Here is a 56,064-nt window from a genome sequence, read left to right as displayed (position 1 = left end):
TGGACGGCATAGAAGGTCTCGGCCTGTTCCTTGGTCATGCGGATGCGTTTCTGCGCGACGATTCGCAGGCCCGCCTTCTCGATCACGGCGTTAACCGCACCGGTCAGGTTACGCGCGGTCGCGTCGGGCTTGATGATCGAGAAAGTGCGTTCGATGGCCATGATCTTGTCCTTGAGAAGAAAAGCGGTGGTTCGGAGTTGCGGGGCTTATATCGGCGCCTTCGCCAGACGGCAAGCGACCGCCAAAACCCGCCTCCCGGGCGCTTCGCCGCAGGCGGCCCCGGCGGATCCAGCGATGGATTACCGAGATTTCATCGAGATGAACCCAATCTGAAGCCTCCATTCAGGCTTTGGTTCAGCTTCGCCGGCGTAAGGTTGGGTCTACGAAACCAAAGCCTGATCATCAGGCAGACCGTTTCGGCGGCCTTTCCATCGACGCGATACCCCGCGCCGGCAGTTTTGAGGAGATCACCATGTTGAGGAAACTTTCGCTTGCCGCTGTCGCTGCGGTCGCGCTGGGTGCCGCGCTGGCACCGACCTCGGCCTCTGCTCACTGGCATGGCGGCGGCTGGGGCTGGCACGGCGGCGGCTGGCATCACGGCTATGGCTGGGGTGGCCCGCGCTTCTATGCCCCCGTCTCCTACGGTTATGGCGGCTGCTATGTGCGCCGGCTGGTCCCGACCCCCTGGGGACCCCGCTGGCGGCTGATCAACCGCTGCTACTGAGCCCGACAGCACCTTAACTCAGGGTGCCGGCCCCCCACGGCACCTTCCAAGAGAGGCCCCGGCGATCCCCCCGCCGGGGCCTCGCATTTGAGCAGGCACGACGAATTCATACAATTTTCACGAGAATGTCCGGCATTCCCCACGACCGGCGAAACCATTTGGAGGCCAACGACTTGGTACCGTGTCGTTACTCTGCAACATGGAACCTCGTGATGACGGGCCCTTTCGCCAATGACAGCGAACAAATCGACCGGCGCACCAGCCGCTCGATTTGCGATGCCGTGGGGGAACGGCTTCAGCAGAGACTCCGCCCCGACCCCCGGCTGCCCACGCATCTCGAACAGCTCCTCGACGAGCTGAAGAAGCGCGACCGCGAGGGCGGCGCTCACTGACAGGCCGTAGACGTAGAACGGGCTGCGCAAAAACGGGTTGCGTTTGATCCCGGCTGCGGTGACAAGGCCGCATGCTGTCCATCACCGACCTCTCCATCCGCCTCGCCGGACGCCTTTTGATTGACCAGAGTTCCGTGCAGATCACGCCCGGATCGCGCGTCGGCATGGTCGGACGCAACGGCACCGGCAAATCGACGCTGTTCAAGGTGATCCGCGGCGAGCTCGCGGCCGAGCACGGCGCGGTGACCCTGCCGCCGCGCTGGCGGGTGGGCAGCCTCGCGCAGGAAGCCCCGAACGGCCCCGAGAGCCTGATCTCGGTCGTGCTCAAGGCCGATCTCGAACGCGACGCGCTGCTTCACGAAGCCGAGAGCGCCACCGATCCGCACCGGATCGCCGAGATCCAGACCCGGCTGGTCGACATCGACGCGCATTCTGCGCCGAGCCGTGCCGCCGCGATCCTGTCCGGCCTCGGCTTCTCCGCCGCCGATCAGCTCCGTCCCTGCGCCGAATTCTCCGGCGGCTGGCGCATGCGCGTCGCGCTCGCCGCGACGCTGTTCGCGGCCCCCGACCTGTTGCTGCTCGACGAGCCCACCAACTATCTCGATCTCGAAGGCACGCTGTGGCTGGAAGACCACCTGGCGCATTATCCGCGCACGGTGATCGTGATCAGCCACGACCGCGACCTCCTCGAAAGCTCGGTCGACCAGATCCTGCATCTGGAGCGCGGCAAGCTCACGCTCTACAAGGGCACCTACTCCTCCTTCGAGGAGCAGCGCGCCGCGCGCGAGCTGCTCGATGCGAAGGCGGTCAAGCGCCAGGAGGCCGAACGCGCCCGCCTGCAGGCCTTCGTCGACCGCTTCAAGGCCAAGGCCTCCAAGGCCCGCCAGGCCCAATCACGCGTCAAGATGCTGGAGCGGCTGAAGCCGATCACCGCGCTGGTCACCGAAGATGTGCGCGAGATCAGCTTCCCCGCGCCGGAAAAAATCCTGTCGCCGCCGATCATCGCCGTCGACAACGCCTCGGTCGGCTACGATCCGGCGACGCCGGTGCTCGGCCGCGTCACCTTGCGCATCGACAATGACGACCGCATCGCCCTTCTCGGCGCCAACGGCAACGGCAAGTCGACGCTGGTGAAGCTGCTCGCCGGCCGCCTCGCGCCGTTCTCGGGCAAGGTCACGCGCGCCGACAAGCTGTCGATCGCCTATTTCGCGCAGCATCAGCTCGACGAGCTGAACGAGGACGCCTCCGCCTACGATCACGTCCGCAAGCTGATGGGGGATGCGCCGGAAGCGAAAGTGCGGGCGCGCGCCGGCGCGATCGGCTTCTCCGGCAAGGCGGCCGACACCAAGGTGGCAAGACTGTCGGGCGGCGAGAAGGCGCGGCTGTTGCTCGGACTTGCGACCTTCTTCGGCCCCAACATGATCATCCTGGACGAGCCGACCAACCATCTCGACATCGACAGCCGCGCTGCGCTTGCGGAAGCCATCAACGAATTCCCCGGCGCGGTGATCATGGTCTCGCATGATCGCTATCTGATCGAGGCCTGCGCCGACCGGCTCTGGATCGTCGCCGACCGCACCGTCACCAATTACGACGGCGACCTTGACGAATACCGCCGCCTGGTCCTGTCGGCGCGCAACAGCGAACCCGCCCCGCGCGATCGCAGCACGGCAGCCGAGAAGCCGCAGCGCCCGAGGTCGGACAATCGCGGCTCGCTCAGGAAGCGCATTACCGAAGCCGAAGCCGAGATCGCCCGCGTCACCAAGATCATCGCCAAGATCGACACGGCGCTCGCCCTGCCCGACATCTTCACCCGCGATCCCAAGCAGGCCGCGCAGCTGTCGAAGGCGCGCGCAAACGCAGCGGATGCGCTGGCGCGCGCGGAAGAGCAGTGGCTCGAGGCGAGCACGCAATTCGACGAGGCGGCGGGCTAGTCTTGCGACCGCGGAACGTCGGTCCGGGCTCGGCCGGCCAAGGCTCCATCAAAATCTGAAGAACAACCCCATGCACAGTACAGGTATTAAAGTACCTGTACGTTTCTGTCTGTAGCTGTTGGACAATCTGCTCCGCCGCGCCGGGCCCGGTTATCCCCCGAACTGATTGAAAACGGGGCTGGCGCGTTGGCGCGCGATACGGACGCCGCGCCTGGTCAGGTCGCGCAACTGCAGGAACATCATCGCAGTCATCAATGCGTCGTTGAAAGCATCGTGCTGCCCAAGAGGCGGAATGCAGAGGTCGTGGAGGATCGCGGCGAACGACAGATCGACCTCGGTATTCGGCGGCGCGTTGCCGTATTTGCGTTCGTAGTAGAGCCGCGACACTTCGATGCGTTCGTTGGGCAGTTCGATTCCCACCAGCGGCAGGATGTACTTGTCCAGCATGGCGATGTCGAAGTCGACATAATAGCCGATCAGCGGGCGCGGCCCGATGAAATGCAGAAAGCCTGGCAGCACCTTCCAGACGATCGGCGACGCTTCGACGTCGGACCGGCGCAAGCGGTGAATCTTGATCGCCTCCGCCTCCAGTTCGCTGTCGGGATGGACGATGGCTTCGAAGCGCGCGCTGGTCAAAATCCGGTTGCCGCGGATCTTGATTGCGGCAATGGCGACGACGTTGTCCGTTCGCACATTCAGACCGGTGGTCTCGCAATCGATGACGACAAACTCGTCGTCCGGAGCGCGATCGAACATGAAGCGATAAGATTGATCGCTCAGGGTCGCCTGGTGCAACAGTCGTTTGATCGCACGGGGCAGCATTCTAGAACATGCCGAGCTTGAAATGATGACCGACAATTTCCCGAAACTTCTTCACCACCTGGAGCGCGTCACGCAACAGATGACGTTCCATGCTGGACAAGTGCGCCGGTCTTACCAGAGTTCCCGATGCGCCCGCGGATGCGGCCAGCTGCCCATCGAGCCGAAGCATCAGCAGGAATCGGAAGGCTTGTTTCAAGTCGCGTCCAAAGTCCCGTTGCAGCACGCCGAGATCACAGAGCCGGGAAATCCGCTTGTCGGTGGAGGTCTCGCGCAGGCCCTGCTCGAGCGCCAGGCTGCGAACGCCGTGCACGATGGGAAAGATGCCGCCCTTCTTGAGATCCAGCGCATCGCCGGTGCCCTCCGACGTGATCAGGTTGTTGAAGAGGCCGATCGGCGTTTCGAACGCGTCAACGGCGCGCGCGAAGTGGGCCATGAACGCCTGCTCGCCCCGGGTCATGTCGATCAGCGCCGTCTTGGCGTCGTTCAGGAGCTGCTCATTGCCCGCGATTGCCTGCGCATCGTAGACGATGGCCACATTCATGTGCCCCGCCTGATCGGGAAGCACGATCCAGCGGCGCAAATCCGCGCGATACTCCGAAAGCGGCCGGGACCATAGCGGATTGCGCACCATGATATCGCCCGGACAGGGCGGAAAGCCGAAGCTCTGCAGAGCGACGAAGAATTCCTGACGGAACGCCTCCAGGATTTCGCCCTGCATCGGACCTGCGAGGATAAGGCCGTTGTCCTGGTCGGTACGGATGGTCTGCTCGCCCCGCCCTTCGCTTCCCATCACGATCAGGCAGCTGCTGGTGCGCAGCTCGGCCGGCGCGACCATTTCGAACAATCGAGACAGCAGGCGTCGATTGAGGTCGGAGACGATCTCCGCAATGACCTCTACCTTGACCCCTTGCCGTCGCAGCACGCGCGTTTGCGTCTCGATCTCCCGCGCCGCGGTGGCGAGGTCCTGCTGACTCGAGGCTCGATCGATGCGGCCGGCAATGACTTGCGCGCTTCCCGCCAAGAACCCCAGCAGATCGATCTCCTCCAGAATTCCGACGAGCTCTTCGCCGTCGCGCACGGCAAGCCGCCGCTTGTTGTGCTTGGTCATGAGCAGGAGGGCCGAGGAGACGAAATCGTCACGGCGCAGCGACACGATGTCGAAATTCGCGAGCTCGCCGACCGGCGTCTGGATGGACTGGCGCCGCAGCACCACCGCTTTGGACAGGTTCATGCCGGTCACGATGCCGATCCGCTCACCGTCCCGGACAAACAGCGCATTGCTGTTGATCTCGCGCATCAGATGCCCGGCGGCCTCGATCGTATCACTGGCAGCCAGAAACACCGGCGGATGGAGGAACAGTTCGCCGACCTTGGCGTGCATCAACGAGCCGTAACGTCCCGTCTCCTCGTCGTTGGCGAGTTCGTCCAGCTTCTGGGATATCTCCCGGTAGAAAAAAGCCGCAAAGCGCGGGTTCGCCTTGATCAGACCGAGCGCGACCTTCCGGGGGATCACGTAGCAAAGCGTCTCGTCGCGGGCGATAAACTGGTGGCCGCTATGGTCGTGAACGAGCGCACGACTGTCGAACGTGTCCTTGGGACCGAGCAATGCCAGCAGGTCGGCTTCGTTCCGCTCCTCGACGATGCCCTTGATCACGACATAGAGCGCCTCCGCCGGGGCGTCCCGCCCGATGATCGCTTCGCCCGGACTGAAGTACCCGATGTCCAGCGCGGCCCGCAACGTCTCGGCCTCGCCCGGCGTCAGACGATCGAACGGCGGGTTGGTGATATCGAACGCCTTGGGCATTTCGGCCTTTCGAAGATACGGACCATCCGAGGATCCGACGACTGATCATCGAAAGCGCGGCACCGGCCGGCCCATATGAGCCGGTCGGTACCGAAGCGACGTCCCGCAGATCCTCGCCTAGTGAGCCGTGGCCGAAGCAGCACCGATACCGGTCTGCGATCGGACATATTGCGCGTCAAAGCCATCGCGATCGGCCGCGGCACGCTTGCTGCGGTCCAGGATCGAGACCAGCCAGATCCCCGCAAAGGCGAGCGCCATCGAGAACAGCGCCGGATTGTCCAGCTTGATGGGAGCCGACCCCTTGGCAAAGCCAAGGGTCGCCTCCCAGACTGCCGGCGAGAGGACCACGCCCACAACCGCGCTGAACAGGCCAAGGAAGCCGCCGAACACGGCTCCCCGCGTCGTCAGGCCTTTCCAGAAGATCGACATCACCAGCACGGGGAAATTGCAGGATGCCGCGATGGCGAAAGCAAGGCCCACCATGAAGGCGACGTTCTGGTTCTCGAACACGATGCCCAGGAAGATCGCAAGCACGCCGAGCACCAGTGTCGCAATCTTCGAGACCCGGATCTCGTCCTGCTCGTTTGCGTTGCCGCCCTTGATCACCATGCCGTAGAGATCGTGGCTGATGGATGATGCCCCGGCCAGAGCCAAGCCTGACACGACGGCCAGGATCGTGGCAAAGGCAACGGCCGAAATGAAGCCAAGGAACAGATTGCCGCCGACGGCGTTCGCGAGATGAATCGCCGCCATGTTGGAGCCGCCCTTGATCGCCGCGATTCCGCTCTTGGTCTTCTCGAGAATGCTCCCATCGAGAAACATCGCGTCGGTCGAAACCAGCGTGATCGCGCCAAAGCCGATGATGAAGGTCAGGATGTAGAAATAGCCGATGAAACCCGTGGCGTAGAACACGGACTTGCGGGCCGCCTGAGCGTCCTTCACGGTGAAGAAGCGCATCAGGATGTGAGGCAGGCCCGCCGTTCCGAACATCAGCGCCAGGCCGAGCGAGATGGCCGAGAGCGGATTGGAAATCAGGCTGCCGGGCTCCATGATCGCGAGTTTCTTGGGATGCACCTCTGTTGCCTTGGTGAACAGCGCTTCCGGGCTGAACCCGTACTTGTAGAGGACGGCTCCGGCCATGAACGTTGCGCCCGAGAGCAACAGCACCGCCTTGATGATCTGCACCCAGGTCGTCGCCTTCATCCCGCCGAACGTCACGTAGATCATCATCAGGCCACCAACCAAGACGACCGCGATCCAGTAGTCGAGGCCGAACAACAGCTGGATCAGCTTACCGGCACCGACCATCTGCGCGATGAGATAGAACGCAACCGTCACCAGCGAGCCGCACGCCGCCAGGATACGGATCTCGGTCTGCCCGAGCCGAAACGAGGTCACGTCGGCAAAGGTGAACTTTCCGAGGTTGCGCAATTGTTCGGCGATCAGAAAGGTGACGATCGGCCATCCCACCAGCCAGCCGACGGAGTAGATCAAGCCGTCGTAGCCCGAAGTATAGACGAGGCCCGATATGCCGAGGAAGGACGCCGCCGACATGTAGTCGCCTGCGATCGCAAGTCCGTTCTGGAAGCCCGTAATTCCGCCGCCGGCCGAGTAGAAATCCGCGGCCGATGCGGTCCTCTTGGCGGCCCAATAGGTGATGACGAGCGTCAGGCCAACGAACCCGACGAACATACCGATCGCCGACCAGTTGGTCGCCTGCTTAACGCCGCCGTCGATGCTGCCTGCGGCGAGCGCGATGGTGGGCAGGCCTGCGAGCAGGATCGCCAGGAGCCATGAGAATTTCTTCACGAGCGGTTCTCCTCGACAATCTTGCGGATGAGCACGTCGTAACTGGAATTCGCCTGGCGGACATAGATACCCGTCAGCAGGAAGGCGAGCACGATGACGGACAGTCCGATTGGAATGCCGATCGTCGTCACGCCGCTGCCCAGCGGTATCCCGAGGAACTTGGGAGCGTAGGCGACCAGCAGGATGAAGCCGAAATAGACAACAAGCATAACCGCCGACAGCATCCAGCCCAGCGACGAACGTCGGCGCACGAGCTCCTGGTAGTTCGGATCGCGTTCAATCTTGGCGAGGTTGCTCACATCAATGGTCCCTGGATGATCCTCTGGAGTTCTTGTCGTCAAAGCGGTCCCTTATCTGGCGGGACCATCCGAGCCTGCACTGCCGGACGGCCAAGCTCCATGATCCAGATCAAGTCCGGTTGATCCCTATGACGTGCGTGACAAACGGCCAGCGGCCGCGCAGCCGTCGAAGGCGCGCGGAAGAGCAATGGCTCGGAGCCGGCACGCAGTTTGATGAAGCGGCGGGGTAGAGGTTGCTCCGGACTACGCGATGGTTCCGAACTCGGCCACCGGAGCAATCCAATATACGAGATTGCAGCCCGCGAACGAATGCCGGAGCTGATCGACCAGGCGCCTGGCGTCCGCTCCTGGCAGAACGATCTGGACATGCACCTGATCGGCGTGGCCCTTCACGCGTTCGGCGGCCGTCGGCAACTGCACGCCTGAGCCGTGTCCCGCGGCATCGGAGACCGTGAAGCCGGACGTCTGGCCCGGCTGCTCGCTGAGAAAGTCGAGCAGCTCCTCGCGCAGCTTTCGCGCCAGGATCAACGACAGGCACACATATTTGCTGGTCATTTTGACTCCTTCACAGTGCCGCCGAACCGGCGATAGAGGATGGGGAGCAGGATGAGCGTAAGCAGCGTGGACGACAGCAATCCTCCGATCACCACGATCGCCAGCGGCCGCTGGATCTCCGATCCCGGACCGGAAGCGAACAAGAGCGGGATCAGGCCCAATGCGGTGATGCTGGCGGTCATCAGCACCGGGCGGAGCCGCCGCCTGGCACCGTCGACCACGATCTGGTCCTCGCCGACGCCATGCGCCCTCAACTGATTAAAATACGAAACCAGCACGACGCCGTTCAGGACCGCGATTCCGAGCAGGGCGATGAATCCGACAGAGGCCGGAACCGACAGATATTCGCCGGTCGAGACGAGGGCAAACACGCCTCCGATCAGCGCGAACGGGATGTTCACGAGCACGAGCAAGGCCTGCCGAACGGAAGCGAAGGTCGTGAACAGCAACACGAAGATCAGACCGATGGCGACGGGCACGACAATCGAAAGGCGCGCGGCAGCGCGTTGCTGGTTTTCGAACTGTCCGCCCCAGGTGAGCCGATAGCCCTTCGGCAGCGAAAGATCGGCGGCGACCTTCCGTTGGGCCGCCTCGACGAAGCCGACCATGTCGCGGCCGCGCACATTGGCGCGAACGACGCTCATCCGGTTGCCGTCCTCGCGGTCGATCTTCACCGGGCCGTCGACGCGCTGGATGCGCGCGACCTGGGACAGCGCGACGTGCTGCCCGGAGGCGAGCGTGAGTGGCAGGCTCGCGAGCAATGTGGGCGCCTCCCGCGTCGTCTCGCTTCCCCGGACCAGAATGGGCGTGCGACGGCCCTCCTCGAGCGCGGTGCCAATCGTCCGCCCCTCGATCTGAGTCCGCAGCGCATTGGCAATGGTGTCCACCGTCAGACCGAGACGGCCGGCCTCCATCCGGTTCACGACGACCGTGTAGTATTGCGCACCTTCGTTGAGCGTCGTGTAGACGTCTTCCGCACCCTCGATGCTGGTGAGGATCTCGGACAGTTTCGTCGCAATCTCGTTGAGCCTGCCGACGTCGCTGCCGAAGACCTTCACAGCGACGTCGCCACGCACGCCGCTGATCATCTCCTGCACCCGCATGTCGATGGGTTGGGTGAAGCTGAGCGAGATGCCCGGAAAGTCGCCGAGCACGTTGCGCAGCGCCTTCAAGAGCTCCGCCCTGTCCGGGGCGGCTCTCTCTTCAACAGGCTTGAGCACGAGAAACGTGTCAGTCTGGTTCGGTCCCATGGGATCGAGCCCGAGCTCGTCGGAACCGGTTCGCGCGATGATCCCGGTGACGTCCGGAACCTTCAAGAGCGCCGACTGGATCCTCGCGTTGATCGCGAGGGATTCGTCCAGATTGACCGACGGCAACGTCTCGACGCTGACGATGACGTCGCCCTCGTCCATGGTCGGCATGAAGGTCTTGCCGAGTTGCGAATAGGCGTACCCTGCCGCGACCAGCGCCAGGAGAGCTGCAGCAATGACCTTTCGCTCGTTTCGCAGCGACCAGTCCAGCGCGGGTGCGTAGACGCGTTGCGCGAGGCGGATCAGCAGCGGCTCGCCGTGCCCTGCCGATTTGAGCAGGAACGAGGTCGCGACCGGGATCACGGTGAGCGCCAGCAACAGCGAGCCGGCGAGCGCAAAGATGATTGCGAGCGCAACGGGGATGAAGAGCTTGCCCTCGAGCCCCTGCAAGGTGAGCAGCGGCACGAACACGATCATGATGATCAGCACGCCGGAAGCGACAGGTTGCAGCACCTCGCAGACCGACCGGAAGATGACGTGGATCAGCGGAAGGCCCCTGCCCGGCTCGTGGCTGCCGAGATTTCCGACGATGTTCTCGACCACCACCACCAGCGCATCGATCAGCATGCCGATCGCGATCGCAAGCCCGCCGAGGCTCATCAGATTGGCGGACATTCCAACCGCACGCATGGCCAGGAGCGCAATGACGATCGCGAGCGGCAGGCTGAGGGCGATCACCAACGATGCGCGCCAATTGCCCAGGAACAGCAACAACAGGACGACCACCAGCACGGTCGCCTCGCCGAGCGCCCGCACCACCGTGCCGACGGCGCGACCGACGAGTCGGCTTCGGTCATAGAACACGTTGAGGGATACGCTCTGGGGCAGCGCGGGCTTCAGCTCCTCGAGCTTTGCGCGGACGTCGCGCACGAGTTGACCGGCATTGGCTCCGCGCAAGCCTAGCACCAGCCCTTCAACCGTTTCGCCCTGGCCGTTCTCCGTCACCGCCCCATAGCGTGTCAGGGCCCCGACCTTGACGCGCGCAACGTCGTTCACGCGTATCGGGACCCCGTCGCGGGTGTCCACGACAATGGCCTTGATGTCGTCGATCGTGCGGATGCTGCCTTCAATCCGCACCAGGGCACTGTCCTCGCCCTGGTTGACGCGCCCCGCGCCGTCGTTGCGGCTGTTGGTTTCGACGGCGCGGCGAAACAGCTCCGACGAAATGCCGCGCGCGGCGAGCGCATCGTTGAGCGGGACGATCTCGAACGCCCGCACGTAGCCGCCGAGGGCATTCACGTCGGCAACCCCGGGAACCGTGCGCAGCGCCGGTCGGATCACCCAGTCGAGCAGGGTTCGCCGTTCCGCCAGCGACAGCTCGGAGCTGTCGATGGTGAACATGAACATCTCGCCGAGCGGACTGGTGATCGGCGCAAGCCCGACTCACCCCCTCGGGAAGGTCACGAGCGATGTTCGACAACCGCTCGGAGACCTGGTTGCGCGCCCAGTAGATATCCGTGCCGTCCTCGAAATCGATCGTGACGTCGGCGAGCGCGTATTTGGTGGTCGAGCGAAGGATCTTCTTGTTCGGCAGGCCCAGCAGTTCGAGCTCGATCGGGACGGTGATGCGCTGCTCGACCTCCTCCGGCGTCAGGCCCGGTGCCTTCATGATGATTTTCACCTGGACTGGTGAAACGTCGGGGAACGCGTCGATCGGCAGGCTGGGGAGGAACGTTGCGCCAGCGCCGATCAGCAGCAAGACGGCGAGCAGGACGAACAGCCGCTGCGAGAGCGCAAAGGCGACCAGACGCTGGAGCATTATTGGCCGGCTCCGAGCCGCGAGAGAATGCCCCGAAGCGCCGAGATGCCCGCGATCGCAACCTCGTCCTTGTCGCTGATCGGGCCGGATATCACGACGTGATCCTGGTCCTCTGCGAGCAGCGTGACCGATACCAGCCGGAAGCCGCCCTCGATGGCTTTGAATATCCAGCTCTGCTCGCCACGACGGACGAGACCGCTATAGGGAATCTCCCAGGCGCTCTCGCCCTCGGAGAGGAAGCTGAGACGGACGGACGCCGTCTGGCCCGGGTGCAATTGGCCGCTGTTCGGCACTTCGGCCCGCACCAGGATGGTTTGCGTCGCCGCATCGGTCGTCTCGGAAATCAGAACGACGCGACCGGGCGTTGCGTAACCTTCGACCTCGACCCGCGCACCGGTGCGGATTGCGCGGATGTTGGCCGCTGGAATGGCGATTTCGGCCCACAACGGCGAAAGCCGGGCAAGCTTGACCAGCGGCGCGGACTGCTCCAGCCGCTGCCCCGGCGAGACCGCGATCTCGACCACGGATCCCGTCTGCGGCGCATTGACGGTCAGCGTCCCGCTGATTGCCGCGTCGCTCGCCAACCGGGAGATCGCATCATCGGAGAGCCCCGCCAACCGGAGCATCTGCCGGCGCTCCGCGACCGCGATGGTGGCCTGGCGCGCCTCGGTCTGGCTCGCCTCGAGAACGCGTTGTGGGACGGCCTTGCCCTCGAAGAGATCGGCGTTCCGCCTGAGCTGCTGGTTCGCAAGAGCCTCCTGCGCGACGGCGTGAAGATAGTCCCGCTGGAGTGACACGAAACCCTGGCTCTCCAACGTAAGAAGCGGCTGGCCGGCGCTCACGCGATCCCCGCGCGCGACGGCCAGATTGGTGACCATGCCGGCAACGGGTGTGCTCACCACCCACAATTGAGGCGTCGGAACGACGATCTGCGCCGGATAAGGCAGTGTCTGGTCGGTTCTGCTCGAAACCGGATGCACGACACGAATGCCGAGGCTTTCGATCTGCGTGGGCGTCAGTTTCATGTCGTCGTCGGCCGCAGCGATGCCGGGGCACCCGACGAGCGAGAGCGCAACAACGACGCGGCACGCCCTGCGTAGAAGACGTTCCATCTGATGGAAAGATCGCATCAATACCAGCTTCGAAGACCGTTGCCGGGTCTTTCTAGGCCGGATGCGATTGAAGGTGTTGACCTACGTCAACGGCAGCCCATTGCGGCAAATCGGGTATTCGAGCCGGCTGTCGCGGATGATGTTGTTGTTTTGGTCGCGCGCGGTGCGCGCTCTTCAATTGCGCGATCCGCGCGAACCAGCGGCAAGGACCGTATGTCGAGGTCGATCGCCCTGGCCGCGTTCGGATCGACGACCAGCTCGTAGCGTTGCGCCGGGACGCGGGCTTGCGCTTACGCCGACTTCTTCTTCGCCTTGGGCTTGGTCGCCTTCGGCATCACAGGCGCCTCCGGCGTGCCCTCGATCGAGGACAGGCGTCCGGCCGTGAACGTGTAGATGCCCGCGCGCGGACCGGTCGTCCATGTGACGACGGCAACGCGCCTGCCGACGGCATCATTGGAGAGGTTCACGTTCGAGGGCGCGCCGATGCCGCGCACCACGTCGCATTCGGTATGGCCGAGCGCGACTGTGCCGCCGGCGGCCGCCGGCGCGGTCGTCGATGCATTGGCATCGGCAGGTCCGGGAGGCGCCGCCATGCCGGGACAGGCGCCGTCGGCGCTGACCAGATCCTCAGCCCCGACCGGCTTTTCGGGAGTCAGCGGCGGCGATTCGATCGAGATGTTCCTGATGAACAGGCGGCTGGGCGTGTTGAACCACTGGGCATCCTTGGACAGCAGATCGGTCCCGCCCGAGCAGCCCGCGACCAGCGGTGCTACGGCAGCCAACGCAACTATGAGCGAGCCGGGAAGCTTTTGATGTCGCACGATAAACTAAATTCCCCGCGTGAAGGACCAGCCCTAAACGATTGTCCCAACATCACTTTGCGGCACGAAGGTGGCCGAAGCCAGCATCACCCGTAAAGTGCAAATTATCATTAATTGCGATCGACCGCTAATTCCGCCGCTGCCACCGCCCCCGTTCGTCGGCCTGCCAATAGGTGACATCAAATCCCCGCGCCTTGCAATCCGTCCAGGCACTGCGGGCGAGCGCCAGCGCGTCCGGATCGTCGCCGTTGAACAGCAGCACCATGCGCTCATAGCCCTGCGCATCCTGCGGCAGCGCTGCGTTGTCGACCAGAAAGCGGACATGGGCGCCGTTGGGATTGTCCTCCTCGATCGCCAGCACGATCGGCTGATCGGCGGCATCGTTCACGCGCCATGTCGCGTGCGGCAGGAAGGAATCGTCGCGATAGGTCCACAGATGCGCATCGAGCGCATCGGCGCGTTCCTCCGAGGTCGACTGCACCACGACGCGCCAGCCGCGCTCGAGCGATTTCTCGAGAAGCGGCGGCAACACGTTCTCCACCGTCATGTTTTGCAGATGGTAGAACAGCACTTCAGTCATTTTGGATCATTTGCGCTCGTAGTGGTCCGCCACCAGGCGATCCAGGAGGCGGACGCCATAGCCGCTTCCCCAGCTCTGGTTGATGTCGGTCTTCGGCGCGCCCATGGCGGTGCCGGCGATGTCGAGATGCGCCCAGGGCGTGCCGTCGACGAAGCGCTGCAGGAACTGCGCCGCGGTGATCGAGCCGCCGTGGCGGCCGCCGGTGTTCTTCATGTCGGCGAACTGCGAATCGATCAGCTTGTCGTATTCGGGGCCGAGCGGCAGGCGCCAGACCTTCTCGCCGCTCTCGATGCCGGCCGTCAGCAGCCGGTCGGCGAGCTCGTCATTGTTGGAGAACATGCCGGCATGCTCGGTGCCGAGCGCGACCACGATCGCGCCGGTCAGCGTCGCCAGGTCCACCATGAATTTCGGCTTCGTCTTCTTGGCCACGTACCAGAGCACGTCGGCCAGCACGAGGCGGCCTTCGGCGTCGGTGTTGATGATCTCGATGGTCTGGCCCGACATCGAGGTGACGATGTCGCCCGGTCGCTGCGCATTGCCGTCGGGCATGTTCTCGACGAGGCCGATGGCGCCGACCACGTTGGCCTTGGCCTTGCGCGCCGCAAGCGCGTGCATCAGCCCGACGACGCAGGCAGCCCCGCCCATGTCGCCCTTCATGTCCTCCATGCTGCCGGCCGGCTTGATGGAGATGCCGCCGGTGTCGAAGCAGACGCCCTTGCCGACGAAGGCGACCGGGGCCTCGCCCTTCTTGCCGCCGTCCCAGCGCATGATCACGGTGCGGCTCGGCCGCGTCGAGCCCTGGCCGACGCCGAGCAGCGCGCCCATGCCGAGCTTGTCCATCGCCTTGACGTCGAGCACCTCGACCTTGACGCCGAGCTTGCGGAGCAGGCTTGCGCGGCGCGCGAATTCCTCGGGGAAAAGCACATTCGGCGGCTCGTTGACGAGGTCGCGCGCGATGATCACGCCGTCGACGACATGGCCGGCCGAGGCAAACGCCTTCTTGGCCGCGGCGACATCGCCCACCGCAAGCGAGATATCGGCGCGTGAGCCGCCCTCCTCGCCGTCCTTCTTCTTGGTCTTGTAGCGGTCGAACTTGTAGGCGCGCAGCCGGAGCCCCGCGGCGATCGCAACCGCCTGCTCGCTCGTCATGGCGCCGTCAGGCAGTTCCGCCATGATGGTCATGGCGGCGGCAGTGGCGGAGAGCTTGCCCGCCGCCACGCCGCCGAATTTGAGAAAGTCGTTCGCTTTCAGGCCCGTCGCCTTGCCGGCCCCGATCACGATCAGGCGGGTGGCCTTCACCCCCTCCGGCGCCAGGATGTCCAGCGCGGCGCCGCTTTTACCTTTGAAAGCGGCGGCCGAGGCCGCCCGCTTCACAAGTTCGGTAGCGCCGCCGAGCGCCTTGGCGGTCGCCGGGCCCAGCTTCAAACCGTCGTCGCAGAACACGACCAGGATGCCACGGGCGGCAGCAGACAACGGGACGAAGCCGACCTTGATGGCATCGGACATGGGTAACTCCTCCAAAACATGGGGCTTTTGCCGCTCGACGGGTCCGGCCACGGGCCGGCGCTGAACGGCGATTCACTGGACTTTCCCCACTATGGGCCACCGGCCGGGCAGATGCCAAGCACCGCCCGTGGCCGCCAGGCCACAAGAGGGAAATATTAACCATATGTTGAGGGTGCCACGGGGCAGCCATTTTGTTGACGGATCAAAGGGATGGTAGTGAGAGAGTAAGCCGGCGTAAGAGCTGTTTGTCCGACCTTGGGGATCCCCTTCCGGGGATTGGTTGGACGGCCAGAACTCCGGCCGACATTGGGGACTTGGTGGGATTCGTGCGGTAGCGCATGGGGTCAATCGATAGGTATATCTTCCGCACGACGCTGGCGTCGTTTGCGCTGGTCCTGGTCAGCCTCACCGGCGTGATCTGGATTACGCAGGCGTTGCGCGGCATCGACCTGATGACGAGCCAGGGTCAGACCATCCTCACCTTCCTCGGCATCACCAGCCTCGTCGTGCCCGCGCTGGTCCTGATCATCTCGCCGATCGCGCTGATGATCGCGATCTCGCACACCCTGAACAAGCTCGCGACCGATTCCGAGATCATCGTGATGAATGCCGCCGGCTTCTCGCCGTTCCGGCTGTTCTATCCGTTCTTCTACGCCACCTGCGTGGTGGCCCTGCTGGTCGCCTTCATCGCGGCCTATCTTGCGCCCGACGGCATGCGGCGGATCAAGCAGTGGGATGCCGAGATCACCGCCGACGTGCTCACCAACATCCTCCAGCCCGGCCGCTTCGCGCAGCTCGACAAGAACCTGACGATCCGGATCCGCGAGCGCCTGCCGGGCGGCATCCTCGCCGGCATCTTCATCGACGACCGCCGCGATCCCAACGAGCGCGTCTCGATCGTCGCCGAGCATGGCGAGGTCATGAAGAACGACACCGGATCGTTCCTGGTGCTGGAAACGGGAAATCTGCAGCGCTTCGAGGTCGGCAAACGCGATCCCGCGCTGGTGGCGTTCGGCCGTTACGGCTTCGACATGTCGAAGTTCTCCGGTCAAGGCCGCGACGTCACCCTCGGCATCCGCGAGCGCTATCTCTGGGAGCTGTTCTCGCCGTCCGAGGATGATCCCGTCTACAAGCAGATTCCCGGTCAGTTCCGCTCGGCCTTGCACGACAGCCTGTTGGCGCCGATCTATCCGTTCGCCTTTGCCGTGCTGACCTTCGCCTTCCTCGGTGCGCCTCGCACCACCCGCCAGAGCCGCAATTTCTCGATCGGCTCGTCCATCGTCGCAGTGTTCGGCCTGCGCATGGCCGGCTTCGCCTGCTCGGTGATGGCGGTGAAGTCGCCCGCCGCGGTGCTGGTCCAATACGCGATGGTGTTGGGCGCCATCGGCGTCGGGATGTGGATGATCGTCGGCGGCATCGTGGTCGAGCCGCCGCCCCGCCTCATGGAGGCCATCAACAGGTCGAACGCGCGCATCGCACGGCTATTCGGACGGCCGGCCACCGCATGAGCATGCTCACCAATACACTCGGGCGCTATTTCGCCGGCCGCTTCGTGGTCGCGGCGCTCGGCGTGTTCGCCAGCATCTTCCTGCTGCTGGTGCTGGTCGATTACATCGAGATGGTGCGCAAGACCTCCGGCCTTGCGTCCGCCTCGGCGATCATGGTGGCCGAGACCTCGCTGTTCCGGGTGCCGCAGCTCCTGGAGAAACTGACGCCGTTCTGCATGCTGATCGGCGCCATGACCTGCTATCTCGCGCTCTCGCGCCGGCTCGAGCTCGTGGTCGCGCGCGCCGCCGGCGTCTCGGCCTGGCAGTTCATCTCGCCGGCGCTCGGCAGCGCACTCCTGATCGGGGTGATCGCCACCGTCGCCTACAATCCGATGTCGGCCAATCTGCGCGAGCTCTCCAAGCGCATGGAGGCCGAGCTGTTCGGCTCGGCGCCCGGCGGCGGCATCCAGGACGCCTCCGGCTTCTGGCTCAACCAGGTGACCAACGACGGCCAGACGATCATCAATGCGGCGCGCAGCGAGCAGCAGGGCGTCCGGCTCACGGGGCTCACGCTGTTCCGGTTTGACACAGAGCAGCACTTCAAGGAACGCGTCGAGGCGCGCGAGGCGGACCTCGAAGTCGGCCAGTGGATATTCAGGAACGTCCGCCGCTTCTCGCTCGACGGGCCGCCGATCGAGCAGGCCGTTCTGGCGATTCCGACGACGTTGACCGAGGCCCAGGTCCGCAACAGCTTTTCCACACCCGAGACTGTGTCCTTTTGGCAACTACCGAGCTACATCCGCTCCTCCGAAAGCTCAGGCTTCGCGACAGCCGGCTATCGACTCCAGTATCACAAGCTGTTGGCGCAGCCGTTTTTGCTCGCCGCCATGGTGATGCTCGCGGCCTCGGTGTCGTTGCGTTTCTTCCGGATGGGCGGCGTGCAGAAGATGGTTTTGAGTGGCGTGGGCGCAGGCTTTCTGCTCTACGTTCTGTCGAAAGTGACTGAAGACTTGAGCAAGGCTGAGTTGATGCATCCGATCGCTGCGGCGTGGTTGCCCGTGGTGGTGGGCGGCCTCACCGGCTTTTTGGCCTTGTTGTACCAGGAGGACGGTTAGTGACTGCCGTCCATCGAGGGCCCGTGTCTCGTTTGACGCGCCGCACTGTGATGCGCGCGAACGGGCGCGGCTTGTCCGTGCGCAGGCTTCTGCTCGCCGTCGTCGCTGCCGTCTCGCTCGGCGGGCTGATCGACATTGCAGCCGTGGCGCCGGCCTCGGCCCAGTTCACCTATAATCCGCTGCCGCCGCGCCCGAAGCCGCCGAAGGCCGCCAACGACAACCAGATGCTGGTTCAGGCGACCGAGGTCGACTACGACTACAACAATTCGCGCGTCTCCGCGGTCGGTAACGTCCAGCTGTTCTACAACGGCACCAGCGTCGAGGCCGACAAGGTCATCTACGACCAGAAGACCAAGCGGCTCCATGCCGAAGGCAACATCCGCATGACGGATGCCGACGGCAAGATCACCTATGCCGAGATCATGGATCTCTCGGACGATTACCGCGACGGTTTCGTCGATTCGCTGCGCGTGGACACCGCCGACCAGACCCGCATGGCCGCGACCCGTGCCGACCGGTCCAGCGGCAACTACACGGTGTTCGACAACGGCGTCTACACGGCCTGCGCGCCGTGCAAGGACGATCCGAAGAAGCCGCCGCTGTGGCAGGTCAAGGGTGCGCGCATCATCCACGACCAGCAGGAGAAGATGCTGTACTTCGAGACGGCGCAGCTCGAATTCTTCGGCGTGCCGATCGCCTACATGCCCTATTTCTCGACGCCCGACCCGACCGTGAAGCGCAAGTCCGGCTTCCTGATGCCCGGCTACTTCCCCGGCACGACGAACACCGGCTTCGGCGCCGAAGTTCCCTATTATTGGGCGATCGCGCCCGACATGGACGCAACCTTCACCCCGCGCTTCATGTCGCGACAGGGCGCGCTGCTGCAAGGCGAATTCCGTCAGCGCTTGATCGACGGCGCCTATCAGATCCGCGCCTACGGCATCTACCAGCTCGATCCCGGAGCCTTTGCCGGGCAGCCCGGAGACCGCCAGTTCCGCGGCGCTATCGACACCAAGGGTCAGTTCGCGCTGAACGACAAATGGGTCTGGGGTTGGGACGGTGTCCTGATGTCCGACTACTATTTCTTCTCGGACTATCGCCTCGCGGCCTACAGGGACCCGCTCGGATCGTTCCTGAACCTGCCGACCGATGCGATTTCGCAGCTTTATCTGACCGGCGTCGGCAATCGCAGCTTCTTCGATGCGCGCACGATGTACTGGCTGAGCTTCTCGGGCAACCAGAACCAGGTGCCGATCGTCTACCCCGTGATCGACTACTCGAACGTGCTCAACTATCCGGTGTTCGGCGGCGAGTTCAGCTACAAGACCAACTTCGTGAACCTGTCGCGTGACACCGCCGTGTTCGATCCGATCACGACGCTCGCCAACACCAACAGCCTGTGCACGACGGCGTCGGCCGATCCGCTCGCGCGCACGCCGTCGCAGTGCCTGCTGCGCGGCTTCCCCGGCACCTATACCCGCCTGACGGCGGAAGCGCAGTGGCGCAAATCCTTCACCGACCCGCTCGGCCAGATCTGGACGCCGTTCGCCAGCCTCCGTGCCGATGCGATCAACTCCTCGGTCTCGAACCAGCCGGGCGTGTCGAACTACCTGCCGGTCGGCGACACCCAGGCGATCCGCCTGATGCCGACCGTCGGCCTCGAATACCGCTATCCCTTCATCAACGTTCAGCCCTGGGGCTCAACCACCATCGAGCCGATCGCGCAGATCATCATCCGCCCGAACGAGACCTATGCCGGCAAGCTGCCGAACGAGGACGCGCAGAGCATGGTGTTCGACACATCGAACCTGTTCAGCGTCGACAAGTTCTCCGGTTACGACCGCGTCGAGGGCGGCGGCCGCGCCAATGTCGGCGTGCAGGCCACCACGCAGTTCGACAGGGGCGGCGCCGTCAAGACGCTGTTCGGCCAGTCCTACCAGCTGTTCGGCATGAACTCCTACGCGGTCCAGGACTCCATCAACACGGGCCTGGATTCCGGTCTCGACAAGCCCCGCTCCGACTACGTGGCGAGCATCGCCTACTCGCCCAACCGCACCTACACGTTCAGCGTCCGCTCCCGCATGGACGAGCAGACCTGGAACGTCCAGCGTTTCGAGGCGGAAGGCCGCGCCAACTTCGATCGCTGGTCGATCAGCGTGATGTACGGCAACTACGCGGCACAGCCGGAACTCGGCTATCTGACGCGCCGCGAGGGCATCCTGACCTCGGGCTCGCTCAAGGTCGCGACCAACTGGGTAGTGTCGGGCTCGGCGCGCTGGGACCTCGAGGCCAACAAGATCAACCAGTATGTGCTCGGCGCCGGCTATGTCGACGATTGCTTCGTGTTGGCGGCGAACTATGTAACTTCGTATAGCTATTCGGCGGGCACTACGCCGCCAGTGCTGAGCCATGCGTACATGTTCACGTTCGGGCTGCGTACGCTGGCGACCTCGTCGACGACCAGCAGTACCGGCGGCCTCCAGTAAACGGTTTGAAGTGCCGACCGCGTTGCCCCAATCGCAGGTTCACCGCGGCTGACATGCGAGCGAGATCCATGACGACTGCCTTGCCTTTGTTCCGCCTCCTCCTCGTCCTCGCCGCCCTGTTTCTGGCCGGCACGCCGTCGCGCGCGCAGAACATCGTCGTCATGGTCAACGGCGATCCGATCACCGATTTCGACATCGACCAGCGCTCTAAGCTCGACCTGCTGACGACGCAGAAGACCCCGAGCCGGCAGGAGGTCATCAACGAGCTGATCGACGACAGGGTGAAGCTGAAGGAAGGCAAGAAGTACGGCGTCGATCCCGGCGTCTCCGACATCAACCAGTCCTTCGAGGGCATGGCGCAGCGCATGCGCATCACGACGGATCAGCTGACCAAGTCGCTCGAGGTCAAGGGCGTCCGCCCGGAGACGTTGAAGGCCCGCATGAAGTCCGAGATGGTCTGGACCAGCCTCGTGCGCGGCCGCTTCAAGGAGAAGCTGATGGTCGGCGAGCGCGACGTCGCGCAGGCGGTGCAGGCCCAGGCCGGCGACAAGCTGCAGATCGAGGGCACCGAATACAAGATGCAGCCGATCGTGCTGATCGTGCCGCGCGGCTCGTCTCCGGCCTTTCAGGAAACGCGGATGAAGGAAGCCGAACAATATCGCTCGCGCGTTGCGAGCTGCGAGGAGGCCAATTCGCTGTTCCGCTCGACGCCGAACGCCACCATCCGCGAGAGCGTCACCAAGACGACCGCGGAGCTGCCCGAGGCGCTGCGCAAGGTGCTCGACGACACGCCGATCGGCCATCTGACCGCGCCGGAGGTGACCAAGGCGGGCATCGAGATGGTGGTGCTCTGCTCACGCAAGCCGACCATGATCGACACGCCGAAGAAGCGCGAGGTCCGCGAGAAGATGTATCAGGAGAAGTACGAGAAGACCCAGAAGGCCTATCTCGACGAGCTCCGCAAGGCGGCGATGATCGAATATCGCAACCGCTGATGGCCAACCACGCAGCAAAGCCCCTCGCCCTGACCCTGGGAGAGCCTGCCGGCATCGGCCCCGACATCACGATCGCAGCCTGGCTCCGGCGCCGCGAGCTGAACCTGCCCGCCTTCTACCTGCTCGGCGACGAGGCGCTGATCGCGCGGCGCGCCAAGACACTGGACAAGACCCTGGGTACGGCGCTCGGCGCCGAGATCCGGATCGCCTCCGTGAGCGCACACGAAGCCGCGGCCGCCTTCACCGAGGCCCTGCCGGTGGTTGCGACCGGCGAGCGCGCCACGGCCGAACCCGGCCAGCCCGACGCCTCGAGCGCGCCGGCTGCGCTCGCCTCGATCCGCCAGGCGGTGGCCGATGTCCGGGCCGGCCGCGCCGGCGCCGTCGTCACCAATCCGATCGCCAAGAGCGTGCTCTACCGCGCGGGCTTCCGCCATCCCGGCCACACCGAATTCCTCGCCGAGCTCGCCGGAGAGGACGGCCGCGTGCCGCAGCCGGTGATGATGCTGTGGTCGCCGCGGCTCGCCGTGGTGCCCGTGACCATCCATGTCTCCTTGCGCGATGCGCTGTCCCAGCTCACGAGCGAATTGATCGTCTCGACCGTGCGCATCGTCGCGACCGAACTGAAATCCCGCTTCGGCATCGCGCGGCCGCGTATCGCGATCTCCGGACTCAATCCGCACGCCGGCGAGGACGGCTCGCTCGGCCACGAGGAGCAGACCATCATCGCGCCTGCGCTCAAGACATTGCGCAACGACGGCATCGACGCCAGGGGGCCGCTGCCCGCCGACACCATGTTCCACGAGGCCGCGCGCAGCCTCTATGACTGCGCGGTCTGCATGTATCACGACCAGGCGCTGATCCCGATCAAGACGGTCGCCTTCGACGACGCCGTCAACGTCACGCTCGGCCTGCCCTTCATCCGTACCTCGCCCGATCACGGCACCGCCTTCGACATCGCCGGCACCGGCAAAGCCAATCCGGCGAGCCTGATCGCAGCGCTTCAGCTCGCCAGCCGCATGGCGGCTGCCAAGACCTGATGAGCGCGATCGACGACCTCCCGCCGCTGCGCGAGGTCATTCGCCAGCACGCGCTGTCGGCCCGCAAATCGCTCGGCCAGAATTTCCTGCTCGATCTCAACCTCACCGCGCGCATCGCGCGCGCGGCGGCGCCACTGGACAACTCCACCATCGTCGAGATCGGCCCGGGCCCGGGAGGACTAACCCGCGCCCTGCTTGCGCTCGGCGCCAGGCGCGTCGTCGCCATCGAGCATGACGAGCGCGCGATCCCCGCCCTGCAAGATATTTCCGCGCGCTATCCCGGCCGGCTCGAGATCGTCCACGGCGATGCCATGACCTTCGACCCGCGTCCGCTGCTCAATGGCGAAAGCGCAAAGATCGTCGCCAACCTGCCCTACAACATCGCGACCCAGCTTCTGATCAACTGGCTCACCACCGAACCATGGCCGCCCTGGTACGACATGATGGTCCTGATGTTCCAGCGCGAGGTCGGCGAGCGCATCGTGGCGCGCGAGGACGAGGAAGCCTATGGCCGCCTCGGCGTGCTCGCCAACTGGCGCTGCGAGACGAAGATCCTGTTCGACATCGCGCCGTCCGCCTTCGTGCCGCCGCCGAAGGTCACCTCCTCCGTCGTGCGCCTGGTGCCGCGCGCCGAGCCCCTGCCATGCGATCGAAAAATGCTCGAGCAGGTCGCGGCGGCCGCGTTCGGCCAGCGCCGCAAGATGCTGCGGCAAAGCCTGAAATCGCTCGGCGTCGATCCGGCGCGGCTTGCGCAGGCCGCCGGCGTCGATGCGACGCGGCGCGCCGAGACCATTCCGATATCCGGCTTTGTTGCCATGGCGCGTGAATTGGCGGATATACGCAGCGAAGGCTAAGACAGAAATTCCGGAGGAAAGAAAATGGCGTTGATGCGTCGGCAGTCGCTGGTCAAGTTCGATGCGCCCTTGTGCGAGACCATCGTCGACACGCCAAAGCCGAAAGGCGCCGAGGTGCTGGTGCGCATCGAGCGCTGCGGCCTTTGCCATTCGGATCTGCACATCCAGGACGGCTATGCCGATCTCGGCGGCGGCAAGAAGCTCGACACCACGCGCGGCATGACGCTGCCCTTCACGCTCGGCCACGAGATCGCCGGCGTCGTCGATGAAGTCGGCCCCGACGTTCCGGGCGGCCTCGTCGGCAGCAAGAAGGCGGTGTTTCCGTGGATCGGCTGCGGCCAGTGCCGCGACTGTGCCAACGGCGACGAGAACCTCTGCGTCAAGCAGCGCTTCCTCGGCGTCTCCATCGACGGCGGTTTCGCCACCCATGTGCTTGTGCCCGACGCGAAATACCTGCTCGACTACGATCCCCTGCCCGTCAACCAGGCCGCGACGCTGATGTGCTCCGGCGTCACCGCCTACGGCGCGCTCAAGCGCCTGGTCGACCGTCCGCGCCAGCGCAACCTGCTGCTGATCGGCCTCGGCGGCGTCGGCATGATGGGCCTGTCGTTCGCGCAGGCGATGTTCAAGCAGCCGATCACGGTCGCCGATCTCTCGCCGGCCGCGCGCGACACCGCACTGAAGAACGGCGCAGCCAACGCCTACGATCCGGCCGAGCCCGACGTGATCAAGCGCATCCTCAAGGAGACCGAAGGCGGCTTTGACGAGATCGTCGATTTCGCCGGCAACGAGAAGTCGATGGCGTTTGCGGTCGCGGTCGCCGCGCGCGGCGGCAAGATCGTGGTCTCCGGCCTGATGGGCGGCCAGTTCACGCTGCCCATGGTGCAATGGGTCTACAAGCGCATGACCATCGAAGGCTTCATGGTCGGCACGCTTGCGGAGGCCCAGGAGCTGATGGCACTCGCCCGCGCCGGCAAGATCAAGCCGACGCCGATGCGCGAGGAGCCGATGGGCGACGTCCAGAAATGGATCGACGAATTGCGCGCCGGCAAGGTCGTCGGCCGCATCGTGCTGAAGAACTGACACCGCCCGCGGCGGCCGGACGCAAGTTTCGCCCGCCGCGCGGAACGGCTGCGGCCACGCCGCGTTGGCAGAGTATGTCCATTCGCTGCACCGTCGAGAGCGCGTTCTTCATCGCCTGGAGCTTCCTGGAGCAGAGCGGAGAGCTCGGCCCTCCGGACGAGACCGCGAACGTCCTTCTCGACGCCATCGAAGCCCAGCTCAGAACCGGTGAACGCCGGCAGTTGATGCTCGCGAACAGAGCGATCGATACCTGGCGTGCCCACGCGGCGAAGCGCCGGCCGTCGCAGGAAGCCCGCTTCGGGTGATGGGCGGCACGCGATACCGTCGGGCCCCGTTCCGGTAAATGCGCCCCCAATCGAGCCCAATGCCTGCCCCTTCGATGAAGCCAGGAAGCTCCGCCTCGCGACACCATCATGCCGATCGCCGGCCGATCACTTCGGCCTGACCTTGGAACGTCGCGCGCCTCGGGCGCGTTTGTCTCTCGTGAAGGCAACGACGGAGTCAGAGCTGATGACAAGGCCGCTGACGAAGAGAGTGCAACCTGTTCCTGAAGAAAACCAGAGCCACAAGGGCGCCGGCAGCGCGCCGTCGGTCCCGGTCGACACCACCAAGGGCCACCGCGACGACGAGAAGCAGAATATTCGCGAGCAGGCGGCGCACGGCAATCTCACCCAGAACACAAGCAACAGGCGCAAGGGATAAGCGATAGACCGGGGGGTAAAACGAGGAGAGACGAACGTGGTCAGTCTCGGCAAGTGGTACGATCCGATATCCGAACGCTGGATCGTGCCGCGCGAACCCCGCCCTGAGACGCCATCCTCCCCAACGAGCGAGAACCACGTCCTGGAGCTTCAAAGGACGGTCGAAATCCAGCGCATCTGGCGCGCGCTCGTCGATTGCTGCTCACGCGACTGATGCTCGCGCGCAGCAGCGGAGGAACCCGCCGTCGGCTGCACTGTTGTCATTCCGCATGAACGACCCCGCATCACCCGCAAGGCCAGTCGCAGCCGCGATACGTTATCTGTCGATGATCGTCGGCTGCGCTTGCCTGTTGCTCGCGGCTGTTTGCTTCGCCATCGCGGCGCAGGTCTTTGTTCAGACCGGCGTCTTCGCGCAATCCTACGCGGTGGTGGGCCTCATCAGCGCCGCGCTGGGGCTGCTGGCGCTGAAATTGGCGCGCGTCTGGAAATAGGCTTCGCAATTTCCAGGAAATCACCTCCCGCTCCGTCATTCCGGGATGCGCGCGCAGCAAGCAGGCCCGGAATCCATCGGGCTACGCGTTCTGCCGTGCGATGGATTCCGGGCTCGCCCTTCCAGGGCGCCCCGGAATGACGCGCATGACCAGGCGTGGCCGTCCGCGGACGGAGAAGTCGCGTGGTCCTGACGCCCGGGGTCTGTGCGTCAAGGCTCGGGGTGATGTGGCGGCCCGACCGGGCGCGCGCATCAGCGATCCGCGAGACGACGGGGGCAATAGTGCATCGCTCCCCGGGGAGAGCGCGAAGGACACCGTTAAAACCATCCGCGCAGGGAAGGCCGGGCGACCGGCATCACCTGTGGTCCAAACCGTGTGCACTTCTATCGCGCACGGACGTGCGGGTGCCGCCGGCGCCCGGCCTTCCCTGCGCCCTTTGGCCTCCATCGGGCGGCGAACGGAAGCAAGGCTCGGGCAAGACCTGCCGCGGGAACGGTGAGCCATGGTCGCAACCCGTCCCATACGCCCCCTCGCCGCGTGCAGCGGTTCCAACGCTTCCGCCGCTTCGGCGGCTGCTCGGGAACCTGGAGCTCGATCAGGCCATCGCGCCGGCAAAATGCCTGATTTCGCGGCGGAACGATCGCCGCGCAGGCCCGATTCAAGCCACATCCTCTCCGGATTTGCGGCTCATTGCCACCCAACTCTTTGAAGAGAAAGGGAAGGTTAAGAGTTGCGTCATGCGTAACCGGGAGACCAGGATGGGCAACCGCACCGCGAAATTCATATCAGCGCTTGTTGGCAGTATCATTGCCGGCGCCCCCCTCGCTGCGGTGTCGCAGAACGCGCCGAGCACATCGAGCACGGCCAATGCGGCCGCCGACTGCCTCACCTCGCCGAAAAGCACCGCGCCGCAGGGACAGCACTGGCACTATCGCCTCGATCGCGCGACCAAGCGGCAGTGCTGGTACCTGCGTGCCGAAGGCGGCAAGGCGACGCAGAGCGCGCAAGCGACGGCCGACACGCCAAACGCAGATTCAGCAGCGCCGCCGTCGGTGCAGAATGCGCGCGCGGAATACATTGCACCGCAGACTGGTGCCGCGCCGAGCTCGCCGAACATGACCGCGCCTGCGCCGGCCGCAACGAGCGCGCCACAGGTCATGCAACAGCCGCCGGGCGCCATCGCCGACAACAACGCGCAGCAGCCCGCCGTCGCCGCGCGCTGGCCCGATGCTTCCGCGAGTTCCGCTGCGCCCGCACCCGCAACGCAGCCGGGCGCGACACCGGCAAAGGCCAACGCCCCGGTGGCGCTCGCCGCGGCCGAAATTCCCGTCGACAAGCCGACCGGCTCGCTCCAGACGCTCCTGCTCGTGATCGGCGGCGCTTTGGCGATCGCCGGCATCCTCGCCAGCGTCATCTACCGCTTCGCCGGTGCGCGCTCCCGCGTCAAGGCGAGCGACCACCGCCGCGTGAATTGGGACGATTGGGAGCCGCAGGACCAGGACGAGAGCCGCGCGCCCTGGCTCAAGGCGATGCCGGCCGTCACGCCGCGCGCGCAGCCGCCGCGCCCGATCGACTTCGATGCCGCACGCCCGCAGGCGGCACAGCTCGCCGCGATCGACCGCGAGATCGATGTGATCGAAGCGCACGAGCCGGCTGGCATCGTCGAAGTCGCGGAATCCGCCGAGCCCGAGATCGCGGCATTCGACAGGGAATTCGAGATCGAGGCCAGTTCACCCCGGTTAGCTGCGGACCGGGCCGACGGCGATGAAAAGCCGGCTGGTCGCGACGAGGATACGGTCGACGTCGACATCATCACCGCGATGCTGGAACGGCTGGCGCAGGAAGGGCCGCGGCTGAGGCAGCCTGGCCCTGGCTCTAACCCTGCAGCTGGCCTTGCAAACCTCGCACGAAGCCAACGAGGCCAATCCGCCGCTCGCGCTTGAGGCGCTCGGCCTTCAGGATCGATTGCACCTCGGCAAAGGCCTCGTCGACGTCGTGGTTGATCACGATGTAGTCGTACTCGGCCCAGTGGCTCATCTCGTGGCTGGCGCGGCTCATGCGCTTGCGGATCACCTCGTCGGAATCCTGCGCGCGCGAATGCAGCCGCTTCTCGAGATCGCCGGCTGACGGCGGCAGGATGAACACGCTGACGACGTCGGCACGCGCCTTCTCGCGCAGCTGCTGCGTGCCCTGCCAGTCGATATCGAACAGCACGTCCTGCCCGGCCGACAGCGCCGCCTCGACCGGCGCGCGCGGCGTGCCGTAGCGGTTGTCGAACACGGTCGCCCATTCCAGCAGTTCGTCGTCCCGCACCATCGCCTCGAAGCGGGGCTTGTCGACGAACAGATAGTCGCGGCCGTCGACCTCGCCGGGCCGCATCGGCCGCGTGGTCGCCGAGACCGACATTCGCAGACCCGGCATCCGCTCGATCAACAAGCGCGACAGCGTCGTTTTGCCTGCGCCCGACGGCGAGGACAGCACGAACATCAATCCACGCCGCTCGACACCGTCAGTTCCGTGACCGCCCGTCGTCATCGATCACTCCAGATTCTGGACCTGCTCGCGAAATTGCTCGACCACGTTTTTCATGGCGAGCCCCGTATTGGTCAGCTCGATGTCGTTCGACTTCGAGCAGCAGGTATTGACCTCGCGGTGAAACTCCTGCGCCAGGAAGTCGAGCTTGCGCCCGATCGGGCCGCCCTTGCCGATCAGCTCTCGCGCCTGCGCGATATGCGAGGCGATACGGTCGAGCTCCTCGCGGATGTCGGCCCTGGTCGCGATCAGGATCGCCTCCTGCATCAGGCGGTCGGGATCGAAACGGTCGGAGGTGTCGAGCAGCGTTGCGATCTGCTCGGCGAGCCTGGCCTTGATCGCCTCCGGCTTGCGGCCGGGTGCGGCTTCGGCCTTCTTCGCCAGTTGCTCGACCTCGTCCACCCTCTGGGTCAGGATCTGCCCGAGCGAGGTCCCCTCGCGCTTGCGCATCTCGACGAGATCGGCGAGCGCCTTGTCGAAGGCCTCCGCTGCCGCGGCGCGCGCCGCCTTGTCCTCCTCCTCGTCGCCCTCGGGCTCGGCGACCTCGACGACGCCCTTGATGGCGAGCAGGCCGTCGACGCTCGGTGCCACCGCATCGACCTTTCCGGCGATCATCGAGGCGGCCTTCAGGACGGCGTTGAGCACGTCCTCGTTGACACGGACGGAGGCGGCGGCATTGGCGCGCTTGACGTTGAGATTGGCGTAGACGGTGCCGCGCGACAAAAGCTCGCCGGCGCGCTTCTTGGCGTGGGCCTCGAGCTCGTCGAACCCCTGCGGCAGCCGCACCCTGAGGTCAAAGCCCTTGGCGTTGACCGACTTCAATTCCCATTCGAACGTGTACGGCCCGCTAGCGCCGTGGCTTCGGGCAAAGCCGGTCATGGACGACAGCGCCATCAGGTCAAATTCTCCAGAAACACAGGATTCGCGAGGCCATCAAGGCACGCGAATCTTAAGACTATTTTGCCGGAAAGTGGAATCCGCAAAGTCCCGTAGGCAGGTCTGCGCGGGCCTAGCGCTGGATCACCGGCGACGAGGGCTGCACCGCGCCCTGCCGGGCAGGGGCGGGACCAGCGGGGCGAGGAGCAGCCGGCGGCTTCTTCTGCTGGTTCGGCCGTGCCGGCGTGGTCGCGGTCGGCGTGTCGGCAGCGCCGGGCGCTGCCGCCGCCGGCGGCTGCGCGTCCTCGGCCGGCTCGACCGTGTCGTTCTGGATCTGCTTCTCCATCGCGCGCAGCTTGGCGACGTTTTTCTGGTGCGCGTCGTAGGTCTCGGTGAAGGCATGCCCGCCGGTGCCGTCGGCGACGAAATAGAGGTCGCGGGTGCGGGCCGGGTTGGCGGCGGCTTCGAGCGAGGCGCGGCCGGGATTGGAGATCGGGCCCGGCGGCAGGCCTTCGATCACATAGGTGTTGTAGGGCGAGGGCTGCGTGATCTCGCTGCGCTTGATCGGGCGGCCCAGCGTGCCCTTGCCGCCGACGAGGCCATAGATGATGGTCGGATCGGACTGGAGCTTGATCTTCTGCTTCAGGCGATTGACGAACACGGCAGCGACGCGGCTGCGCTCGTCCGGCTTGCCGGTCTCCTTCTCGACGATCGAGGCCAACGTCACCAGCTGCTCCGGAGTCTTGACCGGAATGTCCTGGCTGCGACGCTCCCAGATCTCGGTCAGCACGCGCTTGTGTGCCTGCTGCATGCGCTGGATCACCTGCTCGCGCGTGGTGCCGCGCGGGAACTTGTAGGTCTCGGGCAAGAGCGTGCCCTCGCGCGGCAGCTCGCGCACGCTGCCGGTGAAGATATCGTTGTCGGAGAGCCGTGCCACGATCTGCTCGGAGGTCAGGCCTTCCGGAATCGTGACGGCATGCTGCACCACCTTGCCTTCGACGATGGTGGCGATGACGTCGCGCAGGGATGCGTTCTTCTGGAACGAATATTCACCGGGCTTGAGGTCCGAGCTCGCCTTCAGCGCGGCCACGCTTGCAATGAACACCCACGGGTTGACGTCGGTCACGCCTTCCCGGTTCAGCGTCTCGGCGATGTCGCGCTTGCCGGCGCGCTGCGGGATGTTGACGATCTTGTCTTCCTTGAGCGGACCCGGCGCTTCGAGCACCTGCCGGCCGTAGTAATAGACGGCGCCCGCCCCGATCATGGAGATCAAGAGCAGCGTGATGATGGCGTTGCCGACGATCACGAAGGGATTGCGCGCGCGGTCCGATCGCTTCGGAGGCGGCGGGACCTGCTCGGGCTCGAGCGCTGCCCGCGGACTCCGGGGCGAAATGGGCGGCCTTTCACTCATCGAAGCAACCTGAATCCTGCCGGTTCAATCGCGGCCTGACAACCGTTTGCCCTGCCAAATGCACGCGCCCACTACCATGACTATCGCCGAATACGGCAAAACGGTGGATTCGTTTCAAACGCAAACTAATTGGCCAAACGGCGGACGATCACCGACGCATTGGTACCGCCAAAACCGAAAGAATTCGACAACGCGACGTTGACCTCTCGCTTCTTCGCCGTGTGCGGCACGAGATCGATCGCAGTTTCGACCGACGGATTGTCGAGGTTGATCGTCGGCGGCACGACATTATCGCGAATCGCGAGAATGGCGAAGATCGCCTCGATCGCACCGGCCGCGCCGAGCAGATGGCCGGTCGACGATTTGGTCGAGGACATCGCGACCTTGGAGGCGGCATTGCCGAGCAGACGCTCGACCGCGCCGAGCTCGATCTCGTCACCGAGCGGCGTCGAGGTGCCGTGCGCGTTGATGTAGTCGAGATCGGACGCCGTGAGGCCGGCGCGCTTGAGCGCGGCCTGCATGCTGCGGAAGCCGCCATCGCCGTCGGGCGACGGCGACGTGATGTGGTAGGCGTCGCCCGACAGACCATAGCCGATCACCTCGGCATAGATCTTGGCGCCGCGTCGCCTCGCGTGCTCGAGTTCTTCCAGGACGAGGACGCCGGCGCCCTCGCCCATCACGAAGCCGTCGCGATCCTTGTCGTAGGGACGTGAGGCCTTCCCGGGTGTCTCGTTGAAACCGGTCGAGAGAGCGCGCGCAGCATTGAAGCCGGCAATGCCGATGCGGCTGATCGGCGACTCAGCGCCGCCGGCGACCATGACGTCGGCATCGCCCAGCGCGATCAGGCGGGCGGCATCGCCGACCGCATGCGCGCCGGTCGAGCAGGCCGTGACCACCGAATGGTTCGGCCCCTTCAGCCCGTGCGCGATCGAGACATAGCCGGAGGCGAGATTGATCAGGCGGCCCGGAATGAAGAACGGCGACACCCGGCGCGGTCCGCGCTCCTTCAGCAGGATGGCGGTTTCCGCGATGCCGTTGAGGCCGCCGATGCCGGACCCGATCATGGTGCCGGTCGCGCACTTGTCCTCTTCGGTTTCGGGATGCCAGTTGGCATCGTCGAGCGCCTGGCCGGCCGCGGCCATGCCAAAGATGATGAAGTCGTCGACCTTGCGCTGGTCCTTCGGCTCCATCCACTTGTCGGGATTGAAGGTGTCGTTCGACCCGTCGCCGCGCACCACCGTGCAGGCGATCTTGGTCTGAAGATCGGAGACATCGAAGCTCTCGATCCTGCGCGCACCGCTTTCGCCGTTGAGGATGCGTTTCCAGGTCGGCTCGACGCCACAGCCGAGTGGCGAGACCATGCCGAGACCCGTGACGACAACCCGCCTCATATCCGCAAACTCCGCATCGAAAGATTCACGGCCAATAACAAGAAACCGGCTGACCGCTGCGAAGCGGCCCGTCCGGTTTCAATGTTGTCCCCGCGAAAATAAAGAGCCTTAGCTCTTCGCGTTCTTCTCGAGAAACTTCGTGGCGTCGCCGACGGTGAGAATCGTCTCCGCGGCGTCGTCCGGAATCTCGCAACCGAATTCTTCTTCGAACGCCATCACCAGCTCGACGGTGTCCAGACTGTCGGCGCCGAGGTCGTCGATGAAGCTCGCAGCGTCGACAACCTTCTCGGGTTCAACACCAAGGTGTTCGACCACGATCTTCTTAACCCGCTCGCCAATGTCACTCATTGCATAACCTCGTGTTGTTCCCTGTAGACCCGACCCCCCGGGACGATACGAGCCGTCGTGGTCGTTGACTGCCTTCGCTTACGAACTTTGATTTGGCCCCATCCTAACCGATGCAGGGCCCGGCGAACGACGGCCAAGGCTCCGCATCGCCAATATACAGGGTTTCAAAAACCTGCAATGGCGTTCTTTGCCCATCCGTTGAAGGTCCGGTTACCATACTTCAACTGCCTTGACTACAAGCCTCATTTCGCATCGGAAACGGCCGTTTGCCGCATCCCGCACCGCCATGTGGGCGGCACGGAACGAGGACTTCAGATCATGGCCATGCCGCCGTTGACATGGATGGTTTGCCCGGTGACGTAGGCCGCTTCGTTTGAACTCAGGTAGACGGCGGCCGCCGCGATGTCCTCGGGCGTCCCCAGCCGGGCCGCCGGAACCTTGGTCAGAATCGTCTCGCGCTGCTTGTCATTGAGCGCGTCCGTCATCGGCGTCTTGATGAAGCCGGGCGCGATGCAGTTGGCGGTGACGCCGCGCTTGGCGTATTCGGCACCCAGCGTCTTGATCATGCCGATCAAGCCTGCCTTCGATGCCGTGTAGTTGCCCTGCCCGGGATTGCCGGTGACGCCGACCACAGAGGTGATGGCGATGATGCGGCCGAAGCGCTTGCGCATCATCAATTTGGTGGCGGCGCGCGCCAGGCGGAAGGTCGAGGTCAAATTGACGTTGATGACCTCGTCCCAGTCCTCGTCGCGGAGCTGGACGAAGAGATTGTCGCGCGTGATGCCGGCATTGGCGACGAGGATGTCGACCTGGCCCATCGCGGCTTCCGCCGCAGGCACCAGCGCCTCGACCTCGTCGGCCTTGGAGAGATTGCAGGGCAGCACGAAGGTGCGCTCGCCGAGCTTGCCGGCAAGCTCATCCAGCACTTCCTTCCGCGTTCCTGATATCGCGACCGTGGCGCCCTGCGCGTGCAGCGCCTGCGCGATTGCGCCGCCGATACCGCCGGTCGCGCCGGTGACGAGCGCCTTTTTGCCAGTCAGATCGAACATGGATAACTCCTTCAAAGCACGATCCGGAAACGTGCGCAGCGGTTTTCCGGCAAGATCGTGCGCAAACTAAAGAACCAAAGCGCGATGACGATTCATCGCGCTTCAGGCCTGCTTCGCAGCGGCCAGCGCATCCTTGGCGGCCGCAATGTCGTTCGGTCCGCCCACCGCGACACCGACGGCGCCGTCGGCGATACGCTTGACGAGACCCGTCAGCACCTTGCCGGCGCCGATCTCGAAGAAACGGGTCACGCCCTGCCCGGCCATATAGGCAACCGACTCGCGCCAGCGCACCGTTCCGGTGACCTGCTCGACCAGACGGCGGCGGATCTCATCGGGATCGGTGATGGCGGTTGCCAGCACGTTCGACACCAGCGGAGCTGCCGGAGCCTTGATCGTGACCTTGGCCAGCGCCTCCGCCATCGCGTCGGCAGCCGGTTGCATCAGCTTGCAATGGAACGGTGCGGACACCGGCAGCAGCATCGCGCGCTTGGCGCCCTTGGTCTTGGCGATCTCGACGGCGCGATCGACCGCTGCCTTGTCGCCGGAGACGACCACCTGCCCGCCGCCATTGTCGTTGGCGGCCTGGCAGACCTGCCCCTGAGCCGCCTCATTGGCGACCTCCATGGCGGCCTCGTAATCGAGGCCCAACAGAGCGGCCATCGCACCGGCGCCGACCGGCACGGCTTTTTGCATTGCGAGACCGCGGGTGCGAAGCAGCCGCGCGGTATCGGAAACCGTCAGGCTGCCGGCCGCGGCCAGCGCCGAATATTCACCAAGCGAGTGGCCGGCGACAAAGGCCGCGTCCCGCCCTACGGAAAAACCGGCTTCAGCCTCAAGCACCCGCAGGGTCGCAACAGAAACGGCCATCAGCGCCGGCTGGGCGTTTTCGGTGAGCTGGAGGGTTTCGGCCGGGCCATCCCAGATGGTGGCCGTCAGCTTCTCCCCAAGCGCTGCATCGACCTCGTCGAACACGCTGCGCGCCACCGGGAAGGCGTCGGCCAGCGCCTTGCCCATGCCAACCGCCTGGGACCCCTGCCCCGGAAATGTGAATGCTGCCGTCATCGGCGCTCCCTGCTTGTCGAGCACGATCCCTGCGAGAACCGGCAGCCGATTACGCGCGGCCTTGGGCCATGGTTCCGGCTCGTGCCTCAAAGGGGGCCGTAGACACCGTCCGGGCCTGCAATGTCAAGCCAAGATGGGAACGTCGACCGGCATTCAACTGGGGATGCGCCCCTTAAAAACCACCCGCCTTCTGATCCGCGCCGACCTCGGCGCCAGCCCGCGCGCGGCGCGCGCTGCTACCAATTGCCCCGGCCGGTCGTCGCGGTTCGGCTTGGCGGTGGCGAGCCGCAGCACGGCGGCGTAGTTCGGCTGCACTTCCATGCGGCCGGCATGACGACTCTCGCTCAGCAGGCGATGGACCTTGGGCAGATTGTAGCAGGGCACGTAGAACAAGAGATGATGCTCGAGGTGATAGTTCACGTAATACGGCGCGATGAACAGGCGCTCGAGAAAATTGGCATGCGTGGTGCGGGTGTTGCGCAGGGGATCGCTGCTGTCGGGGACGACGGCATGCTCGGCGATGTTGCGGATGCGGGTGATGACCATCATCCAGGTGAGCAGCGGCACCAGCCATAGCAGCGGGTAAGCCCACCACACACCGGCCGCCGCAAGCCCTGCAAACAGGATGGCGTTGAAAACGCATTGCGGGCCAAGCTTCTCCCAGAAATGCGCCGCGCGCTGCCGCCACGGCCAGTCCTGCGGGCCGAGTGCGTTGAGCAGCTGCGCCTTGCGCTGCTGGTAGCCGGTCTGCCCGGTGATGTCGCGAATGAACTTGCGGCGATAGCTCAGCTGCGTGATCGGAAATGGCGCCGACAGCACGAGATCGGGATCGTCCTCCTGCTGGGTGCGCGCGTGGTGCTGCAAGTGATAGCGGCGATAGGCGCGCGTCTCGGCAAAAACGGGATAGGCGCAGAACCACTGGCTCAGCGTCAAATTGGTGTTCTCATCGGCGGAGAGACAACCATGCGCGCCGTCGTGCATGAGGATCGACAGGCCCAGCTGGCGCGAGCCGATGACGGCGACAGCGAAAATGTACGTCAGCGGATTCGGCCACCATGCGACGAGGGCGATGGCACCGGCAATCAGCGCCCAGGCATGCGCGATCAGTGCGACACCCTTCCACGTTACGCGCTGGCGCACGTCGACGAGCTGATCCTCGGTCAGGAAATCGCGGGCACGCATGCGAAGTGCGGTCATGGCCTAGCTCTCCTCATCCGAAGTGGTCGATGCGTCGCGGTCGTCGACGAGGCGCAGGCGCGCGGCGTCGCCGGCAGATTTCGCCTGCTCGCCAAGCACGCGCAGCATCTCGGCGCAGAGCTCATCCGGCGAGCGGCCCATGGCATAGCCTTCGAGGATGACGCCGATGGCGACGGCCCAGAACCGCCGCGAGCTCTCGTCGGGCGCGCGCAGGGAACGCCAGCCGTGGCGCGCGACCTGGCTCGCATAGGCGCGTGCGCCCTCGGCGTGCAGACGCTCGATGGTGCGCTCGACCAGCGGCGCGAGATCCGGGCGACGCCGCGTCAACGTCAACGCCTCGGCGAAGAAGGCGACCGAATCGCTCGCCGTCACCGTCTCGGCCAGCGCGTGGGTGTAGTCCCGCGGCGTGCGCGCCTTCAGCGCAGCCTGCTCGGTCGCGCGGGCGAGGTACAGGAGCTCGCGGCAGGCGCATTCGACGAACAGCGCCTCCTTGGTACGGAAATAGTAGGTGATCTGGCTCGGGAAGGCGTCCGCGGCGGCCGCGATGTCGGTGATCGAGGCGCCCGACAGCCCCCGCTCCCGGAACAGCGGGCTGGCCGCATCCAGCAGCAGCGAGCGCATTTTGCGGCCGGCCGAGCGTGTGGCGCGCGCCGCATGCTTGGGGTCGCCGGCGGCCGGCTCGGATGGGGCGCGGGCAGATTTGTCTGCCATGGGATCCTCCCGTTGATTTATTTGTATGCTATACAAACAAATAAATCAAGCCGAGGGCCCCCAGCCCGGGCGCCAGGGGCGAAACCTGGCCCTCCAACCTTGCAAAGCCGGCCAAAATCCGTATAAGGCGCGCATCCGCAGACCCCGGCCGGGAGCTGAACGGACGGTCTCAACAAATCATTCGTGATTTTGGTGTGGCAGGGCCAGTCGGCCCGTCGTCCCGTGTTTCCGCCTTCTGAGCTTAATCCCAGAGTCCTTTCCGAAGGCCTCTTAAGGGCTTGACGCCGGGCGATGCGCCAACATGAGGAAAGGACTTCCATGGCTCTCTATGAGCATGTTTTTCTCGCGCGCCAAGACGCGAGCCCGCAGCAGGTCGAAGAGCTGACTGCGCAGATGACCGGTATCGTCGAGGGTCTCGGCGGCAAGGTCACCAAGACCGAGAACTGGGGCGTTCGCTCCCTCACCTACCGCATGAACAAGAACCGCAAGGCGCACTTCGTGCTGCTCAACATCGACGCGCCGTCCGCGGCGATCGCCGAGATCGAGCGCCAGGAGCGCATCAGCGAAGACGTGATCCGCTATCTCAGCGTCCGCGTCGAGGAGCTCGAGGAAGGCCCGTCCGCGATGATGCGCAAGGCCGATCGCGATCGCGAGCGTGACGATCGTGGCGGCGGCTTCCGCGGCGAGCGTGAAGGCGGCTTCCGTGGCGACCGCGAGGGTGGTTTCCGTGGCGGCGATCGTGACGGTGGTGGCTTCCGCGGTGATCGCGGCCCGCGCCGTCCGCGCGAAGAAGCTGAAACCACGACGGATGGGGAGTAAGATCAATGGCTGAAGCTGGTGCACGCCGTCCGTTTTTCCGTCGTCGCAAGAGCTGCCCGTTCACGGGCGCCAATGCTCCGAAGATCGACTACAAGGACTCCAAGCTGCTGATGCGTTACGTCTCCGAGCGCGGCAAGATCGTGCCGAGCCGCATCACCGCGGTGTCCGCGAAGAAGCAGCGTGAGCTCGCCCGCGCCATCAAGCGCGCGCGCTTCCTGGGCCTGCTGCCCTACGTCATTCGCTAAGACGAATTCGGCCGGCGGCGACATCGCCGCCGGCCGCACTCTCGAAGTTTCATAAGGCTTCCGGGTCGTCCGGTCGCCGATGGTTGGGGCGAGATGCCTCTAACCGCTCGTTTGCGCGAGCAGTCAAAAGCGCTGCAATTTCAATGCAGCAATTCGCATCTGTTCTCATTCTGTGCAGGGTATTTGCACCCGTTTCTGGTACGAAACTGGTACGGACTGTCAGTGCGTCATTGGTTCGACCGCGCTAATCGGCATCATTGCCATAGCGATGGACGCGGGCAAACTCGCTGCGAATTTTCAGTCCAATTACCGGGCCCTTGCCACCGGCATCAGCCTCTTTTTCACCGTGAATGTTTTCGACATTCGCGCAATTGTATCTGTGACAGAATTTGGTCGTGCGCGTAGTGCCAAATCCATCTTCGTAACGGACGAGGCCCCAGACATACAAAAAGCGTTCAGCCTCCAACCGCAAACAACCATCATCAGTTCCGGCATTTATGGTTTTGCCGCCATGTATCATGGCGCCGTGGGGCGGAAGGGTGCCTTCGCCCTCGGCAATCAGGCTATCGAATGGGAAATCGTTTAGGTATCGCTCTCGACAGAATTTGTGCTCAATCGTCCACTCGATCTTTCTAGCAGGCAAATTTCCGGAGTTCTTGATGATAACCTGAGCCACGCTTTGCAACGGGCCCTTCTCCCCACGCAACAGCGCACGCCATCTCTCGTGACGGGGATCGATGCCCACGGGCTCAACACCGAGATAGGCGCGCTGGAGAATGCGAGTATTTTTCTCTTGCGCGTCAGCTGTATTCTCAGCGGATTGCCAGAGCTTAAGCGTGGCCCACGCCAGCCATCCGGTGACAATCATCAAACCGTAGGTAAAGAAAACGAGCGCCGCGTCAGCGGCCTTTGCTTCGCAAAAGAATTTGACAATCCAACGCGGAGTTTTTTGGCTATCGGCCTCGCGCGCGCCCCCAGGGGCCTCTGGTTCGTTCGCCGCCAGGTAAAGAAGGGTCGCTTCAGCCTCGGAGTGTTGGCTTTCACCATAGCGAGTGCTGCCGCCAACTTGGCCTTCGCCGTGATTTGGATAATCCAAGAAATGTGAGGCGTGCGTTTCGCCGCCCTCGAATGGGCAATACCTATCGGCTAGATAGGCGTAGAGAAAGACGCCCACGAGGCCAACCAGAAAAAGCAAGACAAGAACAAAGAACGGTACCAGCTTTCTCAAACCCGCCCCCGCCTACTGATCAGTTATCCCCTTCGGCGTCCGATACGAGGTCGGCGGGGCGTTCGATTGTTCGAAGCAATTGGACCGACCGGACTTCACCGTCAATTTCCTTGATCGCCAATTCCACCCACAATGGGGTACGCTTTTCTAAGGCGTCGAATAATTTGCGGCGACTTTCACCGGCAAAAAGATCGTCCTTTAACTTGATCCGGTGCTGCGTCTCAGAGAAAGGATCGAGCAGAATTATTTGCAAATCGAGAGGGTCGGTCGTGTTGATATCGACGACTTTGACCTCCTGCTGAACAATCTTTTGCTGCGCCCTTTTTCTCGACGGCGTACGCAGAAGCTCGGCTTCAGATCGCGTTACCTCAACATCATTGATGCTTGTTTTAGGACTGCTAGTCGCCGCCTTTAACAGTGCCTCGTTAGTCTGGGTCACCACATCGAGCGCGCGCTTTCCCACCTCTCCTTGAGATTTGAGGATTTCGATGACGCGATTGAATGCCTCGCTCTGTTCTTTGTTGGCGAACTCCATTGCTTGAAGCGCAGCGAGGTGCTCCTTGCTCTTTATCTCCTCAAGTTTGACGGCCTTGGTTTGGTCTAACCACGCGCAAAAGGCCCATGGTGACGCGACCAGCGCTCCCAAACAAACGATTACGATAGCGGCTTGTTTGCCTGTCATCTTGCCGACCATGCGGTTCAATAGGCTCTCTAGAGGTTTCTTAAGTTGCGCGACAAGATCGGAACTACCTCCCGTTACGACCACACTCAGGAGCAACTCGTTACGTTCGGCGTCACCGAGCTGCCCAACGTCGGCTAGTCCCGTGGTCGCTAAAGCGGCCAACTGATAGAGCTGCTTTTGGAGAACTAAGAACGCCTCCATGAACGGAGGCGTTATTGCCGACTGGATCTCAGGCTCCGGCAGATAAATGTGTACGGACGCCCAGTCCCATTCGCTCAGATCGAACTTCTCGAAAATTCCCCCTGATGGGGTTGGTCTAGCGAGAAGGCTTTCAATCCTTGCAACCGCAGCCGCTGCGGCTGCTCCGTCAGACCCGACCATCGCCGCAACTTCCCCCGTCGCAGCGTTCCCTCAATGCTTTTGTTCGCTGCCCTATCAATGCAGTCTACGGGCGCGTGGCGCTTCTGACAACTTAGCCGAGAGTATGTGCCAATCATTAGCGCCTGTACCACCTCTAACCTGGTGGCAGACTGCACTATAATTAGATACCGCTACTCGCCTTACCTAGCACTTGATTGATCGAAAGCACTCGACTAAAAGGCGCGCACAGCGGCTCCCAATGGGGGCCGCGTTCATTTTCGTACCATTTTCGGCAGGTTGGCCCGCCGCTAACTTCTGGCGGCGCATAAGCACCTGATTTGTGTGGGGAAATCCACAAGCCTCTAACCTTCTGGTTAGACAGGAAAATGGTGCGAAACTGGTACGGAAAAACAACTAACTAGTTGGTATCACAGCGAAATTTCGTTAGTGGTATCTAACCGCTCGGAAGGAGCGGGACAGCTGATGATGGCCTTTGGACTGATAGCCCTGATCGCCGGCGCTGCGTCGGCCCTGATGTTCGCCTCGATCGTTTCGGGCGCGCTGATCTCGCTCGTCCTGTTCTATCTCGCACCACTGCCGCTGATGGTCGCCGCGATCGGCTGGGGACCGCTTTGCGCGAGCCTTGGCGGCATCGCCGCTGCGATCGGCCTCGGCGCCCTGTTCGGCCTGCCCTACTGCATCGCGTTCGCCGTCACCGTCGCGCTGCCGGCCTGGTGGCTCGGCCATCTCGTCCTGCTCAGCCGGCAGGTTGGACCTGTCACGCCGGACGCCGCGGCCGAGCCTGGGCTCGAATGGTACCCGGTCGGCCGCATCCTGCTGTGGATCGCGGGCTTCGCCGCGCTGACCACGATCGCCGCCCTGCTCACGCTCGGCACCGACGCCGACACCATCATCGGCACGCTGCGGCGCGGCCTGATGCGCATTCTCCGCGCCACCGATCCGCAAGCCACCGGCGAAGCCGACCAGTTCGTCGACGCACTGGTGCGCATCGCGCCGGCCGCCGCCACCATCGTCGCAATGATGACGCTGACCCTCAACCTCTGGCTCAGCGCCAGGGTGACGGCGACGTCGGGCCGGCTGCGCCGCCCCTGGCCGGATCTGATGACGGCCGAGCTGCCGCCGATGACGCTCGTGGCGCTCTGCATCGCGCTCGCTTTCTGCTTCACCGGCGGGCTGCTGGCGATCGTCGCGCAGATCACCACGGCGGCGCTGATGATGGGCTATGCGCTGACCGGCTTTGCCGTGCTGCATACGCTGACGCTCGCGCTGAAGAGCCGCACGTTCTGGCTCGGCTCGACCTACGCCGTCGTCGTCGTGTTCGGATGGCCTGTCATCGCGATGGTGATCCTGGGCCTTGCGGACGCCGTGTTCGGCTTCCGCGAGCGCTTCCTGCGCAGCCGCCAGCCGCCGCCGCTCCCGACCCCTTAAGTCCACCCCTGAAACCCAGAACTCACAGAGCACTTCAAAGGAGAACGAATATGGAAGTCATTTTGCTGGAACGCGTGAACAAGCTCGGCCAGATGGGCGAAGTCGTGAAGGTTCGCGACGGCTACGCCCGTAATTTCCTGCTCAAGCGCGGCAAGGCGCTGCGCGCCACCGCCGACAACCGCGCCAAGTACGACGGCATGAAGGCCGACCTCGAGGCCCGCAACCTCGCGTCCAAGGCCGAGGCGTCCAAGGTCGCCGAGAAGATCCAGGGCAAGAACATCATCGTGATCCGCCAGGCCTCGGAAGCCGGCCAGCTGTTCGGCTCGGTCAACGTGCGTGACATCGTCGTCGCGTTCGAAGCCGACGGCATCTCGCTCGCTCGCCCGCAGATCCAGCTCGACGCACCGATCAAGACCATCGGCAAGCACACCATCACCGTCGCCGTTCACCCCGAGGTCGAGGTCGAGATCACCGTCACGGTTGCGCGCAGCCAGGACGAGGCCGAGCGCATCAACCGCGGCGAGGACATCTCGACCCGCAACGAGGACCGCGATGCGGCCGCCGAGGCGATCGCCGCCGCCGGCGAGTTCTTCGATCCGGAAGCCCAGCACGACGACGTCGAGCCGGCCCCGGCTGCGGAAGAGACCGAGAAGTAACTCCAACGTCGTCATTCCGGGATGGTCCGAAGGACCAGACCCGGAATCTCGAGATTCCGGGTCCAGCGCCGATGCGCTGTCCCGGAATGACGAAGACAAATCAAAAGCCCGGTCGCTTCAAGCGGCCGGGCTTTTCGTTTTGGCGGTGACGTCCTCGCTCAGCATCGCGATCGAAGCGAGCGCCGTTGCCGTGTGCTTCTCGACTCCGTCGCTGACACAGAACACGTCGGCCGCGACCACCGAGACCTGGCGTCCTGGCTTGATCACCCTTGCCCGGCAGATCAGCTTCTCGCCGACAGCGGGCGACAACAAATTGAGCTTGTATTCCGCCGTCAGCGCCGCCTGGCCGCGCGAAGTGGCGGCCGCGATCGTCGTGGCGTTGTCGACCAAAAAGGCGGTGACGCCGCCGTGGAAAAAGCCGTGCTGCTGGAGCAGCTCCGGCCGGCGCTCCACCGCGATCGTGCAGGTGCCGCGCGACAATTCCGAGAGCTCGGCGCCGACGAGGTTCATAAAGCCCTGGCGGCCGACATTGGCGTGGATGCGCTCGGCGACGGCCGCAAATTCCGGATCCGCTTCGGCTCGCATGACATCTCTCCCTTATTGTTTGTTGATGCGATCGGGCGGCCGCAGCGCGCGGATGGCGCAGGCGACCAGCGTGTCGGCTTCGCTCCGCGGATCGGCACGATCGCGACCCGACAGGAAGGCGCGGCAGAAGATCTGCGCCGGGCCGATGAGCTGGCTGATGAACGTCACCGGCGTCATCGGCAGGAGCTCGCCGCCGGCAACCAGAGGCGCGCGCCAGCGTTCGATGCCTTCGGCAAGGCGCGCATTCTGTGCGCGCTGGGCGTCGCGGACGTCCTCGCCCCATTCGCTGCGCGAGATCTCGAAGAGATAGCGGGCCTCGCGCCGGCTCGAGACGACCCAGTCGAGATGCGCCCGGATCAGGCGATCGATGCCCTGTTCGGCGTCGGGCACGGGATCGAGCGCGGCCAGCACCGCGGCGTGATAATGCCGCAGCACCTCCAGGAACAGCGCGCCGGCCAGCTCCTTCTTCGACCCGAAGGCATGAAAGAAGCTGCCGTTGGAGGCGCGCGCCTTGGCGCGGATCGCAGCCACCGTCGCAGCTTCGAAGCCGACGCGGTCGAACACGAACAGCCCCGCCGCCAACAGGTCGTCACGCACGCTCGTCGTCACCGCGCCTCCTAGAGTATCACTCTAGAGCACTACTCCAATCGCGGTCAAGACGATGCGAAGGCCGCGACGAGCGCGACCTTCGCAACTTGATCTGAGAATGCGGGTTGGCTTTAGCGCGAAATCGGCGGCGCCGGCGGTCCGGATGACTCCGCCGGCAGCGGGGCCGCAGCGGTCGTGGGCGGCGCCGGCTCCTGCGGCTTGGCCGCCGGCTCGGAGCTTGCGGCAGGCGCGGCAGGCTTGGGAGCCGCCTCTTCCGCCGCCTTGGGCGCGGCCGGCTCGGCGGGCTTCGTGGCGGCCGCCGGCGGGGCCGGCGTCACCTGCGGCACAGGATCGGGCCGCAGCGCCGGAGCCTCGCTGCCGCGCGGCTCGACCCTGGCGCTCTCCGGCTTCGGCTCGGCGGGTTTCTCCGATGCCTTGGCGCTGTCGGGCTTGGCTTCGTCGCGACCAGGCTCGACCTTGGCGGTGTCGGGCTTGGGCTCGCTCTTCTTGTCGTCAGCGGCCGGCGCGGCGGCATCGACCTTCGGCGCCTCTTCGGTCTCGGGCTTGCCGCGCTTGCTGAGACGCTTGGCCTTGCGGCCCTCCGGCGTGGCTTGCCCCTCGGGCTTCGCGCCTTCCTTTACCCCCTCCTCGCTCGGCCGCGCCGCGCGCTTCTGGCGCGTGCCCTCGGCGGCTGGAGCGGCGGTTTCGCCTTCCGGCTTGGCGGCCTCCTGGGAGCGCTGGCGACGGCCCTGATGCTCGGGCGACTGCGCAGGATTGGTGCTCGCCTCCTTGTCCTTGGCGCCGTCCTTCTTGTCCTTGCCGTCCTTGGCCTGGTAGCGGGTGTCGGTGGCGCCGTTCGAAACGAGGTAGGAGGCCAGCACGCCGGCCATGTCGGAGCTGGTCGTGTAGTGCTGACGCAGGAAACCCGGGAGCGAACCCGGCGCGACTGTCTTCAGCAGCCCCCTCGGGCTCTTGTGGCAGGCACTGCAGGTCTGCGCGAAGAGCTGGGATGGGGCCTTGCCGGCCTCGAGGTTCGTCGCCTGCGCCAGAACGGCATCGGTCGCACCGAAGCCGATCAGAAGCACTACCGTCGCGAGGCTGAGCGCTCGGCTCGACATTCCCATCATCTCCATTGAATTTCCGCGAATGCAGCCGGCATCCCGGCGCGGCGGCGGTCACCTTTTACCGGATTGAGCCGCGAATGGAAGCAGGGTCCGCGCGCAAGGATGTGATTAAGCGCTTTTGGAATATCGGCTTTGAATACAGCGCAATAGCGGGAGCGGAATACCCTCCCTAGATTTAGATGCAAACGCATAGGAACCTGAGCGGGACCTGAGCGTCTGATGTGAAAGCCGGGTTGGTCGCATCTCTTCGGGTTCGCTCGAGAGGAAGGTGTCGATGGACCGTTTGTTGCGTCAATTCCTGTCTCAATTCATTCGCCGCGGGTCGATGACGGTGACCACGGCGAAGGGGTCGAAGTTCACCGTCGGCGACGGCTCAGGCGAACCGATCGCAGTCCGTTTCGTGACTGCGGACGCGGAACGAAAGATCCTCATCAATCCCGAGCTCGGGCTTGGCGAGGCCTATATGGACGGCGAGTTCGTCGTCGAGCGCGGCACCATAGCTGATGCCCTCGCGATCCTGCTCGATCAACCCGACCTGTTGCCGCAGTGGGCAAAACCCTGGTGGCACCTGCGCTATCTGACGCGGCATCTGAAGCAGTTCAATCCGCGCGCGCGCTCGCGTCGCAATGTCGCGCATCACTACGATCTCGACGCCCGGCTCTATTCCCTCTTCCTCGACGCCGACAAGCAATATAGCTGCGCCTATTTCGAGACGCCGGAGAGCACCCTCGACGACGCGCAGCTCGCCAAGAAGCGCCACATCGCCGCAAAGCTTCGCGTCAAGGGCGGCGAGCGCGTGCTCGACATCGGCTCGGGCTGGGGCGGCCTCGGGCTCTATCTCGCCGAGACCGCAGGCGCCGACGTCACCGGCATCACGCTGTCGTCAGAGCAGTTGCAGCTCGCCAATGCGCGCGCGGCCGAAAAGGGCCTGACCCGATCGGCCAAATTCCTGCTCCAGGACTATCGCGACATTGACGGGCCGTTCGACCGGATCGTCTCGGTCGGCATGTTGGAGCATGTCGGCGTCAGGTTCTACGACGCCTACTTCCAGCGCTGCGCCGAACTCCTGAACGAGGACGGCGTCATGATGCTGCACTCGATCGGCCGTTCGCAGGGCCCGGATTCGACCAATCCCTGGATCGCCAAGTACATCTTCCCGGGCGGTTACATCCCCGCTCTGTCCGAAGTGCTGCCGGCGATCGAGCGTGCTGGCCTCCTGGTCTGCGACATCGAGATCCTGCGGCTGCATTACGCCGAGACGCTGAAGGCCTGGCGGGAGCGCTTCATGGCGCGGCGCGAGGAGGCCGTGCAGCTTTACGACGAGCGCTTCGCCCTGATGTGGGAATTTTATCTGGCGGCCAGCGAGATGACGTTCCGCAAGCAGCACATGATGAACTTCCAGATCCAGCTCACCAAGCGTCAGGGCGTGGTGCCAATCACCCGTGACTACGTCGCGCACGAAGAAGCCCGCCTCCGGGCCATCGAGGGCGGCGCCAAGCCACGGCTGAAGCTGGCCGGTGAATAGAGGCTAGTGGCGCGAGGTTGAAATCGGAGAAGAGCGGAAAGACGCCGTTAACGCCAACTGCGCCCGCAGTTCCGCCAGGATCTCGGGCGCGACCGGCTGGCGGCGGACTTCGGGGCGCTCGGCATGCTGCATGGCCGCGATCAGCCCGGACAGCCAGAGCCGGCTGCCTGCCTCGCTTCGCCAGATCTGGTGCTGCCGTTCTGGCCGCATCGCCTGCCTCATCTCCCTGATGGCGGGTTACCGAGGACAATCCCCTTTCCGCCCGTCCGTTCCGGCTCTACCCCCGAAAGAATCCGGGGAGATGTGATCTGCTTCACATAAGTCTGGTCGGGCCTGGCTTAGACCGTCGCCATGAGCAAAGAGACCCAAACCTCATTCGACGTGCAGGACGACCTCCGCACCGATTACGCCCTGATCGCTACCGGCGTCGGGGCGGCCCTGGTTGCACTGGTCTACCTCCTGCTGGTCTGAACCCGAGCCGAAAGCGGCCAGCGCGCGTCATTTCGCGCGCTCTTCATACGTCTGCACCCCAATCCATTAGGTTCACTGTTTCAGTATTTTTCCGCGGCACAGTCGCGGCCGCTTCCAGGCCGGGGTGAGTTCCGCAAAAATCCGTCAAGCGCGGCGCATGCTGCGGCTGCTAATCATCCACCATTTTAACTGAGCGGTTGATAGCGGTCAGCTTTTGCTTCCGCTTTGGGCGCAGGCGGCGCTTTATCCCGGCCCCGCATCCGCCCAAGAAAATTGCTAAGCACGACCAACCATGGCCCTGACTGATTCGAACGTTCTCAAACTCGCGCCTGACGCAGGAACTCCGACCTATCGGAGCGCGCCGCACAATATCGAGGCGGAACAGAGCCTTCTGGGCGCCATCCTGGTCAACAACGATGCCTTCTACCGCGTCTCCGACTTCCTGGAGGCGAAGCATTTCTTCGAGCCGCTGCACCAGACCATCTTCGACACCGCCGGCAGCCTGATCCGGATGGGCAAGATCGCCACGCCCGTCACGCTGAAGACGTTCCTGCCCGCCGATACCGACGTCGGGGGCATGACCATCGGGCAATATCTGGCGCGCCTCGCTGCCGAAGCGACCACCATCATCAACGCCCAGGACTACGGCCGCACCGTCTACGACCTGTCGCTCAGGCGCGACCTGATCGGCATCGGCGAGGACATGGTCAATGTCGCCTATGACGCTCCGGTCGATTTCCAGCCGCGCGCGCAGATCGAGGACGCCGAGCGAAAGCTGTACGAACTCGCCGAGTCCGGCCGCTATGACGGCGGCTTCCAGAAATTCTCGCAGGCGTTGGCGGTCGCGGTCGATCTCGCGGCAAAGGCGTTCCAGCGCGACGGAAAGCTGTCGGGCATCTCGACGGGTATGCGCGACCTCGACACCAAGATGGGCGGCCTGCAGCACTCCGATCTCATCATCGTCGCGGGACGTCCCGGCATGGGCAAGACGTCACTGGCGACCAACATCGCCTACAATGTTGCACGCGCCTACGTTCCGGAACTCCAGGCCGACGGCACCACGAAGGCCGCCAATGGCGGCGTAATCGGCTTCTTCTCCTGCGAAATGTCGGCCGACCAGCTCGCCACGCGTATCGTGGCCGAGCGCACCGGCGTTCCCTCCTCCCACATCCGCCGCGGCGGCATCTCGGAAGCCGATTTCGAGAAGATCCGGGAGGTCTCGATCGAGCTGCAATCGCTGCCTTTCTATGTCGACGCGACCGGCGGCCTGTCGATCGCGCAGCTGATGGCGCGCGCGCGCCGCCTGAAGCGTCAGAAGGGCCTCGATCTCCTCGTGATCGACTACATCCAGCTGCTCTCGGGGTCCGGCAAGCGCGCCAGCGACAGCCGCGTGCAGGAAATCACGGAGATCACGACCAGCCTCAAGGCGCTGGCGAAGGAACTCAACGTCCCCGTGATCGCGCTGTCCCAGCTCTCACGCCAGGTCGAATCCCGCGACGACAAGCGGCCGCAGCTCTCCGACTTGCGTGAATCCGGATCGATCGAGCAGGACGCCGACGTCGTGCTGTTCGTGTACCGCGAGGAATATTACCTCGCGATGAAGGAGCCCCGCCCGGGCACGCCTGAACACGAGAAGTGGCAGCTTGACATGAGTCTTGCGCACGGAAAAGCCGAGGTCATCATCGGCAAGCAGCGCCACGGCCCGACAGGCACCGTCGATCTGGCGTTCGAAGCCTCCGTCACGCGGTTCGGCGATCTCGCGCCCGACAGCCAGATGCCGGCTCGCAGCAGCAACGACTACTGAGTTCCTTGAACCAGACCTGCCTCTTGCGTAAAACGGCGCCATGACAATGGCGTCCGACCCGAAAATGAACCCGCAATCCGGCCTTCTCTCAGCGGAGGCCAACCATGCCGCCGCGCTCGCAGCCTATGGCGGCGTGCTCACCGTCGACCTCGACGCCATCATTGCCAACTGGCGCAAGCTCGAGAAGACGGCGGTGCCGGCCGAATGCGCGGCGGTGATCAAGGCCGATGCCTATGGCTGCGGCGCCGCGCAGGTCGCGCGTGCCCTCCACAAGGCCGGCTGCAAGACCTTCTTCGTCGCCACCATCGAGGAGGCGCGCAAGGTGCGCGCCGCCGTACCGGAGCCGACCATCTACGTGCTCGGCGGCTATTTCCAGAACACCGGCGAGCACTACGCCCAGATCAATTGCCGTCCGGTGATCGGCGATCTCAACGAGCTCGCCGAATGGGACGTGTTCTGCCGCCGCACCGGCTGGAACGGAGGCGCCGCTGTTCACATCGACACCGGCATGAACCGGCTGGGGCTGACGTTATCGGAAGCACAGGCCATCATTCCCCGCATCAATGCCGGCGACCACGGCATTACGCTGGTGATGAGCCATCTGGTCTCGGCCGAGCAGCTCAACAGCCCCGTCAATGCCAAACAGCTCGCTTCCTTCCGCGGCATCGCCAGCGAATTCTCCGGCGTGCCGGCGGCGCTCGCCAATTCGTCCGGAATCTTCCTCGGGGCGCCGTTCCAGTTCGACCTGGTGCGGCCGGGCGCCGCGCTCTACGGCGTCAACCCGACGCCGGAGGCCGATAATCCGATGCAGCCGGTGGTCGACCTCAAGGCGCGCATCGTGCAGATTCGCAATGTCGAGCGCGGCGAGAGCGTCGGCTATGGCGGCACCTGGACCGCGCGCCGGCCGACCAAGCTTGCAATCATCGCGGTCGGCTATGCCGACGGCTATTTCCGCGCCGCCAGTTCAAACGACGGCACGCGCGGCGCAGAGGTGATCGTTGCCGGCAAACGCTGCCCGGTGGCAGGCCGCGTCTCCATGGACCTGATCGCGATCGACATCACCGATCTGCCGCCGAACGCGGCACGGCGCGGCCACCTGGTGACGCTGATCGGCGAAGGCATCACCGTCGACGAGCTCGCGCATCATTTCGGCACGATCGGCTATGAGGTGCTGACCAGCCTCGGCCACCGCTATGCCCGCGTCTACAAGGGCGGCAATGTGGTGGAGCCGCTGGCAAAGCCGGCAGCCGAGCAGCCGTCCTCTCCGCCGCCGGTCGAGCAGCCGGCGAGCCCGCCGCCGCTGCCGAGCTAAGCCGTCAGCCGCCTACTTCTTCTTCCTGTTGTCCAGCGCCGCCTTGCAGGTCGCGCTGAGCTGGTCGCGCTTGCCGTTGAGGCAGGCGACGATGCCGCCGCCCGGCGCAATGCCGGCACAGAACTTGTCGTAATCCGCCTTGCACGCACCGCGTGGATCGGACGATTGTGCCGAAGCCGCTCCGGAGATCGCGGCAACGACGACGAGAGCAGCAAAGTTCAACTTGGACATTGTATCTCCGGTGACGGAAGGCGGGAGCCGCTAGCTCTACATGAAGATCGCGACATTCAACATCAACAACATCAACCGCCGCCTGCCCAATCTGCTGGCATGGATGCGCGCGGCAAAGCCAGATGTCGTCGCGCTCCAGGAATTGAAGGCAAGTGATGGCGAATTTCCGGCGGCAGCCATCGAAAAGGCCGGCTACGGCGCAGTATGGCGTGGACAAAAAACCTGGAACGGCGTTGCCATCATCGCCCGCGATGCCGAGCCCATTCTCACCCGCGACCGCCTGCCCGGCGACTGCGACGACCACGAAGCGCGCTACATCGAGGCCGCCGTGCGCGGCATCATCGTCACCAGCATCTACCTGCCCAACGGCAACCCCCAGCCGGGGCCGAAATTCGACTACAAGCTCGACTGGTTCGCGCGCCTGAAGCGCCACGCCAAGACCTTCATCAAGCAGGACCTGCCCGTGGTGCTCGCCGGCGACTACAACGTGGCGCCGACGGCGACCGACATTTATCCGACGAGGTCCTGGGACAAGGATGCGCTGATCCAGCCGAAGAGCCGCGCGGCCTTTGCCTCGCTGGTTGCGCAAGGCTGGGGCGACGCGATCCGCGAGCTTCATCCGGACAAGCGCATCTACACATTCTGGGACTACAAGCGGAACCGCTGGCCGCGCGATGCGGGCCTGCGGCTCGATCATCTGCTGCTCAGCCCTGCCCTTATTTCACGCCTGGCCAAGGCCGGCGTCGACAAGAAGGTGCGCGGCGAGGACGGCGCAAGCGATCACGCGCCGGCCTGGATCGTCCTGCGCTAGATCAGCGCCCGTAATACTCCTGCACGGTGTCCCACGCCGCCTTTTGCAGCAGTTGCGCCGTCTCCGGATCCAGCCCCATCGTGTAGGAATTGCCGACCGGCGTGCGACCTGTCAGCGCGGCGAGCGTCGTGCAGGCCGCCAGATACGTTCCGGCCGGACTCGGATGCCGCCTGTCCGGCGCATAGAGATTGAGCTCGGGCTGAAGCTTGCGGACGCGCGCAAACGCAAGACCCGCGGGAATGACGAGCGCATCATTGGCATTGCCGGCGAGCGTATAGGCTTCGGCGAGTCCTTCCGTCATCTCCGGCTTGTCGGCGTAGGCCCAGGACATGAACAGCACCGGCCGCATGTCGTGGGCGCGGACGATCTCGCTGTCCTTCTTGGCGAAGGCGACGAAGGCGTCTTTCAATTGCGGATGGATCGGGCACTGACTGCAATCCATCATCACAACCGCTTCGAACTGCCTGCCGGGCTTGTTGAAGACCACGACGTTCTGCTCGTCGAATGAGTAGGCGCCGATGCCGCCCGGCCGCAGCAGATTGTCCATGTCGTGCCAGTCGAGGCCGGAGCCGCCGATCGTGACCATGGTGTTGCGATACGCCGCCTTGTTGGCCGCATCCCCAGCCCGCTCCATGAAGGAGAGATGCCAGGGCATGCCGTTGTTGTAATAGAAGAAGCTGTTCCCGACGAACAGCGCCGCCTTGGGGAAGTCAGGTCCGAGCGTCGTGACCTTCGGCCTGGTCTGCGCCTGCGCCGCGTTGAAGCTGACTACAACTCCCAGACACATTGCGAGCATCGCTCGCGTCAAAAGACGCATCATGGGTTTCCTCGCCTTTTCTTCTCACCGAGGCCGGAAACAGATCAGCTTTCTCCGCCAGCCTCAAGAGGACGGGAGGCGGCATCCTCACCACAAATTCCTGCCGTCGATCATGTTCACCGGTACCGCGTCGAGGTCGAAATCGTCGAATAGGCGCGCGTTCACCGCGACCTTGGGGTTGTCGAAGTCAGGCTTGCCGGTCGACCAGTCCGGCGACTCCGAATAGGTGCCGCAGCCGCAGCTCGCACAGAAATGGTGTTTGACGGTGCGGCTGCCCCAGAGATAGGTCGTCACGTTTTCCGGCGGCGACAGCAGACGAAACTGCGCCGGCTTGTAATAGGCCCACAGCGCGCCGCGCTTGGCGCAGAGCGAACAGGTGCAGCGCGTCACGCTGGAGGGCGCCTCCGTCACCTCGAACACCGTTTCACCGCAATGACAGCTCGCCTCGATCGGCATGACCACCTCTCCGTTTTGTCAGGAGATGGTCGTAGCCGGCCCCTGCTGCCAACATGCTGTCAGCAGCGCAATTCCCCTCACGGAGTCTCGTTCGCGGAGAGGCGCCTGGCATTCGCGGCCACATGCTCACGATAGCGCCGGACGATGGCGGCCGGCGTTGCCCCCGCAAGCAGGCCCGCGGCGGCCTCGAAGGCTGCAGCGATCTTCTCGCTCACCATCAGCACGGCCTCCTGCCCGGCGGCCTCATCGCCCTGGCTGAGCTTCTCGCAGCGCAGCCGCACCACTTCACTCGCTTCGACCGCGAGCATCGCGCCGGCGTACCAGGGAAAACCATTGTCGGACCCGCTGAGCACGGCATGCCGGTCGAGCGCGGAGAAGGAATGGTGATCGGGCATCGCGGACCTCAAATTATCTAGGCGAGCGCTCCGATCAATACGCTTCAAATTCTAAGGACCAGGCCGCCGAGCGGGTCGGATTGGCGGTTCCTGCGACACCGCCGATTAACCAAGAGGCGATGTCGATGCGGCTGGGCACGGTTGCCGGCCACGGGCTACATTCGTCCGATTCCCGGAGCCCCGCCCTTGGCCTTCCTCTTCGTCCTCACCGTCGGCCTCGTCGCCGGCACCATCTCAGGCATCGTCGGCACCGGCTCGTCGATCATGCTGATGCCGGTGCTGGTCTACGCCTATGGGCCGAAGGAAGCCGTGCCGATCATGGCGGTCGCCTCCGTGATGGCGAATTTCTCGCGGATCCTGGCCTGGTGGCGCGAGGTCGACTGGCGGGCCTGCGCGGCCTATTCGGTGACGGGTGTTCCGGCCGCAGCGCTTGGCGCGCGCACGCTGCTCGCGCTCCCCTCCCACACCGTCGATCTTGCCATCGGCATCTTCCTGATCGCAATGGTGCCGGTCCGGCACTGGCTGGCGCGGCACGACCTCAAGGCCAATCTCTGGCATCTTGCGATCGGCGGCGCCGTCATCGGCTATCTCACCGGCATCGTGGTCTCGACCGGGCCGCTCAGCGTGCCGCTGTTCCTGTTCTACGGCCTGTCCAAGGGTGCCTTTCTCGCCACCGAGGCGGCCGCCTCGCTCGGCCTCTACTTCGCGAAGTCCGTGACCTTCGAGCGCTTCGGCGCACTGACGAGCGATGTGTTCATCAAAGGTCTGATCGCAGGATCGTCATTGATGGCCGGCGCCTTCATCGCAAAGCGTTTCGTGCTGCATCTGAAGCCCGAGATGTTCCGCCTGCTGATGGACGCGATCATGATCGCAGCCGGGCTCTCGATGTTCTGGAACGCGACACAGCCGTAGCCGCACAGCGCTCAGGCGGCAAATTCGGGCGCGATCGACGGGCTGTCGGTGACGACGCGGCTCCCAGCCGCCTGTCCCTCGAGCCATTGCAGCACGGCCGCGAGCGGTTGCGGCCGATGATAGTGATAACCCTGCCCGAGCATCACACCCATCTCGCGCATGGCGTCAGCTTGCTCGGGCCGCTCGATGCCTTCCGCGACAAGCGTCAGCCCCAGCGTGCCGGCGAGCGAGGCGATGACGCCAACGATCGCCTTGTCTTCCGCGCTGTCCGGAATCTCGCTGATGAAGGCCTTGTCGATCTTGACCTTGTCGAGTGGGAAACGCCTGAGATGGGCGAGCGAGCTGTAGCCCGTGCCGAAATCGTCGAGCGCGATGGTGGCGCCGAGGCGCCGCAGGCGGTGCAACGTCTCGGACGCGCTGGCGATGTTGTTGATCAGCGAGCCCTCGGTGATCTCGAGCTCGAGCGACGATGCCGCGACGCCGAAGCGCAGGCAGGTCTCGCGCAGCTCGGCGGCAAGCGAATGGTCGGCGAGCTCGGACGGCGGCAGGTTGATCGCGATCCGGATATCCGGCCTGCCGGCGGCAGCCAGATGTTGCAGCGCGCGGCAGGCATCGGTCAGCACATAGCGCGTCAGCCGTGCATTGTTGCCGCTGCGCTCGATCAGCGACAGGAATTCGCCGGGACCGATCACGCCATATTCAGGGTGGCGCCAACGAATGAGCGCCTCCAGGCCGACGACGCCCTGGCTGTCGAGGTCGACCTGGCTTTGATACCAGACCTCGAACTGGCCCTCGGCAAAGCCTGTGGGAATGGCAAGCTCGAGCTCCCTGCGACGGCGGTAGTCGCGCTGGAGCGCCTCGTTCAGCACCGCGACGGTGCCGGGCGCCTTGGTCTTGGCATGGTAGAGCGCGATGTCGGCGAGCGCCGGCAGGTGCGATAGCTCGGGATCGCCGGCGCGGCGCACGGCAAGACCGATGCTGGCCCGCGGCACGACCTGCTTGTCGTGCAGCCGGATCGGCTCGGAAATCGCGGCCAGCAGATGGCGCGCGAAGGCCTGCGCGGTCGCTTCGTTGCTGACTTCGGGGCGGATCACGACGAATTCGTCGCCGCCGAGCCGCGCCACCCAATCCTGCGGCTCGACCGCCTCGCGGAGACGCCCGGAAATGTGGACCAGGAACTTGTCGCCGGCATCATGACCGAAAGTGTCGTTGATGCCCTTGAAGTCGTCCAGATCGATGAAGCAGAAGGCGATCAGGGAATCCGGCGAGCCTGCATCGCCGCTCAAGGTCACCAGGCGCTCGGACAGCGAGCGCCGATTGGGCAGGCTCGTGAGCGGGTCGTGCGACGCCATGTGCCCGAGCCGGTCGAGCGCACCTGACGTCGTGTGCTGCATCGCGTTGAAGGCGTGCGCGAGCTGGCCGAATTCGTTCGACGATGTGATGTCCGCCGGATAGGCGCGACCATCCCGCTTGCTGCGCTGGATCGCAGACATGATTGCGTCAAGCGGCTTGCCGATGAAGATGTTCGCCGATATCCGCATTGCGACCACGGTCGCAAGCGTTGCGAGCAGGCCAACGATCAGCAGCCGCATCAGACGGCTGCCCGTGTCGGCGTAGACTGTCGCGTAGGAATAGGCGATCGCGATGCGGCCGGCCTGCACGGCCATGTTGCCGTTGCTGTAGTTGATCGGACGCGACACCTCCGCGACCGCCTGCCCGGAGGGGCGCGCCACCACGCGGGCGATCGCAACACCGGTGTCGTCATAGACGGCCGCCGCCGCGATGGTCTCGTCGTGCATGATCTCGTTGAGCACGTTCGTGACCTGGTCGTAACGCATCTTCCAGAGCGGCTCGGCGATCAGCTCGGCGCGGCTCTCGGCCGTGCGGGCAATGCGCGCGTCGAGCTGCCTGATCTGCGACCAGAAGCTGGATGCCTCGACGCCAGCGGAGGCGAGCAACTGCACCACCAGCAGCACCGGCACGGTGGCCCAGATCATCGCGCGGACCACCGAGCGCGAGCGCGACGGCGCCTGCTGCTTGCGATCCGGATCGGTCATGTCGTCACCGTTTCGCATCAGTCAGCGGTGCCTTCCGGCAGCGTCAGCGAAGAAATCAGCGCATCGACGGAGAAATCGTACTGGCCGCAGCGCCCTGCCCTCGCCCTGAAACGCGCGAAATCGATCCGATCGAAGGCGCGCGTCTTGATGAGGTCTCCGACCGCAGCGAGATTGTCGCGGGTGATCGCGGATGTCTTGGCCTCGACGCGGGGTGATGTGGCCGCGAAATCGCAGCCATCGGCGTAGTCGCGGAGCAGGATGATCGACCAGCCGCCGAGCAGGAAGTGACCGCCGTCGGTCAGGAGCAGACGGCCGGCCCTGATCTCGCGCAGTGCATCCTCCGACCAGTTGAGGCCGACCACCTGAATATTCCGACCGGGCATGAGGCCGGCAGCGGTCGCCGCGCGAAGCGCGCCGAGCGCCATCGGATCGTTTCCGGCCCAGATGCCGGCGGGCCGTATCTCCTTGCGCGCGGCCCAGCTCAGATAATTCGCCGTGACCTGCTCGGCCTCCGACTGCGTCCAGTTGGCGAACAGCATCCGGTCCACCACCACGTCGGGCGCGGCCGCCACCGCAAGCTGGAGCCCGGCGTTGCGCGCGATCGAGGCGGGCGTGATCTCGTCGCCGCCGATGCCGAGAATGTGGATCTTGCCGTCCGGGCTCTGCCATTTCTCGGCACGCGCCGCGCTGATCAGCGCATTCGCCATCCGCGCGCCCGCGGTCTGAAGATCGGTCGTGATGTCGCCGAGCCAGGTCTTGAGCGTCTGGCGCGGCGGTCCGAGCCGCGCCGCATCCTCGCCGATCAGCGTGTTCGAGAGCAGCAGTGTCTTGACGCCCGCGGCCTCGGCCGCCTCCAGGATCGGAACGGCGGCGGATTCCTCGTTCGAGAGAATGAGGAAGTCGGGCTTGTCGGGACGTGCCACGACGCCGAACCCCAGCTCCTGCATGGTGCGGTAGTTGCGCTCGCTGGTCAGCACCTCGACATGCGCATCAAGCTTGCGGCCCGCGGCCTGCATGGTCTGCGCGACCATGTCCCAATAGACCTCGCCGGTCTTGCCGGGGTTCACGAAGACGATGTTGAGGGATTTGGCGTCAGCCGCGACGACACGGCCGGCAGGCGCCAGGACGCCGCAGGCCATGCCCACAGCGAGCAATATCCGCAAAAATATCGTCATTGGTCTCGTCACCCCGTACTGGTTCCGAAACTGGACCGTCGTCCGCTAACATTTGGCAAAGCCCGGTGCGGCGCTGGGGCCTAGAACTAACAAAGGGTGTACTGGTTGC

The 56,064-nt window shown here is 64.7% G+C and carries 54 protein-coding genes and 2 pseudogenes (1 of these 56 only partly in view); 24 read left to right on the top strand and 32 right to left on the bottom strand.

The window, feature by feature from the left end; all coding sequences use genetic code 11:
- Positions 1-161 carry the 5' portion of a nucleoside-diphosphate kinase gene (ndk, locus tag AAFG50_RS19470; protein WP_011086893.1) on the bottom strand. Its footprint begins 262 nt before the window's first position, so only the first 161 of its 423 coding nucleotides appear in the window; its start codon is at positions 159-161; its stop codon lies off the left edge, out of view.
- A 311-nt stretch (positions 162-472) separates the two neighbouring features.
- Between ndk and AAFG50_RS19465 the strand changes: the two genes are divergently transcribed.
- The 3 genes from AAFG50_RS19465 to AAFG50_RS19455 all read left to right on the top strand — a co-directional run bounded on the left by AAFG50_RS19465 (position 473) and on the right by AAFG50_RS19455 (position 3,050).
- Entirely contained in the window at positions 473-724 is a 252-nt protein-coding gene (locus AAFG50_RS19465; protein WP_027576269.1) for a hypothetical protein, read from the top strand.
- Positions 725-936: 212 nt separating this feature from the next.
- Positions 937-1,116: a hypothetical protein gene (locus tag AAFG50_RS19460; RefSeq protein WP_028171105.1), complete on the top strand. Its 180-nt coding sequence runs from the start codon at positions 937-939 to the stop codon at positions 1,114-1,116.
- Positions 1,117-1,187: 71 nt separating this feature from the next.
- The gene (locus tag AAFG50_RS19455; protein ID WP_028171104.1) at positions 1,188-3,050 is read left to right on the top strand and encodes an ABC-F family ATP-binding cassette domain-containing protein; all 1,863 of its coding nucleotides are present in this window, start codon (positions 1,188-1,190) and stop codon (positions 3,048-3,050) included.
- A 150-nt stretch (positions 3,051-3,200) separates the two neighbouring features.
- Here the strand turns inward: AAFG50_RS19455 and AAFG50_RS19450 are convergent, their stop codons facing one another.
- The 10 genes and pseudogenes from AAFG50_RS19450 to AAFG50_RS19405 all read right to left on the bottom strand — a co-directional run bounded on the left by AAFG50_RS19450 (position 3,201) and on the right by AAFG50_RS19405 (position 15,427).
- On the bottom strand, positions 3,201-3,806 hold the full coding sequence (locus tag AAFG50_RS19450) for a 3'-5' exonuclease (RefSeq protein WP_342714207.1): 606 nt from the start codon (positions 3,804-3,806) through the stop codon (positions 3,201-3,203).
- A 67-nt stretch (positions 3,807-3,873) separates the two neighbouring features.
- Positions 3,874-5,610 carry a putative nucleotidyltransferase substrate binding domain-containing protein gene (locus AAFG50_RS19445; protein ID WP_231166703.1) on the bottom strand — a complete coding sequence of 579 codons (1,737 nt, stop codon included), beginning with the start codon at positions 5,608-5,610 and terminating at the stop codon, positions 3,874-3,876.
- Between the two features lie 183 nt (positions 5,611-5,793).
- Positions 5,794-7,485 carry a cation acetate symporter gene (locus AAFG50_RS19440; RefSeq protein ID WP_011086889.1) on the bottom strand — a complete coding sequence of 564 codons (1,692 nt, stop codon included), beginning with the start codon at positions 7,483-7,485 and terminating at the stop codon, positions 5,794-5,796.
- Complete coding sequence (locus AAFG50_RS19435; protein ID WP_028171101.1) at positions 7,482-7,784, bottom strand: DUF485 domain-containing protein; 303 nt, start codon at positions 7,782-7,784, stop codon at positions 7,482-7,484. The genes AAFG50_RS19440 and AAFG50_RS19435 overlap by 4 nt, the downstream gene beginning before the upstream one ends.
- Before the next feature lie 243 nt (positions 7,785-8,027).
- Positions 8,028-8,339: a DUF3240 family protein gene (locus AAFG50_RS19430; RefSeq protein WP_028171100.1), complete on the bottom strand. Its 312-nt coding sequence runs from the start codon at positions 8,337-8,339 to the stop codon at positions 8,028-8,030.
- Positions 8,336-11,408 (bottom strand): annotated as a pseudogene (locus tag AAFG50_RS19425) (CusA/CzcA family heavy metal efflux RND transporter). Before AAFG50_RS19425 ends, AAFG50_RS19430 begins: the two are co-directional and overlap by 4 nt.
- Positions 11,408-12,538: an efflux RND transporter periplasmic adaptor subunit gene (locus AAFG50_RS19420; protein WP_028171099.1), complete on the bottom strand. Its 1,131-nt coding sequence runs from the start codon at positions 12,536-12,538 to the stop codon at positions 11,408-11,410. Before AAFG50_RS19420 ends, AAFG50_RS19425 begins: the two are co-directional and overlap by 1 nt.
- A gap of 272 nt (positions 12,539-12,810) precedes the next feature.
- A complete protein-coding gene (locus AAFG50_RS19415; protein ID WP_028171098.1) occupies positions 12,811-13,302 on the bottom strand; it encodes a hypothetical protein in 492 nt (163 codons plus the stop codon).
- A gap of 166 nt (positions 13,303-13,468) precedes the next feature.
- Positions 13,469-13,921 (bottom strand): DNA polymerase III subunit chi, encoded by a 453-nt coding sequence (locus tag AAFG50_RS19410; protein WP_011086883.1) that lies wholly within the window; start codon positions 13,919-13,921, stop codon positions 13,469-13,471.
- Between the two features lie 6 nt (positions 13,922-13,927).
- On the bottom strand, positions 13,928-15,427 hold the full coding sequence (locus tag AAFG50_RS19405; protein WP_028171097.1) for a leucyl aminopeptidase: 1,500 nt from the start codon (positions 15,425-15,427) through the stop codon (positions 13,928-13,930).
- 338 nt (positions 15,428-15,765) lie between these two features.
- Between AAFG50_RS19405 and lptF the strand changes: the two genes are divergently transcribed.
- The 12 genes from lptF (at position 15,766) to AAFG50_RS19345 (ending at position 27,619) form a co-directional block, all read left to right on the top strand.
- Complete coding sequence (gene lptF, locus AAFG50_RS19400; protein ID WP_011086881.1) at positions 15,766-16,935, top strand: LPS export ABC transporter permease LptF; 1,170 nt, start codon at positions 15,766-15,768, stop codon at positions 16,933-16,935.
- On the top strand, positions 16,932-18,029 hold the full coding sequence (lptG, locus tag AAFG50_RS19395) for an LPS export ABC transporter permease LptG (protein WP_028171096.1): 1,098 nt from the start codon (positions 16,932-16,934) through the stop codon (positions 18,027-18,029). The genes lptF and lptG overlap by 4 nt, the downstream gene beginning before the upstream one ends.
- Positions 18,030-18,079: 50 nt before the next feature.
- A complete protein-coding gene (locus AAFG50_RS19390) occupies positions 18,080-20,515 on the top strand; it encodes an LPS-assembly protein LptD (RefSeq protein ID WP_231166731.1) in 2,436 nt (811 codons plus the stop codon).
- 68 nt (positions 20,516-20,583) lie between these two features.
- Positions 20,584-21,510 carry a SurA N-terminal domain-containing protein gene (locus AAFG50_RS19385; RefSeq protein ID WP_028171094.1) on the top strand — a complete coding sequence of 309 codons (927 nt, stop codon included), beginning with the start codon at positions 20,584-20,586 and terminating at the stop codon, positions 21,508-21,510.
- A complete protein-coding gene (gene pdxA / locus AAFG50_RS19380; protein WP_028171093.1) occupies positions 21,510-22,547 on the top strand; it encodes a 4-hydroxythreonine-4-phosphate dehydrogenase PdxA in 1,038 nt (345 codons plus the stop codon). The genes AAFG50_RS19385 and pdxA overlap by 1 nt, the downstream gene beginning before the upstream one ends.
- Positions 22,547-23,401 (top strand): 16S rRNA (adenine(1518)-N(6)/adenine(1519)-N(6))-dimethyltransferase RsmA, encoded by an 855-nt coding sequence (gene rsmA, locus AAFG50_RS19375; RefSeq protein ID WP_011086876.1) that lies wholly within the window; start codon positions 22,547-22,549, stop codon positions 23,399-23,401. The genes pdxA and rsmA overlap by 1 nt, the downstream gene beginning before the upstream one ends.
- A 24-nt stretch (positions 23,402-23,425) precedes the next feature.
- Complete coding sequence (locus AAFG50_RS19370; protein WP_028171092.1) at positions 23,426-24,484, top strand: alcohol dehydrogenase; 1,059 nt, start codon at positions 23,426-23,428, stop codon at positions 24,482-24,484.
- Between the two features lie 74 nt (positions 24,485-24,558).
- Positions 24,559-24,789 (top strand): hypothetical protein, encoded by a 231-nt coding sequence (locus AAFG50_RS19365; RefSeq protein WP_028171091.1) that lies wholly within the window; start codon positions 24,559-24,561, stop codon positions 24,787-24,789.
- 205 nt (positions 24,790-24,994) lie between these two features.
- Positions 24,995-25,186 carry a hypothetical protein gene (locus tag AAFG50_RS19360; RefSeq protein WP_186363046.1) on the top strand — a complete coding sequence of 64 codons (192 nt, stop codon included), beginning with the start codon at positions 24,995-24,997 and terminating at the stop codon, positions 25,184-25,186.
- A 36-nt stretch (positions 25,187-25,222) separates the two neighbouring features.
- Positions 25,223-25,399: a hypothetical protein gene (locus tag AAFG50_RS19355; protein WP_166466015.1), complete on the top strand. Its 177-nt coding sequence runs from the start codon at positions 25,223-25,225 to the stop codon at positions 25,397-25,399.
- Between the two features lie 112 nt (positions 25,400-25,511).
- The gene (locus AAFG50_RS19350) at positions 25,512-25,676 is read left to right on the top strand and encodes a hypothetical protein (RefSeq protein WP_231166702.1); all 165 of its coding nucleotides are present in this window, start codon (positions 25,512-25,514) and stop codon (positions 25,674-25,676) included.
- Between the two features lie 737 nt (positions 25,677-26,413).
- A complete protein-coding gene (locus AAFG50_RS19345) occupies positions 26,414-27,619 on the top strand; it encodes a hypothetical protein (RefSeq protein ID WP_074077714.1) in 1,206 nt (401 codons plus the stop codon).
- Here AAFG50_RS19345 and gmk read toward each other — a convergent pair.
- From gmk to AAFG50_RS19300, 9 genes and pseudogenes are all read right to left on the bottom strand, one after another.
- The gene (gene gmk, locus AAFG50_RS19340; RefSeq protein WP_011086862.1) at positions 27,552-28,211 is read right to left on the bottom strand and encodes a guanylate kinase; all 660 of its coding nucleotides are present in this window, start codon (positions 28,209-28,211) and stop codon (positions 27,552-27,554) included. The genes AAFG50_RS19345 and gmk overlap by 68 nt on opposite strands.
- Before the next feature lie 3 nt (positions 28,212-28,214).
- A complete protein-coding gene (locus AAFG50_RS19335; protein ID WP_028171087.1) occupies positions 28,215-29,102 on the bottom strand; it encodes a YicC/YloC family endoribonuclease in 888 nt (295 codons plus the stop codon).
- Between the two features lie 115 nt (positions 29,103-29,217).
- Positions 29,218-30,495 (bottom strand): endolytic transglycosylase MltG, encoded by a 1,278-nt coding sequence (gene mltG, locus AAFG50_RS19330; protein ID WP_028171086.1) that lies wholly within the window; start codon positions 30,493-30,495, stop codon positions 29,218-29,220.
- A 125-nt stretch (positions 30,496-30,620) separates the two neighbouring features.
- On the bottom strand, positions 30,621-31,886 hold the full coding sequence (gene fabF / locus AAFG50_RS19325) for a beta-ketoacyl-ACP synthase II (protein WP_028171085.1): 1,266 nt from the start codon (positions 31,884-31,886) through the stop codon (positions 30,621-30,623).
- Between the two features lie 108 nt (positions 31,887-31,994).
- Positions 31,995-32,234, bottom strand: a complete 240-nt coding sequence (locus tag AAFG50_RS19320; RefSeq protein ID WP_008130699.1) for an acyl carrier protein — start codon at positions 32,232-32,234, stop codon at positions 31,995-31,997.
- A 311-nt stretch (positions 32,235-32,545) separates the two neighbouring features.
- Entirely contained in the window at positions 32,546-33,283 is a 738-nt protein-coding gene (fabG, locus tag AAFG50_RS19315) for a 3-oxoacyl-[acyl-carrier-protein] reductase (protein ID WP_011086858.1), read from the bottom strand.
- Between the two features lie 102 nt (positions 33,284-33,385).
- A complete protein-coding gene (gene fabD / locus AAFG50_RS19310) occupies positions 33,386-34,345 on the bottom strand; it encodes an ACP S-malonyltransferase (protein WP_028171084.1) in 960 nt (319 codons plus the stop codon).
- A gap of 172 nt (positions 34,346-34,517) precedes the next feature.
- Positions 34,518-35,542: pseudogene (locus tag AAFG50_RS19305) on the bottom strand (fatty acid desaturase family protein).
- Between the two features lie 3 nt (positions 35,543-35,545).
- Positions 35,546-36,253: a TetR/AcrR family transcriptional regulator C-terminal domain-containing protein gene (locus AAFG50_RS19300; RefSeq protein WP_028171083.1), complete on the bottom strand. Its 708-nt coding sequence runs from the start codon at positions 36,251-36,253 to the stop codon at positions 35,546-35,548.
- A 318-nt stretch (positions 36,254-36,571) separates the two neighbouring features.
- Between AAFG50_RS19300 and rpsF the strand changes: the two genes are divergently transcribed.
- Entirely contained in the window at positions 36,572-37,072 is a 501-nt protein-coding gene (rpsF, locus tag AAFG50_RS19295; protein WP_028171082.1) for a 30S ribosomal protein S6, read from the top strand.
- Between the two features lie 5 nt (positions 37,073-37,077).
- On the top strand, positions 37,078-37,317 hold the full coding sequence (gene rpsR / locus AAFG50_RS19290; protein ID WP_007592020.1) for a 30S ribosomal protein S18: 240 nt from the start codon (positions 37,078-37,080) through the stop codon (positions 37,315-37,317).
- A gap of 244 nt (positions 37,318-37,561) precedes the next feature.
- Here the strand turns inward: rpsR and AAFG50_RS19285 are convergent, their stop codons facing one another.
- Both AAFG50_RS19285 and AAFG50_RS19280 read right to left on the bottom strand, forming a co-directional pair.
- Positions 37,562-38,545, bottom strand: coding sequence for a hypothetical protein (locus tag AAFG50_RS19285; protein ID WP_131234175.1), 984 nt, complete (start codon positions 38,543-38,545; stop codon positions 37,562-37,564).
- A gap of 19 nt (positions 38,546-38,564) precedes the next feature.
- Positions 38,565-39,608: a hypothetical protein gene (locus AAFG50_RS19280; protein ID WP_039184376.1), complete on the bottom strand. Its 1,044-nt coding sequence runs from the start codon at positions 39,606-39,608 to the stop codon at positions 38,565-38,567.
- Between the two features lie 462 nt (positions 39,609-40,070).
- Here AAFG50_RS19280 and AAFG50_RS19275 point away from each other — a divergent pair, with 462 nt between their 5' ends.
- Positions 40,071-41,036, top strand: a complete 966-nt coding sequence (locus tag AAFG50_RS19275; RefSeq protein WP_028171079.1) for a DUF2232 domain-containing protein — start codon at positions 40,071-40,073, stop codon at positions 41,034-41,036.
- Between the two features lie 50 nt (positions 41,037-41,086).
- Positions 41,087-41,692: a 50S ribosomal protein L9 gene (gene rplI, locus AAFG50_RS19270; RefSeq protein ID WP_011086852.1), complete on the top strand. Its 606-nt coding sequence runs from the start codon at positions 41,087-41,089 to the stop codon at positions 41,690-41,692.
- A gap of 117 nt (positions 41,693-41,809) precedes the next feature.
- Here rplI and AAFG50_RS19265 read toward each other — a convergent pair whose 3' ends face one another.
- The 3 genes from AAFG50_RS19265 to AAFG50_RS19255 form a co-directional block, all read right to left on the bottom strand.
- Positions 41,810-42,277, bottom strand: coding sequence for a PaaI family thioesterase (locus tag AAFG50_RS19265; RefSeq protein WP_028171078.1), 468 nt, complete (start codon positions 42,275-42,277; stop codon positions 41,810-41,812).
- A gap of 12 nt (positions 42,278-42,289) precedes the next feature.
- A complete protein-coding gene (locus AAFG50_RS19260) occupies positions 42,290-42,886 on the bottom strand; it encodes a TetR/AcrR family transcriptional regulator (RefSeq protein WP_011086850.1) in 597 nt (198 codons plus the stop codon).
- Between the two features lie 110 nt (positions 42,887-42,996).
- The gene (locus AAFG50_RS19255) at positions 42,997-43,983 is read right to left on the bottom strand and encodes a hypothetical protein (protein WP_028171077.1); all 987 of its coding nucleotides are present in this window, start codon (positions 43,981-43,983) and stop codon (positions 42,997-42,999) included.
- A gap of 280 nt (positions 43,984-44,263) precedes the next feature.
- On the opposite strand from AAFG50_RS19255, the gene AAFG50_RS19250 reads away from it, so the two are divergent.
- Complete coding sequence (locus AAFG50_RS19250) at positions 44,264-45,514, top strand: cyclopropane-fatty-acyl-phospholipid synthase family protein (RefSeq protein WP_028171076.1); 1,251 nt, start codon at positions 44,264-44,266, stop codon at positions 45,512-45,514.
- Between the two features lie 3 nt (positions 45,515-45,517).
- On the opposite strand, the gene AAFG50_RS19245 is transcribed toward AAFG50_RS19250, so the two are convergent.
- Positions 45,518-45,724 carry a hypothetical protein gene (locus AAFG50_RS19245; RefSeq protein ID WP_028171075.1) on the bottom strand — a complete coding sequence of 69 codons (207 nt, stop codon included), beginning with the start codon at positions 45,722-45,724 and terminating at the stop codon, positions 45,518-45,520.
- Positions 45,725-46,277: 553 nt separating this feature from the next.
- Here AAFG50_RS19245 and AAFG50_RS19240 point away from each other — a divergent pair.
- Together AAFG50_RS19240 and alr are read left to right on the top strand one after the other, a co-directional pair.
- Positions 46,278-47,789, top strand: a complete 1,512-nt coding sequence (locus AAFG50_RS19240; RefSeq protein WP_028171074.1) for a replicative DNA helicase — start codon at positions 46,278-46,280, stop codon at positions 47,787-47,789.
- A 46-nt stretch (positions 47,790-47,835) separates the two neighbouring features.
- Entirely contained in the window at positions 47,836-49,101 is a 1,266-nt protein-coding gene (alr, locus tag AAFG50_RS19235; protein ID WP_028171073.1) for an alanine racemase, read from the top strand.
- A gap of 12 nt (positions 49,102-49,113) precedes the next feature.
- Here alr and AAFG50_RS19230 read toward each other — a convergent pair whose 3' ends face one another.
- Positions 49,114-49,332, bottom strand: a complete 219-nt coding sequence (locus AAFG50_RS19230; RefSeq protein WP_028171072.1) for a hypothetical protein — start codon at positions 49,330-49,332, stop codon at positions 49,114-49,116.
- Between the two features lie 40 nt (positions 49,333-49,372).
- On the opposite strand from AAFG50_RS19230, the gene AAFG50_RS19225 reads away from it, so the two are divergent.
- Positions 49,373-50,143 carry an exodeoxyribonuclease III gene (locus AAFG50_RS19225; RefSeq protein ID WP_028171071.1) on the top strand — a complete coding sequence of 257 codons (771 nt, stop codon included), beginning with the start codon at positions 49,373-49,375 and terminating at the stop codon, positions 50,141-50,143.
- A gap of 1 nt (position 50,144) precedes the next feature.
- Here AAFG50_RS19225 and AAFG50_RS19220 read toward each other — a convergent pair whose 3' ends face one another.
- From AAFG50_RS19220 to AAFG50_RS19210, 3 genes are all read right to left on the bottom strand, one after another.
- Positions 50,145-50,963 carry a hypothetical protein gene (locus AAFG50_RS19220; protein WP_028171070.1) on the bottom strand — a complete coding sequence of 273 codons (819 nt, stop codon included), beginning with the start codon at positions 50,961-50,963 and terminating at the stop codon, positions 50,145-50,147.
- Positions 50,964-51,047: 84 nt separating this feature from the next.
- Positions 51,048-51,416 carry a GFA family protein gene (locus AAFG50_RS19215; RefSeq protein WP_028171069.1) on the bottom strand — a complete coding sequence of 123 codons (369 nt, stop codon included), beginning with the start codon at positions 51,414-51,416 and terminating at the stop codon, positions 51,048-51,050.
- A gap of 77 nt (positions 51,417-51,493) precedes the next feature.
- A complete protein-coding gene (locus tag AAFG50_RS19210) occupies positions 51,494-51,811 on the bottom strand; it encodes a hypothetical protein (RefSeq protein WP_028171068.1) in 318 nt (105 codons plus the stop codon).
- 186 nt (positions 51,812-51,997) lie between these two features.
- Between AAFG50_RS19210 and AAFG50_RS19205 the strand changes: the two genes are divergently transcribed.
- Entirely contained in the window at positions 51,998-52,723 is a 726-nt protein-coding gene (locus AAFG50_RS19205) for a sulfite exporter TauE/SafE family protein (RefSeq protein WP_028171067.1), read from the top strand.
- 11 nt (positions 52,724-52,734) lie between these two features.
- Here the strand turns inward: AAFG50_RS19205 and AAFG50_RS19200 are convergent, their stop codons facing one another.
- Positions 52,735-54,798 carry an EAL domain-containing protein gene (locus AAFG50_RS19200; protein ID WP_028171066.1) on the bottom strand — a complete coding sequence of 688 codons (2,064 nt, stop codon included), beginning with the start codon at positions 54,796-54,798 and terminating at the stop codon, positions 52,735-52,737.
- Positions 54,798-55,955 (bottom strand): ABC transporter substrate-binding protein, encoded by a 1,158-nt coding sequence (locus AAFG50_RS19195; protein WP_039184372.1) that lies wholly within the window; start codon positions 55,953-55,955, stop codon positions 54,798-54,800. Before AAFG50_RS19195 ends, AAFG50_RS19200 begins: the two co-directional genes overlap by 1 nt.
- Positions 55,956-56,064 lie beyond the last annotated feature (109 nt).

The sequence above is a fragment of the Bradyrhizobium sp. B039 genome, from assembly GCF_038965675.1.
GTDB classification, from domain to species: Bacteria; Pseudomonadota; Alphaproteobacteria; order Rhizobiales; family Xanthobacteraceae; genus Bradyrhizobium; species Bradyrhizobium diazoefficiens.
Note: the sequence above shows the minus strand (reverse complement) of the source record. Positions and strands in the feature narration are given on the sequence as shown.

Excerpts from the sequence above, each read along its gene's own strand:
- AAFG50_RS19455 (WP_028171104.1), top strand. The coding sequence starts at position 1,188 with ATGCTGTCCATCACCGACCTCTCCATCCGCCTCGCCGGACGCCTTTTG.
- AAFG50_RS19465 (WP_027576269.1), top strand. The coding sequence starts at position 473 with ATGTTGAGGAAACTTTCGCTTGCCGCTGTCGCTGCGGTCGCGCTGGGT.
- AAFG50_RS19255 (WP_028171077.1), bottom strand. The coding sequence starts at position 43,983 with ATGTCGAGCCGAGCGCTCAGCCTCGCGACGGTAGTGCTTCTGATCGGC.
- AAFG50_RS19280 (WP_039184376.1), bottom strand. The coding sequence starts at position 39,608 with ATGGTCGGGTCTGACGGAGCAGCCGCAGCGGCTGCGGTTGCAAGGATT.
- AAFG50_RS19300 (WP_028171083.1), bottom strand. The coding sequence starts at position 36,253 with ATGGCAGACAAATCTGCCCGCGCCCCATCCGAGCCGGCCGCCGGCGAC.
- rsmA (WP_011086876.1), top strand. The coding sequence starts at position 22,547 with ATGAGCGCGATCGACGACCTCCCGCCGCTGCGCGAGGTCATTCGCCAG.
- AAFG50_RS19265 (WP_028171078.1), bottom strand. The coding sequence starts at position 42,277 with ATGCGAGCCGAAGCGGATCCGGAATTTGCGGCCGTCGCCGAGCGCATC.
- AAFG50_RS19360 (WP_186363046.1), top strand. The coding sequence starts at position 24,995 with ATGACAAGGCCGCTGACGAAGAGAGTGCAACCTGTTCCTGAAGAAAAC.
- AAFG50_RS19230 (WP_028171072.1), bottom strand. The coding sequence starts at position 49,332 with ATGTCCAAGTTGAACTTTGCTGCTCTCGTCGTCGTTGCCGCGATCTCC.
- AAFG50_RS19430 (WP_028171100.1), bottom strand. The coding sequence starts at position 8,339 with ATGACCAGCAAATATGTGTGCCTGTCGTTGATCCTGGCGCGAAAGCTG.
- rplI (WP_011086852.1), top strand. The coding sequence starts at position 41,087 with ATGGAAGTCATTTTGCTGGAACGCGTGAACAAGCTCGGCCAGATGGGC.
- mltG (WP_028171086.1), bottom strand. The coding sequence starts at position 30,495 with ATGAGTGAAAGGCCGCCCATTTCGCCCCGGAGTCCGCGGGCAGCGCTC.
- fabD (WP_028171084.1), bottom strand. The coding sequence starts at position 34,345 with ATGACGGCAGCATTCACATTTCCGGGGCAGGGGTCCCAGGCGGTTGGC.
- gmk (WP_011086862.1), bottom strand. The coding sequence starts at position 28,211 with ATGACGACGGGCGGTCACGGAACTGACGGTGTCGAGCGGCGTGGATTG.
- AAFG50_RS19385 (WP_028171094.1), top strand. The coding sequence starts at position 20,584 with ATGACGACTGCCTTGCCTTTGTTCCGCCTCCTCCTCGTCCTCGCCGCC.
- AAFG50_RS19215 (WP_028171069.1), bottom strand. The coding sequence starts at position 51,416 with ATGCCGATCGAGGCGAGCTGTCATTGCGGTGAAACGGTGTTCGAGGTG.
- AAFG50_RS19200 (WP_028171066.1), bottom strand. The coding sequence starts at position 54,798 with ATGCGAAACGGTGACGACATGACCGATCCGGATCGCAAGCAGCAGGCG.
- AAFG50_RS19245 (WP_028171075.1), bottom strand. The coding sequence starts at position 45,724 with ATGCGGCCAGAACGGCAGCACCAGATCTGGCGAAGCGAGGCAGGCAGC.
- AAFG50_RS19390 (WP_231166731.1), top strand. The coding sequence starts at position 18,080 with ATGCGCGCGAACGGGCGCGGCTTGTCCGTGCGCAGGCTTCTGCTCGCC.
- AAFG50_RS19240 (WP_028171074.1), top strand. The coding sequence starts at position 46,278 with ATGGCCCTGACTGATTCGAACGTTCTCAAACTCGCGCCTGACGCAGGA.
- AAFG50_RS19275 (WP_028171079.1), top strand. The coding sequence starts at position 40,071 with ATGATGGCCTTTGGACTGATAGCCCTGATCGCCGGCGCTGCGTCGGCC.
- rpsF (WP_028171082.1), top strand. The coding sequence starts at position 36,572 with ATGGCTCTCTATGAGCATGTTTTTCTCGCGCGCCAAGACGCGAGCCCG.
- AAFG50_RS19225 (WP_028171071.1), top strand. The coding sequence starts at position 49,373 with ATGAAGATCGCGACATTCAACATCAACAACATCAACCGCCGCCTGCCC.
- AAFG50_RS19250 (WP_028171076.1), top strand. The coding sequence starts at position 44,264 with ATGGACCGTTTGTTGCGTCAATTCCTGTCTCAATTCATTCGCCGCGGG.
- AAFG50_RS19220 (WP_028171070.1), bottom strand. The coding sequence starts at position 50,963 with ATGATGCGTCTTTTGACGCGAGCGATGCTCGCAATGTGTCTGGGAGTT.
- AAFG50_RS19195 (WP_039184372.1), bottom strand. The coding sequence starts at position 55,955 with ATGACGATATTTTTGCGGATATTGCTCGCTGTGGGCATGGCCTGCGGC.
- fabG (WP_011086858.1), bottom strand. The coding sequence starts at position 33,283 with ATGTTCGATCTGACTGGCAAAAAGGCGCTCGTCACCGGCGCGACCGGC.
- pdxA (WP_028171093.1), top strand. The coding sequence starts at position 21,510 with ATGGCCAACCACGCAGCAAAGCCCCTCGCCCTGACCCTGGGAGAGCCT.
- AAFG50_RS19370 (WP_028171092.1), top strand. The coding sequence starts at position 23,426 with ATGGCGTTGATGCGTCGGCAGTCGCTGGTCAAGTTCGATGCGCCCTTG.
- AAFG50_RS19410 (WP_011086883.1), bottom strand. The coding sequence starts at position 13,921 with ATGACTGAAGTGCTGTTCTACCATCTGCAAAACATGACGGTGGAGAAC.
- AAFG50_RS19460 (WP_028171105.1), top strand. The coding sequence starts at position 937 with ATGACGGGCCCTTTCGCCAATGACAGCGAACAAATCGACCGGCGCACC.
- AAFG50_RS19320 (WP_008130699.1), bottom strand. The coding sequence starts at position 32,234 with ATGAGTGACATTGGCGAGCGGGTTAAGAAGATCGTGGTCGAACACCTT.
- AAFG50_RS19345 (WP_074077714.1), top strand. The coding sequence starts at position 26,414 with ATGCGTAACCGGGAGACCAGGATGGGCAACCGCACCGCGAAATTCATA.
- alr (WP_028171073.1), top strand. The coding sequence starts at position 47,836 with ATGGCGTCCGACCCGAAAATGAACCCGCAATCCGGCCTTCTCTCAGCG.
- lptF (WP_011086881.1), top strand. The coding sequence starts at position 15,766 with ATGGGGTCAATCGATAGGTATATCTTCCGCACGACGCTGGCGTCGTTT.
- AAFG50_RS19210 (WP_028171068.1), bottom strand. The coding sequence starts at position 51,811 with ATGCCCGATCACCATTCCTTCTCCGCGCTCGACCGGCATGCCGTGCTC.
- AAFG50_RS19450 (WP_342714207.1), bottom strand. The coding sequence starts at position 3,806 with ATGTTCGATCGCGCTCCGGACGACGAGTTTGTCGTCATCGATTGCGAG.
- AAFG50_RS19350 (WP_231166702.1), top strand. The coding sequence starts at position 25,512 with ATGATCGTCGGCTGCGCTTGCCTGTTGCTCGCGGCTGTTTGCTTCGCC.
- lptG (WP_028171096.1), top strand. The coding sequence starts at position 16,932 with ATGAGCATGCTCACCAATACACTCGGGCGCTATTTCGCCGGCCGCTTC.
- fabF (WP_028171085.1), bottom strand. The coding sequence starts at position 31,886 with ATGAGGCGGGTTGTCGTCACGGGTCTCGGCATGGTCTCGCCACTCGGC.
- AAFG50_RS19405 (WP_028171097.1), bottom strand. The coding sequence starts at position 15,427 with ATGTCCGATGCCATCAAGGTCGGCTTCGTCCCGTTGTCTGCTGCCGCC.
- AAFG50_RS19365 (WP_028171091.1), top strand. The coding sequence starts at position 24,559 with ATGTCCATTCGCTGCACCGTCGAGAGCGCGTTCTTCATCGCCTGGAGC.
- AAFG50_RS19335 (WP_028171087.1), bottom strand. The coding sequence starts at position 29,102 with ATGGCGCTGTCGTCCATGACCGGCTTTGCCCGAAGCCACGGCGCTAGC.
- rpsR (WP_007592020.1), top strand. The coding sequence starts at position 37,078 with ATGGCTGAAGCTGGTGCACGCCGTCCGTTTTTCCGTCGTCGCAAGAGC.
- AAFG50_RS19420 (WP_028171099.1), bottom strand. The coding sequence starts at position 12,538 with ATGCGATCTTTCCATCAGATGGAACGTCTTCTACGCAGGGCGTGCCGC.